The organism is Pseudomonas cichorii (assembly GCF_003700275.1).
Classification (GTDB): Bacteria; Pseudomonadota; Gammaproteobacteria; order Pseudomonadales; family Pseudomonadaceae; genus Aquipseudomonas; species Aquipseudomonas cichorii_B.
The window spans coordinates 223650-281320 of the sequence record NZ_RBRE01000035.1 but is presented as its reverse complement, the minus strand read 5'-3'; the positions used below and the strand labels follow the sequence as shown (position 1 = coordinate 281320).

The window sequence follows — 57671 nt, the reverse complement described above, 5'->3', positions numbered from 1 at the left end:
TCAGGCCGGGATGCCGGCTGGCCTGAAGCAGGCTTTCAAGACAGGCTCCGAGCAGTTTTTCTTCGTTGTGTACCGGAATCAGAATACCAATCACCTGAGTTTTCCCTGAGTGGCGACGGAGGTCTGGTCGTGGCTCCAGAGATCCATCAGAAAGTCATCTTCGTGATGACTGGACAGCCGGTGCATCTGTAGACGTTCGGCCAGAATTCGGTGTACCTGATCGGCATTCAGAGGGCAGCCCTCGATAGCGGGGCGCCAATGACAGGCCAGTAATTGACCATCCGAAGTGAGTGAGGCGAGCGCGCAATCGATCAGGCGGTGCAGGTCTTCGCGATCGAGGTAATAGCCCAGCTCACTGAGCACGATCAGCTCAAAGCGGCCCTCAGGCCATTGTTGTGGCAGGCGCGCCTGCTGCACATGGGCGTGATCGAAGCCGGCCAGCCGCTGGCGGGCCAGTTCTACGGCACGGCTGGAGGTATCGCAGCATTCCAGGCGATCACAGCGGGCCGCCAGTTCGGCGCTCAGTTCAGCATTGGCGCAACCGGGCTCGAAAATCGTGCTGTAGCGCTCGCGGGTCAGGGTGGCCAGGGTCAGGGCGCGCTTGCGTCGCTCGTACCAGCGTTGTCTGAAAGCCCATGGATCGTTGTTGTCGCGGAAAATCTCATCGAAATACTGCTCCGTGACACTCATATAAAGACTACCTCAAAGGGTTGTAACAATCGTTCCAGCACCCCGGAGGGCAGGATCGGCGCCAGGCCGATTCCCGGATCACCCTGCAACTGGCTGGCAAAGGCATGCGCCGCATGACGCTTGCGGGCAATGGTCATGGGATCGAGCAAGACCTTGCGCGCCCGTTCCCAGGGCAGGCGTTCATCTTCGGGGTCGGCCCAGTGCCAGGCCCAGATCGGCACCTCGTTAAGCCTGGCACCGGTCGTGGCACACGCCCTTGCACAGGCCCGGCCGACCGCTTCGTGATCGCCATGTCCATCCTCGGCCCAGGTGCTGAACACCACGTCGGTAGGCAACAGGTAGCGCTCGATGAACTTCACCAGTCGCTCTTCTTCAGTCGCGACTTCGCCATCATGAAAACCACCGCGAATCCACTGCAAGCGATGCAAGGGCAGGTCGAGACGGCGCAAGGCTTCGGCGCTTTCCTGCGGCCTGATCACACTCAGGCGTTCACTGGGCCAGAGTTGCGAGCCGGGATGACTGGCACTGCCATCGGTGATCGACAGCAACTTGATGTTTCTTTCCAGTTGCGCCAGTTGGCACATCAGTCCACCGCAACCCAGCACTTCATCGTCCGGATGCGGGGCGACGATCACTGCCCGTGAGTGCGGCGGTACCAGCAAGTCAGCGCTGATGACCGGCACTGCACCGAGTTTCTGTGAAGCGTTCCAGGCCTTGAGGCTGGTGCCACGGCCTGCAATCAGTTTCTTTTTCATGGCTGCCAGACTGTGTCCAATGGGGAGGTCGATGTCTGGCCGATCAGTTTTCCAAGAACTGCGAGGTCTTTCTCGGCATGGCTCTGGCGCAGAAACACCGGTAGATCGGTAATCAGGCGGGCAAAATGTGCGTCCTTGCAGTAAGGCGTGGCGCCCATTGCCCGGCCCACGTGGCTGATGACCTGTTCGGCGGTCTGTTCGACATGTGCCCGACAGCGCCGTGCCAATTGCTCGGCATCGTCGTGCGGTGCCTGATCCAGGCGGCTGGCGGCGTTCTGCAGGATCTGGCCGCTGCCATACAAGGCAACGTCCACCGCGCCCAGATGCGCAAGGGCATGCGGCTCTTCACCCTTACCTGCATGTTGCACAAGCCGCTGTGCCAGTGCGCGGGATGCGCCGTACCAGCACACTGCAATACCGATGCCGCCATGCCAGAAGCCTGCGCGGGACAGATACCCTCCAGGTGGGCCGACCAGTGTTGCCGAGGCCTGATCGAACTGCACCTCGATACTGCCGGTCGCGCCCATGCCGACGGCCCGCCATCCATTGGTTATTACATGGATGCCGGGCTGGTCGAGGGCCACAGCCACCAATTGCTGGCGGTTTTCTTCATCCCAGGCGGTGATCAGTGCATGGCTCAAGACAGCTGCTCCAGAACACCATGCCTTGCGGCCATTCAGGCGCAGCGAATCTGCCTGGCCGCTGATATTTACCCTGGCGTTGGGTGGTTCGGCGGCCCACATGCCCCAGGTTGTACCGGGAGCGGGAGGTTCGGCCGCCAGTTCCTGCATGATCGCCAGGGCATCGGTATGACCCTCGTAGAGTTTGCACAGCCCCAGATCATGGGCCGCTACGCAGGCCAGGGCCTGCCAGCGTTCCAGAGTCCTGCCGCTGGCCGGCAGCGGAAGGCGGTCGAGGCTTTCATCGACCAGTGCCCGCAGGCACTCGCCCAGCGCCTGGGTATCGGCATAGCCGTGCCTGCGCCAGTCGAGAAACTCCTTGAGGGCCTGAGTCATCACGAGTCTTCGCGCTGTAGCTCGAACAGCAGCAACGAGCGTGGCGTCACTGTGTAGCTGGAGCCGAAGTCGAATTGCTCCTTGCTGCGCAGGTCTTCCTGGTTGGTGTCGATCAGACAGGTGAAGTGTGTGCCTTCCGGTACTTGCGGGAAGGTGAAATCGACTCCTTCATGGTGGGCATTGACCACCAGCAGCAAGGTGGCGTCGGCGCCGGGGCGACGAATGCCGGTTTCCTGTGCGCGGCCATCCATCAGCATGCCCAGGCAACGGGCATTGCTGTCGTGCCATTGTTCGACACCCATCTCGTTGCCGTCCGGTGCCAGCCAAGTGACATCCTTGACGCCGATTTCCTCGTTGTAATCGCCGACCAGAAAGCGGCTACGACGCAGGATCGGATAACTTTGGCGCAGCTTGATCACCCGCTTGACGAACTTGAGCAGGGCCTTGCCGTCGGAATCCAGATCCCAGTTGACCCAGCCGATCTCGCTGTCCTGGCAATAGGCATTGTTATTGCCGTGCTGGGTGCGGGCGAACTCGTCGCCGGCCACCATCATCGGCGTGCCCTGGGCCAGCAGCAGCGTGGCGAAGAAGTTGCGCATCTGGCGCAGACGCAGCTGATTGATTTCCGGGTTGTCGGTCGGGCCTTCAACGCCGTGGTTCCAGGACAGATTGTTGTTGCTGCCGTCCTGATTGTTCTCGTCGTTGGCCTCGTTGTGCTTGTCGTTGTAGGACACCAGGTCATGCAGAGTGAAGCCGTCATGGGCGGTGATGAAGTTCACCGAGGCCTGCGGGCGACGTCCGCGCTGGTTGAACATATTGCCCGAGGCGGTCATGCGCCCGGCAAAGTCGGCAAGCTGGCTGTCATCGCCTTTCCAGAATGCACGTACGGTGTCGCGGAACTTGTCGTTCCATTCCATCCAGCCGGGCGGAAAGCCGCCGACCTGATAACCACCGGGGCCACAGTCCCAGGGTTCGGCGATGAGTTTCACCTGGCGCAGGACCGGGTCCTGGCGGCAGGCGACCAGGAAGCTGTGCCGCTCATCGAAGCCGTCGTGATAGCGGCCCAGAATGGTCGCAAGGTCGAAGCGGAAGCCGTCGACATGCATCTCCGAGGCCCAGTAACGCAGCGAATCGGTGACCATCTGCAATACGCAGGGGTGACTCAGATCCAGGGTGTTGCCGGTGCCCGAATCATTGATATAGAAACGCTTGTCGTCCGGCATCAGCCGATAATACGAGGCGTTGTCGATGCCGCGCATGGACAGGGTCGGACCCAGCTCGTTGCCTTCGGCGGTGTGGTTGTAGACCACATCGAGAATTACCTCCAGCCCGGCATGGTGCATGTGCGCAATCATTTCCTTGAACTCGGCAATTTTGCCGTGAGCCAGGTAGCGCGGGTCCGGGGCGAAGAACGCAATGCTGTTGTAGCCCCAGTAGTTGGTCATGCCTTTCTGCAGCAGATGCTGGTCGTTGACGAAGGCATGTACCGGCAGCAGTTCGACCGCTGTGACGCCCAGTTTGCGGATGTGGTCGATCACTTCCTCGACCATCAGCCCGGAAAAGGTACCGCGCAGCTCATCCGGCACGGCTGGGTGGCGCATGGTAAAGCCGCGGACATGGGTTTCATAAAGGATGGTCTTGTCCCAGGGCGTGCCGACCCGCTGGTCGCGGCCCCAGGTGTAGGCTGGATCGATGACCTTGCTCTTGGGCACGAACGGTGCGCTGTCGCGTTCATCGAAGCTCAGGTCGCCGTCAGGATGACCGATGGTGTAGCCGAACAGGGCTTCGGACCATTTCAACTGGCCAACCAGCTGTTTGGCATAGGGGTCAATCAGCAGTTTGTTATGGTTGAAACGATGGCCATTCTGCGGGTCGTAAGGCCCATAGACCCGATAGCCGTAGATCAGCCCCGGATGTGCGTCAGGAAGATAACCGTGGAAGATTTCATCGGTGTATTCCGGCAGTTCGATACGCTCCAGCTCCACTTCGCCGCTGGGGTCGAACAGACACAGTTCAACCTTGGTCGCATTGGCGGAAAACAGCGCAAAGTTGACGCCCAGACCGTCCCAGTTGGCGCCGAGCGGGAAGGGCAGGCCTTCACGGATGCGTGAAGTTGTGCCGGTCGTTTCGTGAGCGGTTGCGGTGTCGTGTTTTACGGTTTTGGACTTTGTGTTCATGATTTTCCCTGACGCGATGACTTTACGGACAGCCAGAACCGCTATCGAAACCTGGACGGCTTCAACATTGCTGAATAAAGATGCCGGGTTGCCGCAGGTCACGTCCTGATCGAGCGTGACATCTGCGACAGTGGGCAGGTAACCGGCCCGGGTTTCAGGCGGTAGGTGGCTTGCGTGGTTTTTTTGCCGCAGGCTTGGGCGGTTGTTCTGCCTGGGTAGGGGTAGAAGGTGACTTTGGTTTTGCTGCCGGCTTGGGTTTTGGGGCTGCTGCCGGTTTGGCTACGGGTGCAGCTTTTGCCGCTGGTTTGGAGGGCGCTGTTTTTGGCGCAGCTCCATCGACCTTCGGCAGTTTGGGCTTGTTGGCCTTGCTGGCGCTGGTTTTGTCCGGGGCCAGTGCCTCGGCTTCCGCCAGTTTGCGGGCCATTTCCCAATGACGTTGTTCCTGCCCGGCGGGCTTCCCTTCCGATTCCCAGATTTGATAGGCAAATTCGCGAATTCTTTTTTCGTCGGCACTCATCTCGACACTCCCAGGTATTACATAGTTTGAATAAGCAGGTTTACAGAAAATTCCTTGAGCGCTGCACTGAGCTGTATTTCCCTGTCATTGGTCACTACGACGTCAGAAAAGAGGCCCTTCCAGTGTGGTGGTGAATCAGCGAACGGCAGAATGATTCGTGTATCGCCCCAATTGGCAGCATTAATGAATGGAGTTTGCGCAGTGCCCAATAGTTCACTGCTTGTGCGTGGAACCACGACGATGGCGCGCTCGCCCTCCCATATACGAGCGAAAGCCACGACATGCTCGGCGTGACTGCCAGCCACTTGCAGGGGCAGATACTCCCCGTGACTGAACAGACTCGAATGCTCGGCGCGCAGATTCAGCGCCCGGGCGATCAGCGTTTGCTTGATCCTGCCGTCCTGCCACTGATCCAGCAGTTCGCTCACTTCGGCAGGCTCGGCCAGGGCGTCCTGGCGGGCGATGTAGTCCACCGGGCGGCGGTTGTCAGGATCCACCAGGCTGAAGTCCCAGAACTCGGTGCCCTGATACAGATCGGGGACACCCGGTACAGTCAGGCGCAGCAGGGTTTGCGTCAGGCTGTTCAGGGCTCCTGCTGCGGCAATCCGGTTGGCAGTGGCGCCCAGCGACTGGCGTAGCGCCAGGGCTTCGGGAGCCAGCAGCAGACGTTTCAGGAATTCTCGGCAAGCGCCTTCATAGGCCTGATTGGGCGCGCCCCAGCTACTTTGCAGTTTGGCCTCGCGAAGGGCTTTTTCCTGCCACTGCAGCATGCGTTGGGAATAATCTTCGTAGGCCTGGCCGCTTTCCATCTCCAGCGGCCAACTGCCCAGCAAGGCCTGGTAGAGCATCAGTTCGTCGCCGGCACTGATGGTCGGCTCCTCGCCCTTGAGCGGGACCGCCAACTGGCGCCAGCGCTCTACCTGTTCGGCATACCAGCCTGCACATTCACTGAGTACCGCCAGCCGTGTTCGGGTGTCTTCACCGCGCTTGTGATCGTGGGTGGCGGTGGCCAGCAGGTTATTGGCGAATTTTTCCCGGCGTTGCAGACACGCCTGATGAAAGTCTTCCACCGGAGCACTGAAATGCTGCGGATGAAAGCCCACATCATTGCGCGACAACAGCACTGCCGAGCGATAAAAAGCCGTGTCTTCCACGGACTTAGCCGCAACCGGTGAAGTCAGTTGCTGAAAGCGTACGCAAGCTTTGCGGTGCAGGTCGCGCAGGCGGCCGCGAGGCAGTTTGCGCCAAGGTTGACCACCCAGCCAGCGTTGCAGGTAATCCAGCACCGGCCAGTCGCCTTCGTTGAGGGTGTTGCGTGCGCCCTGCATGGCTTGCTGGAAGAAACGATCGTCTTCTGCCGAGCGTCCGCAGACGCTGATATAGGTACGGTAGATCGGGAAATTCACCACCAGTGCCAGCAGCGCCCGGCGAATGGCGCCGAGGGTCAGGTCGCGACTCATCAGGTCACTGCGCGCCACTTGCAGCAGCGCCTGGGCGACATTCTCGAAGTCTCCGGCAAGCGTACCGTGCAGCACCAGGTCACGTGCTATCAGCACCTCCTGATCGAAATCCGCGCTGCGCTCGCTCAGGCGGCTCCAGAGTTCGCTCAGCGGTGCCTGGCCCTTGGGGTCGTGTTGCAGCAGGGACACCTGATTCATGAACTCGTAGCCGGTGGTACCGTCCACGCTCCAGTCATCGCGCAGTGCTTCATCGGGCCCGAGAATCTTCTCGACGAAAATCGGCAGGTGTTCCAGTTGCGCATGTTCAGGACGCTGCTTCAGCAGTCCCTTGACCCGGCGATGCAGTTTGCGTCCATAGCCGCGTGGGTCGGCCAGCCCGTCGATATGGTCGATGCGCAGGCCGTCCACCAGACCTTCTTCGATCAGCTGGAAAATCTTGCCGTGGGTGGCCTCGAAAACCATTGGCCGCTCGACGCGCAGGCCGCCCAGTTCGTTGATGTCGAAGAAGCGCCGCCAGTTGATGTCGTCGCCAGCGGTGCGCCAGCTTGCCAGTCGATAATGCTGGCGCTCCAGCAGGTGATGCAGGCGCTCGAAACCTTCGCTCTGCCGCGAGTCGAACTGCGCCAGCCCGCGTTCGATGGCGTGCAGTATCTCGGGATCTCTGGCCAGTTCCGCCAGTTCCGCCCGAGCCTGACGCGCCCGTTCATAGGCCTGGGGATACTGTTTCAATGCCGAAAAGCGCTGGCCCAGCTCGGTCAGTTGCGGATGCCCGCTGGCATGCAACAAGGGACCGTAGGTGGGGGGCGTGACCGGAAAATGATGCTGGTAGTGTTCGATATGAAACGAGCCGTGCTGCGCATCGAAACGCAACGGAATTTCCCCGGCCTGCAGCACCGAGCCATAGTCACTGCTCAGGAACGGCAGCAGCAACTGGCCTTCGAGCAACGGGTCGGGCGAGTCCCACTGGATATCGAAGAAGCTGGCGTAAGGACTGCCGCGTCCCCACTCCAGCAGGTCGAGCCACCAGGGATTGTCCGCGCCGCCGACGGCCATGTGGTTGGACACGATATCGAGGATCAGGCCCATGCCATGGGCGCGCAAGGTTTCGACCAGACGACGCAGCGCCGGTTCGCCGCCCAGTTGCGGGTTGATGATGGTCGGGTCGACCACATCGTAGCCGTGCATTGAGTCGGCACGCGCCTTGAGCAGCGGGGATGCATAAATATGACTGATGCCCAGTCTGGCGAAGTAGGGCACCAGGGGTATTGCGTCGTCGAGGGTGAAGTCCTTGTGAAACTGCAGGCGTTGAGTCGCCCGCAATGGCTTGAGTGCATTGCTCATCGGTCACGCTCCGCAGCCTGCAGCCGGGATTGGGACAGCAGCTCCAGCCGTCGTGCAGCGTCTTCATGGTCGAGCAAGGTGGCACTGTTGGCACTGAAGCGCCGCCGCCAGTTGGGATGACTGTCGATGGTGCCGGGCAGGTTGGCCTGTTCGTGAACCCCCAAGGCATCCTCCATGGGCAGCAACACCAGCGGTGCGCGGGTGTGGCCCAGATAACGGATGCTGGCATCGATGATCCGGGTGAAATCATCGGTGTCGGCGGGCAGGTTGTCGTTGTTTTGGCTCAGGGCGCGACGCAGGCCGTCGTACTCACGGGCACGTTCCTCGCGCCAATGACGTTCGCTCTGTTCGTCGATATGGCCCAGGCGGGCATTCCATTCGATATCCAGCTCGCTCAGCCAGCCGGTCAGGGTCGGCAAGTCGTGGGTACTGGTGGTAGCCAGAGCCTGATCCGACCAGTCCAGAATGGGTCTGAAGTGGCCGTTGTTTTGCTCGAACAGCAACACGCGCATGCCCAGAATCGCGCGCGCCGAGAGTTTGTCATGCATGCCTTCGGGCACTGTGCCCAAGTCTTCACCCAGCACGATTGCCTTGTGCCGCCAGGATTCGAGGCTCAGCAGACGCAGCATGTCGTCCAGCGGATAGTTGAGGTAGGCGCCTTCGCTGGGCGGTGAGCCCAGTGGCACGACCCAGAGGCGTTGCAGGCCCATTACATGGTCGATCCGCAAGCCGCCGGCATGCGCGAAGTTGGCGCGCAGCATCTCGATGAATGCACGAAAGCCATTGCGTTTCAGGCCTTCGGGAGAAAAAGCCGAGATGCCCCAGCTCTGTCCGGAGCGATTGAGAATATCCGGCGGTGCGCCAACGGTCAGTGCCGAGAGCAGTTCGTCCTGGCGGCTCCAGGCCTGGCTTCCGGCACCGTCCGCACCCACCGCGAGGTCGGCGATCAGGCCGACGCGCATGCCGCTGCTGCGTGCGGCGACTTGCGCGCGCTCCAGGCTGCGGGCAATCAGCCACTGGGCAAAGGCATGAAAACTGATCTGCGGGCCATGTTCGGCGGCAAAGCGGGCGATGGTGTCGCTGCGCGGGTTTTTCAGCTCTTCGGGCCATTCATGCCAGTTGTCGCTGATACCCATCTTCGGGCATTCGGCGCGCAGGGCTTCAAAGCGGCAATGGTTTTCCAGCGCTTCACCGCCCGCATGACGGAAGCTGTTGAAGTCTTCATGCAGCGGATGAGCGCCGCTGCTGAAGGTTTCATACAGCGCGTGAAAGGCTTTCCACTTGGCAGTGGCTGCTGCGGGCCAGTCGATCAGTTGCAGGTCTTCCAGGCGCTTGAATTCGTCACTGACGCCGGCGTCTTCAATGGCCTGGCGCCAGGCACGTTCGCCAAGGATCATGCCCGGCGATGCGTAGAGGCTGTTGAGAAACAGGCGGCTGGAAGGCGAATAAGGGCTGTAACGCTGCGGGTCGCTGGCGAACATGGCGTGTATCGGGCTGATCGCCAGGGCATCGGCACCGCGCTCGCCTGCCGAGCGCACCAGCGCCTCAAGAGCCTGAGTGTCGCCAAATCCGCCATCGCCTTCGCGGCGCAGGCCGTAGAGCTGTACGGTCAGGCCCCAGGCCCGGGGCGTCGGCACATCGGTCGCCATGGCCATGCTGAAGCAGGTCTTTGGCGCGACAGCAATGGTCAGGTGCTGACCGGCAATTTCCAGTTGCTGATAGCCGATGGTTGCCAGGCCTGGCAACTCTGCATTGTCGGTCAGGTGCGCAGCCAGTCTTGAACCATCTTCCAGGTGCAGCACGAAAGGAGTCTGCGGCTCGAACCAGGCCGACAGGTCCAGATTGCTGCCATGGTCGGCAGTCAGCAGCGGCGGAGGGCTGGCGCCGTGCAGGGCGTTCTGCAATTGCAGCAGGCTGGCGTCGATGGCCTCGCTGCTGTCAGCGCGATGGCCGAGAGCTTCAAGAACCTTGCGTAATACCTGGGGGCTGACTGTCTGCGGGCGAGCGTTGGCATCGACCCAGTGCACCGACAAGCCTGCTTCACTGGCCAGTCTTTCCAATTGCTCATTGCTCATCCTGTTCCTCCAGAACATCACTTGCTGTCAGGCTGACAATGGCCGTGTAAGGATTGAGGGTCCCTCGACTGGAAAGTTCTATCGGATTTGGCAGGCTGGAAAACAGAAGCGTAGCGTCATCCCGATCGGGCGCCACTACCGGATGTTCGGCGAGATTCAGATCGATACGCAGGACACTGCCGTCGCCCATGCGCCAGCGGGCGCTGACTGCCGCATCGCCCAGCACTTCGCAACCCAATGCACGGGTACCCGGCAGGCGCGGGATGATCTGCTCATGACGGATACTCAACAGATGTCGATAGAGTTCGAGCCAGTTGCGATGGTCGTTGCCTTTGTCGGTTTCCAGCTCGATTGCATCGAATGCCGGGCGTGAAGCGGCAAAGGTCTGCGGGTCGTTGGGGTCGGGGATATGTTCCCGGCGTTCCTCGTCTGCAAAGGCGGCGAAGTCGGCAAACTCGCTGCGTCGTCCTTCGCGCACGGCGTCGGCGAGTTCACCGTGGTGGCTGGTGAAGAACAGAAAAGGCTCGCTTGCCGCCCACTCATCGCCCATGAACATCAGCGGGATCATCGGCGACAGCAGAAGCAGCGCCGTGGCAGCCTTGAGCGCCGGGGCAGGGCAGAGCTGTGGCAGGCGTTCGCCCATGGCGCGATTGCCGATCTGATCGTGATTCTGCAGGAACAGGATGAACGCCCCGGGTTCCAGATGCCCACTGGGCTCGCCCCGCTTGTGGCCCTGGCGGGTTGCCTCGCCCTGATAGACGAACCCCTCGCTCAGCAGGCGCGCCAGCTTTTGCGTCGGCTCCTGAGCGAAGTCTGAGTAATAGGCATCGGTTTCGCCGGTCAGCAGGACATGCAGGGTGTTATGCCCGTCATCGTTCCACTGCGCATCGAAGCCTTGTTCAAGCAATGCAGCCTGATTGAATTCGTTTTCCAGGTTGAGCCACACATGGCGGTCCTTGGCAATGCGTTGCCGCACACGCTGGGCGAACTCGGGCAGAAAGGTCTCGTCCTTGATGGCATGTACCGCATCCAGGCGCAAACCATCGAAACGGTATTCGAGCAGCCACATCAAGGCATTGTCGATGAAGTAGTCGCGAACTTCCGGACGACGAAAATCAATGGCATCGCCCCAGGGCGTTTTCACGTCGCTGCGGAAGAACTCCCTGGCGTAGCAACCCAGATAGTTGCCGTCCGGGCCGAAGTGGTTGTAGACCACATCCAGAATCACCATCAGGCCATGGCCGTGGGCCGTGTCGATCAGGTGCTTGAGCTGTTCCGGCGTGCCGTAGGATGACTGCGGCGCATAAGGCAGCACTCCGTCGTAACCCCAGTTGCGATCACCGGGGAATTGCGCCAGCGGCATCAGTTCGATGGCGGTGATCCCAAGTTCCGCGAGTCTTGCCAGGTGTGTCTCCACCGCGGCATAGCCGCCCAGTGTGCCGACATGCAACTCCTGGATGACCGCTTCATGCCACGGGCGACCTTTCCAGTCATTGTGTTGCCACTGATAAGCCTGAGGGTCGACCACGATGCTTTGTGAGTGCACGTCGTCGACCTGAGCGCGGGAGGCCGGATCGGGAACCTGCAGGTCCTTGTCGATCCGGTAGCGATAGCGAGTGCCCGCTTTGCAGCGGGCCTCGACAACGAACCAGCCTTGTTGCTGTGCTTGCATGGCCAGCGACTGACCATCATCCAGTTCAACGCTTACATCCTGGGCATCCGGTGCCCAGAGGGCGAACCGGGTATGTTCGGGGTCCAACAAAACTGCACCGTGGCACCAACTTTCTTCTGTACGCACAAGCATCCAGTGACCCCTTCCCCTCAATAGTAAGTCGACACACCTGCATTCTTTTTCAGCAGATCCTGATAGAGCTCGGCATAGGGTTCGACAGCCTGTTGCCAGTTGAACGGCGCAGCCATGGCCCGGCAACGCATGGCATTGAGCAGCCCTGGGTTGGCGAAGACCTTGAAGGCACGGTTCAGGGCTTCGGTGTAGCTTTCCACGGTCGAGTCATCGAACAGGAAACCGGTTACACCGTCTTCGATGGTGTCCGCCAGGCCGCCGGTATTGCGCGCCACCGGCAGTGAGCCAAAGCGCTGGGCGTACATCTGGCTCAGGCCGCAAGGCTCGTAGCGCGAAGGCATCAACAGGAAATCGCTGCCGGCGAACATGCGGCGGGCGTCGGTCTCGTTGAAGCCGACCCGGACGCTGATGCGGCCCGGGAAGCGCTCGGCCAGGGCACGCATGGCGTCTTCTTCCTCAGGCTCGCCACGACCGATGATCGCGATTTGCCCACCCTGATTGACGATGTGCTCGGCTACGCCAATGGTCAGGTCCAGACCCTTCTGGTACACCAGTCGCGAAACCACAGCGAACAGCGGGCCGGTCGAAGGATCCAGCTTGAACAGTTCACGAACATAGTCGGCGTTGATTTCCTTGCGCAGCCATTCGTTGGGCGCGAAATGGCAGATCAGATGTTCGTCGGTGCTGGAATCCCAGCTGGCGTCGATGCCGTTCGGGATACCGCTGAGCTGGCCCTTGTCTGCCTTGCTTTGCAGGAAACCTTCCAGGCCGCAGCCAAAATCGGGGGTGGTGATTTCCTTGGCATAGGTCGCGCTGACGGTGGTGATATGGCTGGCGTAGGCCATGCCGGCCTTGATAAATGACAGCTTGCCGTAGAACTCCATGCCGTTGCTGCTCAAGGCTTCATCGGGAATTCCCAGCTCACGGCGCGACGCCGTACTCACCGTGCCCTGATAAGCCAGGTTGTGAATGGTGAAAATGCTCGGTGTCGTCTGTCCGCGCCAGCGCATGTAGGCCGGAGCCAGGCCGGCTGGCCAGTCGTGGGCGTGAACCAGCTCAGGGGACCACTGGCTTTTCACGGCACCTGCGGCGAAATCGGCTGCCGCCAGACCCAATCGGGCAAAGCGGATGTGGTTATCGGACCAGTCACGACCGTTGGCGTCGCCATAAGGCGTGCCTTCACGCTCGTAAAGCTCAGGGCAGATCAGCACGTAGATGACCAGGCCATCCTTCATGTCCATGCGGCCGATCTTGCAGGCGGGCAGGGCGGCATAGCCTCCCAGTTCGCTGATCACATGGATCGGGTTGCCACTGTTGAGCACTTGCGGATAGCCAGGGATCAGGACCCGCACATCATGCAGGTGACGCATTGCCCGTGGCAGGGCAGCAGAAACATCGCCCAGCCCGCCGGTTTTCACCAGATCGGCCAGTTCGGAGGTCACGAACAGCACTTTGCGCCTGTTGACCGGAGAGATCATGGGTTGGGCAGTTGATGTAGGCAGCTGCAGCTGTGGAGCAGTGTTTGGAGCAAAGGACGGTAGATGAGTCAGCTCGTTGGCCAGCTGATTAAAACTCTCTCCCTTCTGGGTTTTGACCGCGGCGCTAATCATCGTTTTCTCCAATTCAACTTGTGTTGGTGCGGCATTTGACTTTTTTATGAGCCATTTCCTATGGCTGACGACATTGCACTACGCAAGATCAGTACCTGTTTATGCTTTGCGCAGTGGATAGAGCATGGTGCTGAGAACCGATGCCTATTGGTCAGCCAATAGCATAGGCGCTCCAAGAAGATGACCCGCCCGTTTTGGAGAAGTTTCGACTTTTTTATGGCGAAATGTCTGGCATGGGCGTCAGGCGTCGATAACGCTGGGGCCCTGGAAGCCCGATGAGGCAAGGGCGCGTCTTTTTGGTGCGAATATTGGGCGCGCAAAAGGCGCCGATGACCGGTCGTCGGATTGCCCGCCAGGCAGTTCTGATTTCGCAAAATTGCCCGACAGATGCCACGATTGGGAGCATTTTTCCGGTCTGAAAACGCCTTCCTGCCTCTTCCGGGTGCATGAAGCGTTTTATCTTTGAGCGTCTGAGGAAATTTCCTACGTTCCGGCTAGAACATTTTGCGGTAAGGCGCGATAGAATCGGTTCTCTTTTGGCTTGCCTTTGCGCGTGCTTGCCTTGTCGAATCAAATTGTGTGACGTATTGAAGAGGTTGGAAATGGAAGCCCCAGAGGTGTTGGTACTACAAGCGAGCTATACCAATCAGGTGCATGCCGATGCGATTGGTTTCGTCTTGAATCACTATGCCGAAGATTCAATGGGCGGTGGCGAGTCACTGCCGGCCGATATCCGTCAGCAACTGGCAAGTGAACTGGCCAAGCGACCTCATGCTTTCAGTGTGCTGGCTTTTATAGCGGGCGAGCCGGTAGGGCTGGTCAACTGCTTTGAAGGGTTTTCGACCTTTGCCTGTCGCCCGCTGGTGAATATCCACGATGTCGTGGTGCTTTCCGAATATCGGGGTCGGGGCATTTGTCAGAAGATGCTGGCCAAGGTCGAGGAAATTGCCCGGCAGCGCGGCTGCTGCAAGCTGACAATGGAAGTGCTGGAAGGTAACAAGACAGCGCAGAGCGTCTACGAAAAGCAGGGCTTTGGCGGTTATCAGCTGGACCCGGAAATGGGCCGTGCGATGTTCTGGCAGAAAACGCTTTAAGGAACGTTGGTGGGCAAGCCGTAGATCAGGCTTGCCACTTTGCGGTCAGGAAAGAGTGAAGCAGGGTGGGATCAAGCTTGCAGTGCTGTACCGGGACCGGCCAGCTGGGCTTGTTGCAGGAGCATGCTCAATTGAGCGACTTTGCTCAGTAACTGCTCACGCTCTTCTTTCAGTGCGCGCAGTTCGTCGCGACGGATAGTGACGTACAGGGTTTGTGGTGCAAGTGCTGGTAGTACAGTGCCCATTGCTCACCTCGCAAATGGCGGATTCAACGTCGGAAAGACCTCTGCATTGACAATCGTTCCCTGAATCGCCACTGCTTGTCTCTCTATCGGCTCCGATTTTGATTTCTTTTGCGCAAAATTGGAACTTTTTTATTTTTAATTGTCGCGAACCTTTCCCGTTAACGACAAAATGCACTATCGGGCTTGCAGAAATGCCGTTGTCCCCACTTGGGGAACCGATGCCAGAGCTTTCTTGACTAACCAGCATGTGTCACTGAATCAAGCGCTGGATTCGAGAAAGTGAGGCACCTTTTTACAGATTGAGGAGCACCTTTTCATGCAACTTGGGATTGTTGGGCTGGGCCGCATGGGCGGCAATATTGCACGGCGATTGATGCTCGATGGCCATACCACTGTGGTCTATGACCGCGACGAAGCATCGCGCAATGCCCTGGCCAACGAAGGTTCGACGGCTGCCGACGACCTCGCGTCACTGGTAGCTGCACTTGAGAAACCACGTGCTGTCTGGGTAATGCTCCCGGCCGGAGCTCCGACCGAAGAAACCATTCAGGTCCTGAGCCAGTTGCTTGAAGCCGACGATGTGATCATCGATGGCGGCAACACCTTCTATAAGGACGACATTCGTCGTGCCCAGGAACTGACCGAGAAAGGCCTGCACTACATCGACGTCGGTACTTCCGGTGGCGTCTGGGGACTGGAGCGTGGTTATTGCATGATGATCGGTGGCGAAAGCGCTGTCGTCGAGCGCCTGGACCCGTTGTTCGCGACCCTGGCTCCGGGCCTGGGCTCCATAGAGCGGACCCGTGATCGCAACTCCAGCGATGACCGTGCCGAGCGTGGCTACATCCATTCCGGTCCTGCCGGTTCCGGTCATTTCGTGAAAATGATCCACAACGGTATCGAATACGGAATGATGCAGGCCTTTGCCGAAGGCTTCGATCTTCTCAAGCAGAAGAACTCCGAGCACTTGCCGCCCGAGCAGCGTTTCGACCTCAACACTGCCGATATCGCCGAAGTCTGGCGTCGTGGCAGCGTGGTTTCGTCCTGGCTGCTGGACCTGACCGCCGATGCCCTGGCGACCGATCCGGATCTGGACGCATTCTCCGGCTCCGTAGCCGACAGCGGCGAAGGTCGCTGGACCATCGAGGCTGCCATCGAGCAGGCCGTGCCGGTCCCTGTACTGTCCAGCGCGCTGTTTGCACGCTTCCGCTCGCGTCAGACCAGTTCCTACGCTGACAAGATGCTCTCGGCCATGCGCTTTGGTTTCGGTGGCCACAAGGAAACCAAGTAATGGGCCTGTCACGCGGCAAGTCCGCACACAAGGCTGAGGTCGCTCCGGCTACGACACTGTTTCTGTTCGGTGCTCATGGCGATCTGGTAAAGCGTCTGCTGATGCCGGCGCTTTACAACCTGGCGCGTGACGGTCTGGTGGACGAAGGGCTGCACATTGTCGGTGTCGATCACAATGCGATCAGCGACACCGACTTTGCCAAAAAACTTGAGAACTTCATCCGCGACGAGGCTGCCGGCAAGGTGGCCGGAGAGGGTGCGGCGGCCCTTGACCCCGAGCTTTGGGGCAAGGTGGCCAAGCGCATCAGCTATGTGCAGGGTGATTTTCTCGACGATTCGACCTATCAGGATATCGCCGGCAAGATCGAAAGCAGTGGCACGGCCAATGCAGTTTTCTATCTTGCCACGGCACCACGCTTTTTCAGTGAGGTGGCCTCGCGGCTCGGTTCTTCCGGCTTGCTGAAAGAAGCCGATGGCGCATTTCGCCGAGTGGTCATTGAAAAACCGTTCGGCTCTGATCTGGCCAGTGCGGTGGAGCTCAATGCCTGCCTGCTCAAGGTCATGAACGAGAAGCAGATCTATCGCATCGACCATTACCTGGGCAAGGAAACGGTGCAGAACATTCTGGTCAGCCGTTTCTCCAATGCGTTTTTCGAGTCGTTCTGGAACAACCATTACATCGATCACGTACAGATTACTGCGGCTGAAACCGTGGGTGTCGAAACCCGCGGCAGCTTCTATGAAAACACCGGCGCATTGCGCGACATGGTGCCCAATCACCTGTTTCAACTGCTGGCCATGGTTGCCATGGAACCGCCCGCGGCCTTCGGTGCGGATGCGGTGCGTGGCGAGAAAGCCAAGGTCGTTGGCGCGATCCGGCCATGGAGCAAGCAAGAGGCGCTGGCCAACTCGGTGCGTGGCCAGTACACCCGGGGCCACATGGGTGATCGCGAAGTTGTCGGCTATCGCGAGGAAGAGCGGGTTGCCGCCGACAGCACCACCGAAACCTATGTCGCCCTCAAGGTCATGATCGACAACTGGCGTTGGGTCGGTGTGCCGTTCTATCTGCGCACCGGCAAGCGCATGAGTTCGCGTGACACCGAAATCGCCATCTGCTTCAAGCCTGCGCCTTATGCCCAGTTTCGGGATACCGAGGTCGACCGGCTCAAGCCCAATTATCTGAGAATCCAGATCCAGCCGAACGAAGGTATCTGGTTCGATCTGTTTGCCAAGCGTCCGGGACCGACGCTGGACATGGAAGACATCGAGCTGGGTTTCGCTTACAAGGACTTTTTCGAGATGCAGCCGTCGACCGGCTACGAAACCCTGATCTACGACTGTCTGACCGGCGACCAGACGCTGTTCCAGCGGGCCGACAATATCGAAAATGGCTGGCGCGCCGTGCAGCCGTTCCTCGATGCCTGGGCCGACCAGCCGCAAGTGCAGGCATACAAGGCAGGCGAGGACGGGCCAGCTAGCGCACAAGACCTGTTGGCACGCGATGGGCGTGAATGGCGCCAGATCGATGACTGATCCCGTGCGCTTCATGATGTCCGATATCGACGGCACCTTGCTGCGACCCGATCACAGTCTTGCCCCGGCCACTGTCGATGCGGTACGGCGATTGCGCGATGCGGGCATCCATTTCACCGTGGCCAGCAGCCGACCGCCACGGGCCATGCGCCATGTGATCGAGGCCCTGGGCGTCGACCTGCCGACGGCGGGCTTCAACGGCGGCACTATTACTCATCCTGACGGCAGCCTGCTGGCGGCCTGGCGCATCGACCCACAGGCTGCGCGCACGTGTCTGGAGCTGTTTGCCGCTGAGCAGGTAGCGATCTGGGTATTTGCCGATGATCAATGGCTGTTGCTCGATCCTGACGGCGCCTACGTCGATCACGAGCGCCATGCGCTGGGCTACGAGCCGCTGGTGGTGGAGAGTTTCGAGCCGTACCTGGATCGAATCGACAAGATCGTTGCCTCCAGTACGGACTTCGCCTTGCTGGAAGTACTGGAAAACCGTCTCAACCCGCTTATCGAGGGGCGTGCTCTGGCGGCGCGCTCCCAGTCTTATTACCTCGACGTCACGGCAGTGGCCGCCAACAAGGGCGCGGCCCTGGCGACCCTGGCCGAGTATCTGGGCGTGGAGCTTGTGCATACCGCCGCTATTGGCGATGGCGGCAATGATGTCGCCATGTTCCAGCGTGCCGGATTATCGATTGCCATGGGGCAGGCCGATGCCAGCGTACAAGGGCAGGCCGATCATGTTACCGAGAGCAACCTGCAGGACGGCGTGGCGCTTGCCATCGACCGTTACATCTTGCCGCGCTGAGGCATCTGCTGCTTTCAATGCAGCACGACCGATCGCAGTGGTTTCAGGCGCGGCTTCACGAAAAGGACGGACATTCTCGAATGGCTGCACTGATTGAAGACTACGCATTGCTGGGTAACTGCCGGACAGCCGCACTGGTTGCCCGAAATGGCTCGCTGGACTGGCTGTGTTTCCCGCGTTTCGATGCACCTGCCTGTTTCGCGGCATTGCTGGGCGACAGCGATAACGGCCGCTGGAAGATCGCGCCGGGGGAAGAAATCACCTCTGTCGAGCGGCGTTACAGCGAGGGAACCCTGGTTCTGGAAACCTTGTTCAGTACGCCGAACGGGCGGGCGGTACTGATTGATTTCATGCCCATGGGCGGCGATAACCGGGTCGTGCGGATCGTGGTCGGTCTGGAGGGGCGGGTGCGCTTCAGCATGGACCTTGCGATTCGCTTCGATTACGGCAGTACGGTGCCGTGGGTCGAGAAAAAAGACCCGCACACCCTGACCGCCGTGGCGGGGCCGGAAATGCTCGTGTTGCGCAGTCCGGTTTCCCTGCAGCCGCATGACCATCACACCGGCAGTGATTTTCACGTGGCTGCCGGCGAGCGCAGGGTGTTCACCCTCGCTTACCAGCCGTCATATGAACCCATACTTCCTGACATCGACGCCGAGCAGGCGCTGCTGGATACCGAAGCCTACTGGCGAGAGTTTTCCGAGCGCTGCCCCGATGTCGGTCCATGGACCGCGCAGGTCAAGCGCTCGCTGATCACGCTCAAGGCCATGACCTATCAACCCACTGGCGGTATCGTCGCTGCCGTGACCACCTCGCTGCCCGAAGAGTTGGGCGGTGAGCGCAATTGGGACTATCGGTATTGCTGGTTGCGCGATGCAACCATGACACTGCTGGCATTCATGAACCTGGGGTATTTCGAGGAGGCGACCCGGTGGCGTGACTGGCTGCTGCGTTCGGTTGCGGGCAATCCCGAGCAGATACAGATCATGTATGGCCTGGGCGGTGAGCGGCGGCTGCTGGAATATGAAGTGCCCTTGAGCGGCTACAAAGGCTCGAAGCCGGTGCGCATCGGTAACGCGGCTGCGACCCAGCGGCAACTGGATGTCTACGGCGAAGTCGCCGATGCGATGATTCAGGCGCTCAATGGCGGGATGCCGCCACACCCGCGCAGCCTTGCGATTTCCAGGGTGGTGATGCCGTTCCTGGAAACGGTCTGGCATCTGCCGGATGCCGGTATCTGGGAAATTCGTTCCGAGCCGCGGCATTTTACCCATTCCAAGGTCATGGCCTGGGTCGCTTTCGACCGCAATGCCACGCAGGTTGCCCAGGTCGCGGTGACGGATGAGGATCGCGCCCTGGCGCAGCATTATCGCGATGTGGCGGATCAGATTCATGCCGATGTCTGTCGCAATGGTTTCAACCCGCAACTGGGCTGCTTCGTGCAGACCTATGGCGCTACCGAAATGGACGCCAGCCTGCTGCAAATCGCCCTGACCGGGTTTCTGCCTGCCAATGACCCGCGAGTGGTGGCCACCGTAGAGCAGATCGAGCAGACCCTGATGCAGGATGGTCTGTTGCTGCGCTATGACAACGATCGCAGTGACGATGGTGTATCAGGGCTTGAAGGGACCTTCCTGGTGTGTTCGTTCTGGCTGGCCGATGTCTATGTGCTGCAAGGGCGCAAGCAGGAAGCCAGAGAGTTGTTCGACCGTCTGTGCGGTCTGTGTAATGACGTTGGCCTGCTGGCTGAACAGTACGAGCCGAAAGGCAAGCACATGCTGGGCAATTTCCCCCAGGCATTCAGCCATATCGGCATCATCAACACTGCGCTGAACCTGCATCGGGCGGAGTGCCCGCTCAAGGCGCGTACATCCTGTGGCTTCAAGGCGGCTGCCGAAGCGTCTTCGTGAGTTTCTGATCTCCTCTGTGCCTCAGGTCGCCACGATAAGTGGAGATCTTGAGGCAGAGGAACCTGCTAGGGTTAGAGAGCCTTGCTGACTTTCACGTCGGTGATCTGGTCATCGCCCTGGCCGTGCATCTTTTCCAGTGCGGCCCTGGCTTCTTCTACCGAAGCGGATTGCAGTTGCGCGAACTCGAAGCGGCGCTCGCCATTGAGTTTGTAGCTGACGGCGTATTTGGTTGTAGGGGCAGGGTTGTTCACAGTGACTCCTTGGGCATCAGCTCAGGCGCGAGGTCGAGCGGCGGACGATCTTGATCGAGTGAGTGAATTGCGGCTTGTGTCCCGCATTCGCGCTTGGCTTGCGGCCACTGGTATCGATGGTGATATTCCAGAAACCGGTGCTCGGCGCAGCGATCTTGGCCGGGAACTTGTCGAAGGCACCGCCGTGATAGGTGTGGCGCCCGCCGTTCTTGAAACTGCGAAAGTTTGCGTCGTTCATCAGGCGGATATTGCACGTTTGCGAGCATTCAATGACGACCAGGTCGTCCTCGTTCAAGTGCTCACGCTGGTGTACGAATTTCATGGGTGTCTCCGAAGCAGGGCTTTTTCTGAAAAATCAAAACGATAGCATGTGGGGCCGGCTATTTGACGTTGATTGGCTGTTAATTGCAGTCTTTCTGGTAAAAAGTGCCTCAGTCGGGATCTAATCGCGCCTGTGCTTGTCGTAGCACCTTTAATCTGGAGGGGATTGTATGAAACTGGCCGTTGTAGTCATGGTTCTTCTAACGCTGGGCGGATGTGCCACCGTAGAAGAAATCGAGCATACGCCCGCAACCATGAACGTGATGTCCGGCAAGACGCCTCGACAATATGCCGATTGCTTCATCGGCAAGATCGACGAGAGTCGCGATCCTCCGGTCATTGAGCGTCATCGCGATGGCTTGCGTATCATCGTTGCGCAAAAGCTCAGCAATGCCCCCGCAGCGGTCGTTTCTGTCGAGAATCGCTCCGGAGGCAGTACCATCAAGGTTTACGAACGTCTTTCCAATCTGCCTCTGCGTTTCAAGGATGTGCAGCATGCAGTCGAAGCCTGTATTTCAGGTTGACGGCTTACTTGCAGACCACCAGTACGCTGCGGCTCTTGTAGTTGCCTACGTCCAGGCCAAGGGTTTTCTCGCTTTCTGCCGGTCGTGGCGTGCCATCGGTGCCGACAATCTCGTAGCCGGTGCCGGCACAGGAGGCGTCGGCCTTTTCATAGCAACTGGCCCATGACATGGCTTCGCCCGAGCAGTCGATGCTCAAGCCCTGCTTGCCATTCTTCAGGTACGTGTTGGATGCGGTTGCGCAGCCAGTCAGGCCCAGTACAGCAATAATGGACAGAACTCTGATCATGTTTTTCGCTTCAAGATAAGGCTGGGGGAGAGTGTGCAGTACAGGGGTTGGACTGATCGGCAGTGCCATCGTTCCGCCATGAATTGCATGATAATTCTTCTGTCATGTGTCTGTCGCCGTGCTGCAATCGGTTTGCGTTGCAATTGTCGCAAACCCGAGCGGAGAGGCGACACATGCGACTATGCATAATCGGTGCCGGATACGTAGGGCTGGTAACGGCGGCCTGCTTTGCCGAAATGGGCAATCAGGTGGTGTGTGTCGAAACCCGGTTGCAGAGAATTGCCGCCTTGCGCCGCGGCGAATGCCCGATCTACGAGCCGGGCCTGGAGCCCATGCTTAAGGAACAGCAGGCCAGTGGCTTGTTGCGTTTTACCTCAAGCCTGGAAGAGGGCGTACGCCAGGCGGAGATCATTTTCATCGCGGTGGGTACACCCGCCAGCGAGGATGGCACGGCGGACCTCTCGCATGTGTTGAAGGTCGCGGATCAACTGGGTCATTGCCTGGCTCGGGCCTGTCTGGTGGTCAACAAGTCGACGGTGCCGGTCGGTACCGCCGAAACCGTGGCGCTGCGCATCAACGGACAAATGTCGCGACGTGGCCTCACGGCCCGTGTCGCGGTGGCGAGCAATCCCGAGTTTCTCAAGGAAGGCGCTGCCATCGCGGATTTCATGCGCCCGGACCGGGTGATTCTGGGCTGTGCCGAGCCGGAATCCGCGCAACTGCTGCAGCGCTTGTACGCGCCGTTCCTGCGCAACCGCGAGCGTGCCCTGGTGATGGATGTACGTGCTGCCGAGTTCAGCAAGTACGCCGCCAATGCCTTTCTGGCGACCAAGATTTCCTTTATCAACGAAATGGCCGGCCTGTGTGCGCATCTGGGTGTGGACATCGAGCAGGTGCGGCGCGGCATCGGCAGTGACAAGCGCATCGGCACGCATTTCATCTATGCCGGTTGTGGCTATGGCGGCTCGTGTTTTCCCAAGGACGTGCAGGCATTGATTCGCACGGCCGAACAGCAGGGCTTCGAGCCGCAGATCCTGCGTGCCGTGCAACAGCGCAATGCCATGCAGAAGATCTGGTTGTTCCAGGCGTTGCTCCAGCATTTTGGTGGCTACCTGCAAGGGCGGACGATTGCCGTGTGGGGCCTGGCATTCAAGCCCGGCACCGACGATATTCGCGAGGCGCCCAGCCTGGTGCTGATCGATGCCTTGCTGGCGGCCGGTGCCAGGGTGCAGGCCACTGATCCTGCGGCCATGGGACCAGTGGCCGAACATTATTGCGGCGCAGTGCAAAGTGCTCAGCTACGCTTGAGCGAGTCGTTATACAGCTGTGTCGAGGGTGCAGATGCAGTGGTCCTGCTGACCGAATGGAAGCAGTTTCGTCAGCCGGACTTCATTCGGGTGCGCGGTCTGATGCGCATGCCGGTGATCTTTGATGGACGCAATATCTACGATTTTGCGGAACTATCTGCGCACGGATTCCTCTACCATGGCATCGGACGGCCAGTGGCGGGGCATTGTAAGGTGACCGCCGCCTGATTAGACTGCGCCGCTAACACCAACAGCCCTTACCAAGGACTTTTATGATCAAGAAATGCTTGTTCCCAGCAGCCGGTTACGGCACTCGCTTTTTGCCAGCGACCAAGGCCATGCCCAAGGAAATGCTGCCGGTGGTCAACAAGCCACTGATCCAATACGGTGTGGAAGAAGCGCTTGCCGCTGGTTTGAATGAGATCTCCATCGTCACCGGTCGCGGCAAGCGCGCACTGGAAGACCATTTCGACATCAGCTACGAGCTGGAACACCAGATCAAGGGTACGGACAAAGAGAAGTATCTGGTTGGTATCCGCAAGCTGATCGACGAGTGCAGCTTCTCCTACACTCGCCAGACCGAAATGAAAGGTTTGGGTCACGCGATCCTCAGCGGTCGTCCTCTGATCGGCAAGGAAGCGTTCGCCGTGGTTCTGGCGGACGACCTGTGCGTCAACCTGGACGGCGACGGTGTACTGGCGCAGATGGTCAAGCTGCACAACCATTACGGCTGCTCGATCATTGCGATCCAGGAAGTCGACCCGCAGGAAACCAACAAGTACGGCGTCATCGCCGGTGACGAAATCAAGCCAGGCCTGTTCCGTGTCACTGACATGGTCGAGAAGCCGAAGCCTGAAGACGCGCCATCGAACATGGCAATCATTGGTCGCTACATCCTGACTCCGGACATTTTCGAGAAGATCGAACAGACCGCGCCAGGCAAGGGCGGCGAAATCCAGATCACCGACGCGCTGATGAAGCAGGCTGCCGAAGGTAACGTTCTGGCCTACAAGTTCAAGGGCCAGCGTTTCGACTGTGGCGGCGCCGAAGGCTATATCGAAGCAACCAACTTCTGCTTCGAGCACTTCTACAAAACGGGCAAGGCTTACTGATCCACGCTCGTACACGCTGCAAGACAAGGCCACCTTCGGGTGGCTTTGTCATTTCTGACTGACCGCTTAGCGGTTATGCTGGTGCCATCGCTCAGGAGACAGTAATGGCTTACGACTTCGATCTTTTTGTAATTGGCGCCGGTTCCGGTGGGGTAAGGGCGGCGCGTTTCGCTGCAGGTTTCGGTGCGCGGGTGGCCGTGGCCGAAAGCCGCTATCTGGGCGGAACATGCGTCAATGTGGGCTGCGTTCCGAAAAAACTGCTGGTGTACGGTGCCCACTATTCCGAAGACTTCGAGCAGGCCAAAGGCTTTGGCTGGACAGTCGGCGAGACACAGTTCGACTGGGCCACGCTGATCGCCAACAAGGACCGTGAAATCAACCGTCTCAACGGTATCTATCGCAATCTGCTGGTCAACAGCGGCGTCACTCTGCTGGAAGGCCATGCGCGCATTACCGGTCCGCAACAGGTGGAAATCAACGGCCAACGCTACAGTGCCGAACGCATCCTGATCGCGACCGGTGGCTGGCCGCAGGTTCCGGACGTTCCCGGCCGCGAGCATGCAATCACGTCCAACGAAGCCTTCTACCTCAAGGAACTGCCCAAGCGTATCGTCGTGGTCGGCGGCGGTTACATTGCCGTGGAGTTCGCCTCGATCTTCAATGGCCTGGGTGCCGACACCACGTTGCTGTATCGCGGCGACCTGTTTCTGCGCGGCTTCGATGGCGGGGTGCGTACCCATCTGCATGAAGAGCTGGTCAAGCGACACATGAACGTACGCTTCAACAGCGATATCGAGCGCATCGAAAAACAGGCTGACGGCAGTCTCCTGCTGGCGCTCAAGGATGGCAGCACGCTGGAAACCGATTGTGTGTTCTATGCCACCGGGCGGCGTCCGATGCTCGACAACCTTGGCCTGGAAACCGTCGACGTCAAACTCGACGAGCGCGGTTATATCGAAGTCGACGAGCATTATCAGAGCAGCGAGCCGTCGATTCTGGCGATTGGCGATGTGATCGGTGGTGTGCAACTGACGCCGGTGGCGCTGGCTGAAGGCATGGCCGTGGCGCGACGGTTGTTCAAGCCGGAGCAGTATCGTCCAGTGGATTACAACCATATTCCGACTGCAGTCTTCAGCCTGCCGAACATCGGCACGGTCGGCCTGACCGAAGAGGACGCGCTCAAGGCCGGGCATCAGGTGCAGGTTTTCGAGAGCCGTTTCCGGCCGATGAAACTGACCCTGACCGACGATCAGGAACGCACCTTCATGAAGCTGATCGTCGATGTCCAGACTGATCGCGTGCTGGGCTGCCACATGGTCGGGCCGGATGCCGGGGAGATCGTGCAGAGCCTGGCCATCGCCATCAAGGCTGGCGCAACCAAGCAGATTTTTGATGACACCATTGGTGTACACCCGACCGCTGCCGAAGAGTTCGTGACCATGCGTACACCGGTAGCGCGCTAAAAAAACGGGCTTGCCTCGCCCCCGGTTGGACACTTCCTGTGCCGACTGGGTGGAAGGGGGCTTGCCCTTGCCGCTTAAAGCTTGCGCTCTATCTAACATTCCATTTTTTAATAATTAGCTTAGAAGAAAATGTGATTTTTAATGATTTTCCTATGGGCTTAGTCTTGCGTGACAGGTTTTAAAGTCATTCAGGAGCAATACCATGAGCAACGTCAGCGCTTTGCCCGTCCAGCAAGGGACGTCAGGCCCGCAACACTCGGACAGCGTCCGGGACCGGGTTTCGCCCGAGGAGTGGGAAGTGCGGGTCAAGCTGGCGGCGGCTTATCGTCTTGCGGCACTCAAGCGCTGGACCGATCACATCTACACCCATTTCTCGGCGCGGGTGCCAGGCCCCGACGAGCACTTCCTGATCAACGCCTTTGGCCTGTTGTTCGATGAAATCACCGCCTCGAATCTGGTCAAGGTCGATATCGACGGCACCATCGTCGACGATCCCACCGGGCTGGGTATCAACTATGCCGGGTACGTGATCCACAGTGCGATTCACGGCGCGCGCCCGGATCTTCTGGCGGTGCTGCATACCCATACCCGCGATGGCATTGCGGTGTCGGCGCAAAAGGATGGCCTGCTGCCGATTTCCCAGCATTCCCTGGGGTTCTCGGGAAGGGTGGCCTATCACGGTTATGAAGGGATTGCCCTGAATCTGGACGAGCGTAAGCGGCTGGTAGCCGATCTGGGCGACAAGAGTGTGATGATCCTGCGCAACCACGGGCTGCTGACTGCCGGGGTAAGTGTCGAGCACGCCTTTCATCAACTGCATGCGCTGGAGTACGCCTGCAATATCCAGATCGCTGCCCAGGCCGCAGGCAATGCGGAGCTGATCTTCCCGCCTGCCGAGGTGGTCGCCACCGTCGAGAATCAGGCCAAGGCCATCAAGGATGGTCACGGACCGGCAGTAGCCCGGCACTGGAATGCCTTGATCCGTCAGCTTGAACGCACCGACACCGACTACAGGAATTGATCGTGTCTGTGGTGCTTTCGGGGACAGGTTTGGCCCGGCAAATGAAATCAGCGCGTCTTGACCTTGCTGGATGATGCTCGTTGGTAAATGTTGGTGTAGTGTGCGCACCCAAAACACGGGGCGCATGCATGCAAAACCTGCTGAACGAAATTCTTGATGAAGTCAGACCCTTGCTCGGTCAGGGCAAGGTCGCCAATTACATTCCTGCGCTGGGTGAAGTACGTCCCGATCAACTGGGCATCGCGGTCTACAGCAACAGCGGCGAGGTGTTCTACGCCGGTGATGCGGCCACGCCGTTTTCCATCCAGAGTATTTCCAAGGTCTTCAGCCTGGTTCAGGCCATCGGCCATTCCGGCGAGGATATCTGGAAGCGCCTGGGCCACGAACCTTCCGGCCAGCCGTTCAACTCGCTGGTCCAGCTGGAGTTCGAGCGCGGCAGGCCACGCAATCCGTTCATCAATGCGGGCGCGCTGGTGATCTGTGATATCAACCAGGGTCGTTTCGCCGCGCCCTCGTTGTCGATGCGTGATTTCGTGCGTCGCCTGTGCGGCAACCCCGGCATCATTTCCGATGCCAAGGTCGCGGAGTCCGAGTATCAGCATCGTTCGCGCAACGCAGCGGCGGCCTATCTGATGAAGTCTTTCGATAACTTTCATAACGACGTTGAAGACGTGCTGCGCAGCTATTTTCATCACTGCGCGCTGAGCATGAACTGTATCGATCTGGCCCGCGCCTTTGGCTTTCTGGCCAATCAGGGTTTCTGCACCCACAGCGGCGAACAGATCCTTACGGCGCGCCAGGCCACCCAATTGAACTCGATCATGGCTACCAGCGGCTTGTACGACGAGGCGGGCAACTTTGCCTATCGGGTCGGTCTGCCGGGCAAGAGCGGTGTGGGCGGCGGTATCGTGGCCGTGGTGCCTGGGCGTTTTTCTGTCTGTGTGTGGTCCCCGGAATTGAACGCGGCGGGCAATTCGCTGGTCGGTATGGCTGCGCTGGAAAAACTCAGTGCGAGGATTGAATGGTCTGTGTTCTAGGCCGGTATTGAGTCGAGAGGTAAACCATTGAATGGATTGAAGTCTGGAACGCTCATGATGAGCATTGCATTGATGGCGCTTGCAGGCTGCAGCAGCCAGCGGGCTCAACAGCCTGAGTTGAGCCCGGATCAGGCGCGGGCGCAGATCGTGCGCCTGATGCCGGCCAAGACCCCGGACCGCCAGCAGTGGGCGGGTGATATCTATACTGCGTTCGTGGCGCAGAGGATTGACCTGAGTACCGAGAACCTGTGTTCGGTGCTGGCGGTGACCGAGCAGGAGTCGACCTATCAGGTCGATCCGACGGTGCCGGGAATGGCGAAAATCGCCCGCGCCGAGATCAACCGTCGCGCTTCCCGACTGCATATTCCTGCTGCGCTGGTGAACGCCGCCTTGCGGATCCGTTCACCGAATGGCAAATCCTATGGTGCACGCCTGGACGCGGCGCGTACCGAGAAGGAACTGAGCGCGATTTTCGATGACTTCATCGGCATGGTGCCGCTGGGGCAAACCCTGTTCGGTAATTTCAATCCGGTACGTACCGGTGGGCCGATGCAGGTCAGTATTGCCTTTGCCGAAAAGCAGGCGGCCAATTATCCCTATCCGGTCGATGGCTCGATTCGCCGCGAGGTATTTACCCGACGTGGCGGCATGTACTTCGGCATTGCCCATCTGCTCGGTTATCCGGCGAGCTACACGGAATCGATCTACCGTTTTGCGGATTTCAATGCTGGCTGGTACGCGAGCCGCAACGCCGCTTTCCAGAATGCGGTCAGCCTGGCCACCGGTATCGAACTGGCGCTGGACGGTGACCTGATCCGCTACGATTCGACTTCACCGGGCTCCACGGAGCTGGCGGTTCGTACCCTGGGCGCGCGCCTGGACATGAGTAATTCGGATATCTGGAACCAGCTCAAGCAGGGCGACAGTTTCGAGTTCGAGGAAAGCAAACTGTACAGCCGAGTCTTCGAGCTGGCGCAGCGGACCCAGAGCAAGCCGCTGCCAAGGGCGGTGCTGCCGGGGATTGTTCTCAAGAGCCCGAAGATCACTCGCAAGCTCACCACGGCCTGGTTCGCCGAGCGGGTCGATGAGCGACGCGAGCGCTGCATGCAGCGTTCATCGGCAGGTGCTTGAAGCGTTCAGGGGAAGTCTTGCAGTTTCTCCAGGGTCATTGCATCCAGTTCGCCATCGAAGAAGGTGTCCAGAATTTCCTTGAACAACGGGTTGTCCGGTGCCGCGGCGGCGAACAGGGTCATGCTTGAATGCAGCTTGAGGTCATCCGGGGAACCGAAAATCTGTCGCGCCGAACGCTGCACCTGAGGCGCGATGGTTTTGGCACACTGTTCCAGGCGAGGTCCCAGCACGGGATGCTGCAAATAGGCCCTGGCTTCATCGATATCGCCGATGGCATAGCGCTGCGCCATGGCGCTACGTCCCAGGCCCTTGATCTGCGGGAAGACAAACCACATCCAGTGACTGTGTTTTCTGCCGGCAGCGAGTTCGGCCAGTGCCTGCGGAAAAACCGCTTGCTGAGCGTCGACGAAGCGTTGCAGGTCGTAAGCATCGTGCATGATGTGCCTCCTGTTGTTAACGGGTAGGGCAGTGCGGTGATTTCAGGCCTGGTATCCATTCATCCATGATTCAAGAGTTCTTTTACGCATGTCCTTTGCCCGTCGCTTGACCTCCTTTGTGCAACAGGCAATCCGTGCCATGCAGCTAGTCTGGACCACTTCCCGGGCCTTGTCCCTCGGGCTGGTGCTGGCGACCCTGATTGCCGGTCTGTTACCGGCACTGGCCGCCTGGCTGGGCCAGCGGATTGTCGATTCGGTACTTGCCGCCATCCAGCTCAACAGTGCGACCGGTGATGCGCCGCTATGGCCGGTGTTGCGCTATGTATTGCTCGAAGCCGGTGTTCTGGCGCTGCTGGCTGCCGCCCAGCGGGCGCTGTCGGTGCAGCAGGCCCTGTTGCGCGTGCAGTTGGGGCAAAAGGTCAACACTCTGATCCTGGAGAAGGCCCAGACCCTGTCGCTGCTGCAGTTCGAGGATTCGGAGTTCTACGACAAGCTGGTACGGGTCCGCCGTGAGGCTTCAGTCAGGCCGCTGGCGCTGGTGACCAAATCGCTGGGCCTGATGCAGAACCTGATTTCCCTGGTGGGCTTTGCGGTATTGCTGGTGCATTTTTCGCCCTGGGCGCTGCTGATTCTGGTGCTCGGTGCGTTGCCGGTGTTCTTTGCCGAGGCGCATTTTTCCGGCAATGCCTTCCGTCTGTTTGCCCGTCGCGCTCCGGAAACCCGCCAGCAGAATTACATCGAAGCGCTGCTCTCCAATGAAATGCACATCAAGGAGGTCAAGCTGTTCGGTTTTGCGCCGCTGTTGCTCAAGCGCTATCGGGACACCTTCGAGCGCCTGTATGCCGAGGACCGGCATCTGACCGTGCGCCGCGATGGCTGGGGGTTTCTGTTGGGTTTGCTGGGCACTGCGGCCTTTTATCTGACTTACGCCTGGGTGATTGTCGATACCGTGCACGGGCGCATCACGCTCGGGCAGATGACCATGTATCTGGTGCTGTTCAAGCAGGGCCAGACTGCGGTGAGCAGCAGCCTGATGGCGATCAGCGGCCTGTATGAAGACGGCCTGTATCTGGCGGATCTCTACGACTACCTTGCGCAGCCGGTCCAGGCGCCTGTCGGCAACCTGCTCGAAGGCACCGCGCCCGGTGACGGCCTGCGTTTCGAGGCGGTCAGCTTCACGTATCCCGGAGCCAGTCAGCCGGCGCTGGAAAATATCGACCTGCATCTTGCCCCGGGTCGCAGTGTGGCGCTGGTCGGCGCCAACGGTTCGGGCAAGACTACCTTGATCAAGCTGCTGACCCGTCTGTATCGGCCTGACCAGGGGCGCATTCTGCTCGATGGCAGCGATTTGCAGCAGTGGAACGAAGACGCCTTGCGTACGCGCATCGGGGTGATTTTCCAGGATTTCATCCGCTACCAGTTTCTGGTGGGCGAAAATCTCGGAGTCGGTGATATCACGGCGTTTGATGACGAGGGCCGCTGGCGCGAAGCCGCCGAGCAGGGCATGGCGGCCTCGTTCATTGCGCAACTCGACAAAGGCTATGCAACCCAGCTGGGGCGCTGGTTCAAGGGCGGGCAGGAGTTGTCTGGCGGGCAGTGGCAGAAGATCGCCCTGTCGCGGGCCTACATGCGCCGCGATGCCGACATTCTTATTCTCGATGAGCCGACCGCTGCGCTGGATGCTGGCGCGGAGGCTGCGGTATTCGATCATTTTCGCGAGTATGCGAAAGGGCGCATGACCCTGCTGATTTCCCATCGCTTTTCCAGTGTGCGCAACGCTGAACATATCGTGGTGCTGGAGCATGGTCGAGTGCTGGAGCGTGGCGATCACGACAGTCTGATGGCTGCCAGTGGGCACTATGCAACGCTGTTCGATTTACAGGCACAAGGCTATCGCTAGCGGCTACGGCATGCCGATGTTGGCTGGCGAACAGCAACAAAACACTTGCAGGCCCTGGCTCGACGGCGTTTTATAGGGCCTCTTTGCCAGGCGCCGAAGTGCGCTCGTTTTTATCTGGATAAAACGGAGTCATCGATGCAATTTCGTTCATTGGGCAAGACCGATATCTCGGTCAGCGCCATCGCACTGGGCACCATGACCTGGGGCGAACAGAATACCGAGGCTCAGGCCTTCGAGCAGATCCAGCTGGCCAAGCAGGCCGGGGTCAACTTCATCGATACCGCCGAGATGTATCCGGTGCCGCCGCGTGGAGAAACCTACACCAAGACCGAAAGCATCATCGGCGAATACTTCAAAAAATATGGTGACCGCAAGGACTGGGTACTGGCGAGCAAGGTGGCCGGTCCCGGTCGCATGGAGCATATCCGTGATGGCAATCCGCGTCTGGATCGCGCCAATATCACCGCCGCGCTGGACGCCAGTCTCAAGCGTCTGAACACTGATTATCTGGACCTGTACCAACTGCACTGGCCGGATCGCAAGACCAACTTCTTCGGTGTGCTCGGTTATCAGCATGACCCGGACGACGTGGCAGTCGAGATCGAAGAAACCCTGGCGGTGCTGAACGATCTGGTCAAGGCCGGCAAGATCCGTCATTTCGGGCTGTCCAACGAAACCCCGTGGGGCACCCAGCGCTTCCTGCACCTGGCCCAGACCCATGGTTTGCCACGTGCCGTGTCGATCCAGAATCCGTACAACCTGCTCAATCGCAGCTTTGAAGTCGGCCTGGCGGAAATCGCCATTCGCGAGCAGATAGGTCTGCTGGCCTATTCACCGCTGGCGTTCGGTGTGTTGGCGGGCAAGTACCTGAACGGTGCCCGTCCGGCCGATGGCCGCCTGACCCTGTTCGAGCGCTTTCAGCGTTACAACAACCCGCAGGCCGTAAACGCCACCGCACAGTATGTGGCCCTGGCACGCGAGCACGGTCTGGACCCGGCACAAATGGCCCTGGCCTATGTGACCAGCCGTCCGTTCGTGACCAGCAACATCATTGGCGCAACCACCCTTGAGCAACTGGCCGTCAATCTGGCAAGCATCGACGTTGTCCTCAGCGACGAAGTCGTAGCGGGGATCGAAGCGATCCATATCAGCCAGCCCAACCCGGCACCTTGATCGCCTGACCTGCAGAACCCGGCTTGCCCCGTCGCGGGCAAGCCCCTCCCACAGAAAAAACAGCCTGTCCATGCAAACGCATTTGTAGCTTCTTATGCATTAATGGTATTTAAAAACTTACCATTAATGGCATTAAGCTATAAGCATCGGACCACCGGAGAACTCAATTACGTATCGATGATCGCCACCGTCCGCCGCACGGATCGCTCGTTGTGGCCCGGGCAGAGAAGCCCGGGTTCAGGGATTTAAAGGGGAGCGGTATGGGGAGCTTTAAACGACACTTGCTGGGTACGGCCATTTTGTCAGCCAATTTGCTGACTGCCGCAACCTGGAGCGCCGCAGCAGTGGCCGAAGAGGCCAGGGAAGAAAGCAAGACACTCGATGCCGTCATCGTCACCGGTACCCGCGCTCAGGAGCGCACTGCCAGCGCTTCGCTATCGCCGATTGACGTCATTTCCGGCGACAGCCTGCGCAACAGTTCCGGCTCCGGCGAACTGGGTTCGGTGCTGGCACGACTGATTCCATCCATCAACTTTCCACGTCCCAGCCTGGTCGACGGAGCCGAGCTGACTCGCCCTGCGCAATTGCGCGGCCTGTCGCCGGATCAAGTGCTGGTACTCGTAAACGGCAAGCGCCGACATACCTCGGCCTTCGTCAATCTGGGTGGCGCAGTGGGCCGTGGTTCGGCGCCTGCCGACCTGAACGCCATTCCACTGTCAGCCATTGACCATATCGAAGTCCTGCGTGATGGCGCATCGGCGCGCTATGGTTCCGATGCCATCGCCGGGGTGATCAACGTCATCCTTAAGGAAGGTGATCATGGCGGCTCGATTTCCACCCAGTACGGGCAATACAAGAAGGGCGACGGAATCAAGCGCAATGTCTCGGGCAACACCGGCTTTGCCCTTGGCGAAAACGGCTTTCTCAACCTGTCCGGTGAAGGCGCGAACAACGACTACACCGACCGCGCCGGCAACGACTTCCGCGCAGCCAGCGTGGGCTCTGCAACCTACGGCCAGCATGTGTTCCGCCAGGGCGAGCCGGAAACCGAAGAAGGCAAGATTCAGTTCAACGGCGGCTACAGCTTCAGCGAGGCCGCCGAGTTCTACAGCTTCGGTGGCTACAGCAAGCGACGTGGCGAAACGGCGGCGTTCTATCGGGCCAGTAATGCCTCGAACAACAATCCGGCGATTTTTCCCAACGGCTATCTGCCGCTGATTCGCGGTACGCTGGAGGACACTTCGCTGGTCGCCGGCCTGCGTGGCGAACTGGCCAACAACTGGCATTACGATCTGTCGGCCAACTACGGCAAGAACTCTTACGAGCTGCGCACCAGGACCATCAACACCTCGCTGGGCCTGAACACGCCACGTTCGTTCTACAACGGTACGCTGACCAACGACCAGAAACAGCTCAGCCTGGATCTGTCACGCGAGTTCAGCGCGGCATGGTTGCCATATCCGGTGTCGGTGGCTTTCGGTGCCGAGTATCTGCATCAGGGTTATCAGATCGAGGCAGGGCAGGCTGAATCCTACTTCCAGACCGGCAGCTCCGGGCTGGGCGGTTTCCGGGCGGCGGATGCGGGCAGCTATTCACGGCATAACGTTGCGCAATACCTGGATCTGGAAACCAATATCACTGAAAAGCTGGGCGTTTCGGCGGCTGTGCGGCGTGAGGATTACAGCGACTTCGGTTCCAACACCAGCGGTTCGTTCTCGGCGCGATACGATTTCACCCCGCAGGTCGCCCTGCGCGGCAGTATCTCCACCGGGTTCCGCGCGCCATCGCTGGCCCAGCAGAACTTCACCTACACCTCGTCGCAGTTGATCGGCAGTACCATCCAGGAAGCCGGTACGTTCCCGGCCAACAGCCGCGTGGCGCAGTTACTGGGCGCGGAAGATCTCAAGGCCGAGAAATCCCGCAACTACAGCCTGGGGCTGGTGCTCAAGCCGCTGGATAACCTGACCGTGACCGCGGACGTTTACCGGATCGATATCAAGGACCGTATCTCGCTGTCTTCCAACCTGGTGCTCAACAACACGGCAATCAACTATCTGCAGGCCAATGGTGTCGGCGATATCAACTACACCAGCGTCCGCTACTTCACCAATGCCACCGATACCAGCACCGACGGGATCGATCTGGTCGCCAACTACCGCTATCAGTTCGATAACGGCGTGGATTGGAACAGCACTCTGGGCTACAACTACAACCACACCAAGGTCACCGATGTAAAACCCAATCCGCCGCAGCTCGATCCGCTGGGCGTCAATCTGGTTCGTGTGGATCGTCGCGAGCGCATCGGTCTGCTGGGTGATAGCACGCCGCAGCACAAGCTCACCCTGGCCAACGATTTCACGATCGGCAACTGGACCCTGCACTCGAATCTGGTGCGTTATGGCGAGTTCACCAGTTATCAGGCCGACAAGGTCAACGACCAGACTTTCGATGCCGCATGGTTGCTGGATCTGGCAGTGGACTACAAGCTCAAGAGCTGGGTGTTCACGGTGGGTGGCGACAACGTTACCGATGTTTATCCAGAGAAGCTGAACGAGTTTGCCTCCAGTGGCGGCAACCTGGCTTACAGCACCTTTTCACCTTATGGGTATAGCGGAGCGTTTTACTACGCGCGGGCGACCTATAACTGGTAATGACGGTTAAAAAAACGCTCCCGCTTTTGGCGGGAGCGTTTTTTTGTGGGCTGCTTTTGTGCGCGACTGAATTGGCTTTCACCCGCACATGAACCTCAACTGCCTTGCAATGGTTTGGCGTCCTGAAAGAAATAGTCCTTCCATGATTCCGGCTTGTTCTTGATGGCGCCGACGCGGTACAGGAACTCGGCCAGCGGGTAGGTGTTTTTCGGGGTGATAGTGAACTGGAATTCAGGCGTATCGATGATCTTGAGCAATTCGTTTCGATCGATCTTGGCCTTGCTGACACGAATGTAAGTGTCCGCCGCTGCACCGATATCCTTGCGGATGAAATCCTCGGCTTCCGACAGCGCTTCAATGAATGCCTTGTAGGTCTTGGGGTTTTCCTTGCGGAATTTCTCGGTGGCGAACAGGGCGGTCGGAGAGTTGGGTCCCAACAGGTCATAGGTGTTGAGCACCACGTGTACGTTGGGGTTTTTCAGCTCCTGCTCCTGAAAGGGCGGGTTGGAAAAGTGCCCGGTCAGTTCGGTGCCGCCCGCGATGAGGCTGGCGGCCGCATCCGGATGCGGCAGGCTGACGGTGTATTTGTCGAGGCGGGCATATTCCTTGTCGCCCCATTGTTTGGCCGCTGCATATTGCAGGTAGCGCGACTGCACGGAAACGCTGACGGCAGGAACTGCAATGCGATCCTTTTCAGTGAAGTCGGCGATGGTCTTGACCCTGGGGTTGTTGCTGACCAGGTAATACGGGAAGTTGCCCAGCGAGGCGACGGCCTTGACGTTCTGTCGGTCCCTGGTGCGATCCCAGATCGTCAGCAGTGGCCCGACACCGGCACCCGCGATATCGATGGAGCCTGACAGCAAGGCATCGTTCACGGCCGAGCCGCCGGATAGCTGGGTCCAGTCGACCTTGATCTCCAGCCCGTCCTGCTTGCCATGCTTCTCGATCAGGTTCTGGTCGCGAACGACATTGAGCAGCAGATAGACGATGCCGAACTGTTCGGCGATCCGTATTTCACCTTCGGCCTGCGCAGTAGCGGGCAGTATCAGTGAGCCGGACAACAGTGCAGCACCCAGGCCAATGGCGGTTGCCAGGCGAGACAGGCGTTTCACGGGTTTTGGCATACAAGGCTCCAGCTTTCGAGAGATACGTTCGGGTGTGGAGTGAGCTTATATGCATAAAAAATCTTATTTAAATAACATTTAAGAATAATTATATGTTGATTGAGTAGTGGCTATTTATGACGGTCCTGCATATTGGCTTGGGCTTTTTATTTGTCTGGCTGCGCCTTGACCGGGCTTGAGACTTTTTTCGCTTGCGGCTTTTCAGCAGGCTCGCGCAGATTGTCCAGCGCGGCTTCCTTTTTGATCAGCAGCAATTCCAGCATGCGATTCTGCTGCCGGGTATCGATCAGCTCCTGCTTGAACACGGCATTCTCTTCCTGGGCGGTGCGCAAGCGTTCTTCAAGCAGTGCGCACTGGGTCTGGGAGTGCTGGTATTGCTCGCCGGTGCTGGCGGCTTGCTGATTGGCTTTGCTCAGCAAATCCTGCTGGTTGTTCAGCTCTTTGTTCACGTTGCGACTTTCCGCCAGAAGCCTTTCATTGTCGCGGTTCAACTGGGTGATTTCTTCCTGACGGGTCATCAGGCTCTGCTGGGCCTGACGCAGTTCCATGCGGGCCTGTTGTAGCTGCTCTTCGTGACGCTGCTGCTCGCGAGTGCGCTGCTCCATGATCGAGTTGCGGTAGTGCTCCAGCGCTTCGCGGGCGTGCTGATGTTTTTCTTCCAGAGATCGAATCTGCTCATCCTTGTCTTGCAGGCGTGTTTGCAGATCCCGGTTGGCCTGGTTCAGGCGGGCATTTTCCGTCTGCTCGCCCTGCAGTGCCTGTTGGCTGTGGAGCAGGGCGCTGGTCTGCCGCTCACAAGCCTGATGCTGTTGGCTCAGTTGTTCCTGTAGCTCATCGATTTGCTGCTGCGCTGCATTCAGTTCCTGCTGGCGCGCCTGGCGCTGGATGTCGTGCTCGGCCTTGACCACGTCAACACGTTCCTGGGCCTGCTCCTGCAGGCGCTGGGCAAGTCGCGCAACCAGTTCTGTCAGCTCATCGTTGATGGCGGGCGGCACGCTGTCGGTGTCATCCAGCTCTTTGAGATAGCGGTGGATGGTGGTTTTCGAGCCGGTATTACCCATTTCGACACGTACTGCATCGATGCTCGGGTGCTCGCCGCGGGCAAGCAGTGCCAGTCGAGCATTGTTCACCAGCGCCTTGTTTATGCCGCCGCGAGCCATACGTTCTCCTACGATTTCGTACTGTGGTATGTATCCTGTAATTACATACTATAGTGAATTGCAAAAAAGCGCGAAATTCGCAATAAATTAACCTGTGATATTGGCGTATTATCCCGTGTCATATGCCCGGCGAAGCTGTTCGGGCGAGCTGCGCAGTACGCAACGGGGGAGAAGGGCCATGAATGACGTTGATAGCTACATCGAGGCTGCGACCCGGGATAACACCCGGCGCAGCTATCGGGCGGCCATCGAGCATTTCGAGGTGACCTGGGGCGGGTTTCTGCCGGCCACCAGCGAAAGCGTGGCCCGTTATCTGGCGGCCTATGCCGCAAGCCTGTCGGTCAATACCCTGAAGCTGCGCATGTCGGCACTGGCGCAATGGCATAACAGCCAGGGATTTCCTGACCCGACCAAGGCACCGATGGTGCGCAAGGTGCTCAAGGGCATACGCGCCTTGCATCCGGCCCAGGAAAAACAGGCCGAGCCCTTGCAGTTGCAGGATCTGGAACGGGTGATTGCCTGGCTCGAAGCCGAGGCAAGCCAGGCCCTGGCGCGGCATGATCAGGCGCAATGGCTGCGCTGTCGCCGTGATGCGGCGCTGATCCTGCTGGGGTTCTGGCGTGGCTTTCGCAGCGACGAGCTATGCCGTCTGCAGGTCGAGGACATCAAGGCGATTGCCGACTCGGGGATCAGTCTTTACCTGTCGCGCAGCAAGGGTGATCGGGACAATCTCGGCAGGACCTACCAGACCCCGGCCTTGCAACGGCTGTGTCCCGTCCAGGCCTATATCGAATGGATCAACTGTTCGGCCCTGGCGCGTGGCCCGGTATTTCGCTCGATTGATCGCTGGGGCAACCTTGGCGAGGAGGGCTTGCATGTCAACAGCCTGATTCCGCTGCTGCGCCAGGCTTTCGAGCGTGCCGGCGTCGCTGCCGATCACTACACCAGCCATTCGTTGCGCCGGGGGTTTGCCACCTGGGCACAGCGCAACGGTTGGGACCTCAAGTCACTGATGGCCTACGTTGGCTGGAGGGACATGAAGTCGGCGATGCGTTACATTGATTCGGTTCCGTTCATCAGTGCCACTGAGGACGTGAACAGCTTGAAGGTTTCTTCTATTGATAAGCTGCGCCGATAGCGAAAACTTATGACAAGCATCAGGTTTGCCAATGAGCCTTCATCATCAATCGTGCGTAAGCTTCACTCCATCGAACTCACAACCCATCAGGAGATTCACCGATGCCTATTATCAACAGCCAAGTAAAGCCGTTCAAAGCTACCGCATTCAAGAACGGTGCTTTCGTTGACGTTTCGGAAGCTGACTTCAAAGGTAAGTGGTCTGTCGTATTCTTCTACCCGGCCGACTTCACCTTTGTTTGCCCAACCGAACTGGAAGACCTGGCTGACAACTACGCTGAGTTCCAGAAACTGGGCGTTGAAATCTACAGCGTTTCGACCGACACCCACTTTGCCCACGCTGCATGGCACAACACTTCGCCAGCAATCGGCAAAATCCAGTACACCATGATCGGCGACCCGACTCTGCAAATCTCCCGCAACTTCGACGTTCTGATCGAAGAAGCCGGTCTGGCGGATCGCGGTACTTTCGTGGTCAACCCTGAAGGCCAGATCAAAATCGTTGAACTGAACGATGGCGGCGTTGGCCGTGACGCTTCCGAGCTGCTGCGCAAGATCAAGGCCGCTCAGTACGTCGCTGCTCACCCAGGCGAAGTCTGCCCGGCCAAGTGGAAAGAAGGCGAAGCTACCCTGGCTCCGTCCCTGGACCTGGTTGGCAAGATCTAAGTCGTATGAAACGGCTGGGGGCGTTGAGCTCTTGAGCAAGTAAACCGCATCGCCCCAAAAAACGCCCGGGCGGTCATCGCCTGGGCGTTGTTTTTTCTACCTTCGTAAAAATAGGAAGTCGCCACATGTTGGACGCCAATCTTAAAGCCCAGTTGAAATCCTACCTGGAGCGGGTTACTCGCCCCATCGAGATCGTTGCGTCCCTTGATGACGGCGCCAAATCCCAGGAAATGCTGGCCCTGCTCAACGATGTGCTCAGTGTTTCCAAAGACATTACCCTGCAAGACAACGGCAACGATGCGCGCAAGCCTTCGTTCTCGCTGAACAGCCCGGGTCAGGATATCAGCCTGCGTTTCGCCGGTATCCCGATGGGGCACGAATTCACCTCGCTGGTCCTGGCGTTGCTGCAAACTGGCGGCTACCCACCCAAGGTCAGCGCGGAAACCATCGAACAGGTGCGCGCCCTGCAAGGCGAGTTCCATTTCGAGACGTATTTCTCCCAGTCCTGCCAGAACTGCCCGGACGTTGTGCAGGCCCTGAACCTGATGGCGGTGCTCAACCCGAACATCAAGCACGTCGCCATCGACGGTGCGTTGTTCCAGGATGAAGTGACCGAGCGCAAGATCATGTCGGTTCCGAGCATCTACCTCAACGGCGAGCTGTTCGGCCAGGGCCGCATGGGCCTGGAAGAGATCCTTGCCAAGATCGATACCGGCGCCAGCGCCCGTCAGGCCGAAAAACTCAACGCCAAGGACGCTTTTGACGTTCTGGTGGTGGGTGGTGGTCCTGCCGGTTCGGCGGCTGCGGTCTACGCCGCACGTAAAGGCATCCGTACCGGTGTCGCGGCAGAGCGTTTCGGTGGCCAGGTGCTGGACACCATGGCGATCGAGAACTTCATCTCGGTACAGCACACCGAAGGCCCGAAACTGGCCGTGGCGCTCGAAGAGCACGTCAAGCAATACAACGTCGACATCATGAACCTGCAGCGTGCCGACAAGCTGATTCCGGGCAAGGCTGGCGAGTTGCATGAAGTGAAGTTCGCCAGCGGTGCTAGCCTCAAGGCCAAGACTGTAATCCTGGCGACCGGTGCCCGCTGGAGGGAGATGAATGTCCCTGGCGAGCAGCAATACCGCAACAAGGGTGTTGCCTACTGCCCGCACTGCGATGGCCCGCTTTTCAAAGGCAAGCGCGTAGCGGTGATCGGTGGCGGTAACTCGGGTGTCGAGGCAGCCATTGACCTGGCAGGTATCGTCTCCCACGTGACTCTGCTGGAATTCGACGTGCAACTGCGCGCCGATGCGGTCCTGCAGCGCAAGCTGCACAGCCTGCCGAACGTTACGGTCATTACCAGCGCCCTGACTACTGAAGTCACCGGTGACGAGCAGAAGGTCAACGGCCTGCGCTACAAGGACCGTGTGAGTGGCGAGGAACTGACCATCGAGCTGGAAGGTATCTTCGTCCAGATCGGCCTGCTGCCTAACAGCGAATGGCTCAAGGGCGCAATCGAGCTGTCGCCACGTGGCGAGATCGTGGTCGACTCGCGGGGCGAGACTTCAGTGCCGGGTATCTTTGCTGCCGGTGACGTGACGATTGCTCCTTACAAGCAGATCATCATTGCCCTGGGTGAAGGTGCCAAGGCTTCGCTGAGTGCTTTCGATCACCTGATCCGTACTTCTGCTCCGGCCTGATTCAGGCTCCGCAGATACACAAAAGCCCCATGAGCGATCATGGGGCTTTTTTGACTGTGCAGGCTGTGTGGGGCCGGATTTATCCGGGAAGACATTATTCCCAGCGATGAAGATGCTGTGACTATACGGCTTCTTCGCGAATGAATTGGCTCTTACAGGGGCTGCTTTTTACAGCGGTGTTGGCTGGATGATTTCCACCCAGTAGCCATCCGGGTCCTTGATGAAGGCCAGGTTATTCATGCGGCCGTCGGCCAGGCGTTTCTGGAAGTCCACGCCGAGCGTTTCAAAGCGTGCGCAGGCTTCATGTACGTCCGGCACGGACACGCAGATGTGCCCAAAGCCACGTGGATCGCTGTTGCCATTGTGGTAGCTGAAAGCCGGATCGTTTTCCGTGCCGTGGTTGTGGGTCAGTTCCAGGATGCCCGGAATCGATTTCATCCATTCGTGGCGAGTCTGATCGTCGGCGGGGATCTTTGACTTGTCCACCAGGGCTAGAAAGTACAGGCTGAATTCTGCTTCCGGGAAATCACGCTTTTCGACCAGGCTGAAGCCCAGCACGCGGGTGTAGAAGTCCAGCGAGGCGGTGATGTCCTTGACGCGCAGCATGGTGTGATTGAACACGAAGCGTTGGGTTGCCGCTTCGGGTTCTGCGGTCACGCCAGGGAAAGTGTTGAGTTCTTGCAAGCTCATGATTATCTCCAACAGAGTGTTCAAAAATATTGCCGAATGATACGGGGCAGGGCGGTCGGTGCCAAACCCGCTGACCAAAAGTGTTGTGCCCCCCTTGCTCATGGCGGGCTACGGGCCCAGAATTTCCAGTTCACTGTACTGAGTAGCGCCCATCATGACTTTCTCGCCATGCAGATCCCTGTTCATAAGCCTTTGCCTGTTATCGGGGGCTGGTGTGCATGCCGCTGATGCGATGATCGTCTGGCCTGCGGGCTGGGAAGTGGAAGCGCTTCCGGCAGCGGACACTGCCACTCAACCTTCCGTGCAAGTCAGACAACGTGCGGTGAAAAACGATCAGGCCGGTAATCCGAGCATGGTGATGGAGCTGACCCAATCGCAACTGGTGCCCGGCCATGAGGTCAATGTGCAGGCCGTGTTGCTGGAAATGCGCAAGTCGGTCCAGGTCAATTTTGCGCGCAGTGGCTTTCAGAGTGTCTGTACCCATGTGCGCGAGGGGCAGCTCAGCGTGGTTCCTGCACTGGAGACTACCTGCACCGTCACCCAGAACGGTGTGCATGTGATGACCCAGACATTGGTGGCGGCGGCCAGCAAGGAACTGGCGTGGTCACTGTCCTATGCCGGATCGGTCGATGGCTATGCAGCCAACAAGGATGAGGTCCTGCGTATCCGCGACAGCCTGAAGCTCGATTCGGCCCCGTAGACCAGAAGACTTTTCAGCAGGCAAAAAGAAGCCCGCCGAAGCGGGCATGGGGCGCTATTCCTTTAGCGGTCTTCATCTTCCAATATTGGGTGTGAAAAAAACGTGAAGTTATTGCAGGCAAAATGTGGTGGCGAGCGCTTGAGCGAGATTTGTGATCTTCCGTTGAGCCTGTATTGATTCTGGTCAAAAAAGTTGGTTTGTTCGGATAACCGAACATTTGAATACAGTAGTGAAGACTCTTCCTTGAAACCCATGTGTGCCGTGCAAACAGAGAAGCAGTGTGGGGAGTGATGTGTTTCACAGAATAAGAGGAATTACAGTCGAGGCTGTTGCTGGCGAGCGGCTGTATTCTGAGCGTTTTTTGCAAGTTGTAACAAGGGAGAGATGAAAGGGGTTGGGGAAGAGCGGATTTATTGACGCCATTATTTTAACGTGAAGGCGTAACACTGCCGGTAGTTATATGCGTTGCTTGATGGATTTCGGGGCAGGTATATGGATTCTGCATGCTTATAGGTATTCATCTGTATGAGTGTGCACGCCGGGCTAGGAAGATGGCGTTAGCTGCAAATAAAAAGCCCTGCAGATGCAGGGCTTGCTCAACAAGAAAGAACAATCAGGCACGAAGCCAGGAGTCGACGGTTTCAACGCCGTATTGTTCTTTCCAGGCCTTCAGGCCGCGGTGGTTGCCGCCTTTGGTTTCAATCAGTTCGCCGGTGTGCGGGTTCTGGTAAACCTTCACGACACGGGCGCGGCGGCGTTTCGGGCCAGCCGGGGCAACCAGGGAAGTGGAGCTGACAGGGTCGAGGATCGCAATGATGTCGCGCAGGCTTTTGCCGTAGCCACCCATCAGGTCCTGGAGCTTCTGCTCGAATTCAATTTCCCTTTTCAGCCCGGCGTCATTCTTCAGGGATTCCAGCTGTGCAAGCTGTTCTTGAAGGGCTTTTTCTGCTGCTCGGAACTCGGCAAGTCTGGACAAATAAAATACTCCAACGGTGTAGTGGCTGTTGATAGCCCGATAAAGCGATATGACAAAAACGTTCGGCCGACTCGCTCATTTGGTCACTACCCGGTCCCGGCGTTTTCAATGATGAAACTAAGCGTTCCAGTCATGCGGTCGGGAGTAATGGGTAGTTATAATCAGGTGCCGGTAAATAATGCACGTTTTTTACGAGTTAGAAAACAGTCTTGTTGAAAATGATAAATGAAATGCTTTTCATCAATTGCCGGTTTTATCACTCGTTGTGTTATCGGTCGAAGCGCCTTGTAAGTTATTTCCGATATTAGCTGTTGGGTGAAGCACTGTGGAACTTGCAAGGATTACGTTAAAAACAGCGGCGAAATGCTCGCGATCGGCCACGCTTTTCCTGGCCTAGAGCCCTTGCTGCAACGCTGGATCGTCCGGATTCTGCTGTTCCAGTTCGGCCAGCAAGACCTGCACATTCTGTAATTGGCCATTTTCTTTCCAGTACTGGATCAACAGCACGCGCGCCCGTCGATTGGCGGGCTGGTTCTGAAGGATTTGCGCCAACTGCCTCTGTGCGGCCTCCAGTTGATCCAGATCGTGGAGGGCCACGGCCAGGTCATAGCGGTAATCGTTGTTACCCGGTTCCAGTTCCACGGCCTTGGCCAGACTGAGCAGCGCGTACTCGCTTTGCCCGTGTTGCAACAGCCAGATGCCCAGTGCGTGTTGCAGCAGGGCAGATTCCGGATTGCGTTCCAGCAGCCTGGCGAAAAGGCTACGGGCCTGATCGGCCTGGCCTTTCCTGTCCAGCAGTTCGATATGCGCCAAGGCGGCTTCGACGTTTTCCGGGTCCAGGCCAATGGCCCGCTGCAAGGCAGCCAGTGCAGGCTGCAGATCGCCGGTCTGTAAATAAAGTCGGGCCAGTTGCAGCTGGTTCTGTGCAGTTTGTGGCTGGTTTTTCAGCGCTTCCTGATAGGCCTCGGCAGCTTGTTGCAGCACCGCAAAGTACAACCCCAGGTCATCCGGGGATAATCCCAGCAACGCACGGGTGGCGCTGAACCTGACCGATTGTTCGCCGTCTTCCAGCAACGGGCCGAGCAACAGGCTGCGCTGTCCGTCCGGAATCATTTTTACACTGGCTTCGATGGCCGCCTGACGTACTTCTGGCGATGAGTCCTTGAGGCTGGCATTGAGCAGTTTGAGGGCCTGAGGGCTTGGGTAATTGCTCAGTTCGGCCAGCAGCGCGATACGGTGCGCAGGTGAAAGATCGTTGCGCGCCAGTTGCTGATAGAGCATGCGTGCAGCGCCCGGCTTGCCGTCATGGGCTTGCTGCATTGCCTGGGCGTATGTGTGATTGAGTTTCGCTGCCGGTTGCGCCGGGTCGCTGCGCCAGGACCAGGCAATTACTAACGAGGTTATCAGCACCAGGGCCGTCGCAATGCCGATCAGCCTGCGAAGTCGAGTAGTGGCGTGAGGCGATGAGCCCTGTATAGGCAATCTGGGCATATCGAGTTCCAATTCCTGACGGCTTGCAGCTTCGGACAGTGACTGGCTGCTGTCAAACCTCAATCGTACAGGGTCCGCAAACCAGAGACGAAAAAAAGCCCCGCGCTCATGGAACGCGGGGCCGACAGCTCAGGTGCTCAGTGCATCAGGCCTGCGGTTGCCAGCCGCCACCCAGGGCCTTGTAGATAGCCACGATACCGCGATACATCTCGATTTCTGCCTGGGCCTGAGAGTCTTCGGCTGCCAGACGCTCCCGCTCGGCATCCAGCAGGACCAGAAAATCTGCCGTACCTTCGCGATACTGCACAGATGCCAGCCTTGCGGCTGCGCGACTCGATTCACTCTGGCGAATCAGCGCCAACAGACGTTGCTGGCGTTTGTCGTAGTCGCTGAAAGCATTTTCCGATTCTTCGAGCGCCAGCAGCACTTGCTGTTCATAGGTGGCCAGCGCGCCTTCTGCATCAGCATCGGCGCTGCGGATCTGCGCCCGGACACTGCCCAGATCGAAAGCTGCCCAGGTGATGTTCGGGCCCAACGACCAGGCTCTGGCGGCCGAAGAGCCGATCTGCGAGCCGCGCCCGGCAGTAAAGCCGAGGAAGCCGCTCAGGCTGACCCGTGGAAACAGGTCGGCAGTCGCCACGCCGATTCGCGCAGTGGACGCCGCCAGTTGCCGCTCGGCAGCGCGGATGTCGGGGCGCTGGCGCAAGACCTGGGTTGGATCGCCAATCGGCAGGGCCTTGGCAATCGCCGGCAGTTTTGTCGGGCTCAAATCCACGCTGAGGCTTTCGGGACGTTCACCGAGCAAGGTGGCAATGCGATTGCGCTGACGAACCTGTTCGGCCTGCAACTGCGGCACACTGGCTTCGACTGCTGCCACACGGGCATCGGCACGCACCACATCCAGTTCGTTACCGACCCCGGCATCGCGCAACTGAGTGGTCACGCCGCGAGAGTCCTGCTGGTTTTTAAGGTTGTCGCGGGCAATCGCTTCGCGCAGTTGCGCACCACGCAACTGGCCATAAGCGTCGACCACTTCGGCGATCAGGGTCACCTGCAGTTGATACAGGTTGGCTTCGGCGACTTCCTGATCCGCTTCGCTGGCTTCCAGCTGGCGTTGAATGCGCCCGAACAGATCCAGTTCCCAGGCCATGTCCAGGCCCAGGTCATAGCGTTCGCTATTGACCCGGCGCTCTGTCGTGCCCGGTTGCTGACCTTTGCCGATGTCGCTGCTGACCCGGCTGGTGATCACCGGCATGGCATCATTGCTGACGTCATCGCGAATCGCCCGCGCCGACTTCAGGCGGGCAAACGCCACACGCAGATCGCGGTTGCCCTCCAGGGAACGGGTGACCAGTGTGTTGAGGGTCGGATCATCGAACTGCTGCCACCACAGGGTATCGACCTTGCTGCGGTCAAGATTGCCCTGGGCTGCCGAAGCGACTTTTGCCGGCGCCGTGTCAGGTGCCTTGTAGTCCGGGCCGACGGCACAGGCCGCCAGCGCCAGGACCAACAGGCTCGGTGCGAAGAGTTTCAGCGCGCTCATCAATGCATCTCCGCAGACAAGGTATTCAGTTTCTGTGCCCTGGCGGCCTTGCGGGCTTCCTGGCGGGCGACGAAGTTACGGATCAGCACATAGAACACCGGCGTCAGCAGCAGGCCGAAGAAGGTCACCCCGAGCATCCCGGAGAACACCGCCACGCCCATGGCATGCCGCATCTCGGCACCCGCACCGCTGGAGATCACCAGTGGCACGACACCCATGATGAAGGCGAACGAGGTCATCAGGATCGGACGCAGACGCAGGCGGCAGGCTTCCAGTACGGCATCCAGCGGGCTCATGCCTTCTTCCTGTTTATCCTTGGCGAATTCGACGATCAGAATCGCGTTCTTGCACGCCAGTCCTACCAGTACGATCAGGCCGATCTGGGTAAAGATGTTGTTGTCGCTACCGGCAATTATCACCCCGGCGATGGCCGACAGCAGGGTCATCGGTACGATCAGGATCACCGCCAATGGCAGGCTCCAGCTTTCGTACTGCGCCGCCAGTACCAGGAACGCCAGCAACACGCAGAGCGGGAAGACAAACAGCGCCGTGTTACCCGACAGAATCTGCTGGTAGGTCAGGTCGGTCCATTCGTAGACCATGCCGTTTGGCAGTTCCTCCTTGAGCAGTTTTTCGATGGCAGCCTCTGCCTGTCCGGAGCTGTAGCCGGGCGCAGCCGCACCGTTGATCTCGGCGGTGATGAAGCCGTTGTAGTGCATCACGCGGTCGGGACCTGCGGTATCGCTGATCTTGACGAAGGTCGCCAGCGGGATCATTTCACCGAGGTTGTTGCGGACCTTGAGCTGGCCGATCTGGTCGGAGTCCTGGCGGAACTGTTGTTCAGCCTGGACGTTGACCTGATAGGTGCGCCCGAAGCGGTTGAAGTCGTTGGCATACAACGAACCCAGATAAACCTGCAGGGTGTCGAAGATGTCGCTGATCGCAACGCCGTGGGTCTTGGCTTTCTCACGGTCGATGGCGGCATCGACCTGCGGCACGTTCACGGTATAGCTGGTGAACAGGCCGGCGAGTTCCGGCACGCTGCGGCTCTTGTTGATGATGTTCTGGGTTTCCTTGTACAGCTCGTCATAACCCAGGTTGCCACGGTCCTCGATCTGCAGGCGGAAACCGCCAATGGTGCCCAGCCCTTGTACTGGCGGTGGCGGGAAAATCGCCATGTAGGCTTCCTGGATCGAAGCGAACTTGCCATTCAACGCACCGGCGATGGCATTGGCCGACTGGCTCGGGTCCTTGCGCTGGTCAAAGTCTTTGAGGGCGACGAACACCACACCGTTGTTGGGGCTGTTGGTGAAGCCGTTGATCGACAGGCCGGGGAAGGCGATGGCGTTTTCCACGCCAGGCTGCTGCAGGGCCAGATCCGACATGCGCTTGATGACTTCCTCGGTGCGATCGAGGCTGGCCGCGTCCGGTAGTTGCGCGAAGGCCACCAGATACTGCTTGTCCTGGCTCGGTACGAAACCGGTCGGCGTGCTGGAGAAGCCCATCCAGGTCAGGACCATCAGGCCTGCATAGACCAGCAGGGCGATACCGCTGCTGCGGATGACGCGCGCCACGGTGCCGACATAGCCATGACTGGCTTTCTCGAAGAAGCGGTTGAACGGACGGAACAGCCAGCCACCGAGTATCTTGTCCAGGAAACGCGAGAACCTGTCCTTGGGCGCGCCATGGGCCTTGAGCAGAACGGCGGCCAGCGCTGGCGACAGGGTCAGGGAGTTGAACGCCGAGATCACAGTCGAGATGGCGATGGTCAGGGCGAACTGTTTATAGAACTGCCCCGTAAGCCCGGAAATGAATGCCGCCGGTACGAACACCGCACACAGCACCAGCGCCGTCGCGATGATCGGACCTGTCACTTCGCCCATGGCCTTGTGGGTAGCGTCAACCGGAGATAGCCCAAGTTCGATGTTCCGCTCGACGTTCTCCACAACGACGATGGCGTCGTCCACCACGATGCCGATGGCCAGTACCAGTCCGAACAGCGAGAGGGCGTTCAGGGAGAAGCCGAACATGTGCATGACCGCGAAGGTACCGATCAGCGACACCGGTACGGCGACCAGCGGGATAATCGAAGCACGCCAGGTCTGCAGGAACAGGATCACCACCAGCACAACCAGGATCAGTGCCTCGAACAGCGTGTGGATCACCGCCTCGATGGAGCCGCGTACGAAAATGGTCGGGTCATAGACGATGCTGTAGTCCATGCCTTCCGGGAAACCCTTTTTCAGCTCGGCCATCTTGCTGCGCACGTCATTCGAGATATCGATGGCGTTCGAGCCTGGACGCTGGAAGATCGGCAGGGCGACAGCAGGTTTGTTGTTGAGCAGCGAGCGCAGTGCGTACTGGTTGGAACCCAGTTCCACACGGGCGACATCTTTCAGGCGAGTGATCTCACCATCGGCGCCGGCGCGAACCACCACGTTCTCGAACTCTTCTTCAGTGACCAGGCGGCCCTGAGTGTTGATCGACATCTGGAAGCTGGTTGCGCTCGGGGAGGGCGGAGCACCCAGTTGACCGGCTGCCACCTGACGGTTCTGTTCACGAATGGCGTTGACCACATCCGTTGCAGTCAGATTGCGCGAAGCGGTCTTGTTCGGGTCCAGCCAGACCCGCAGCGAGTAGTCGCCCATGCCGAACAGTTGCACATCACCGACACCGCCCAGGCGCGCCAGCTCATCCTTGATGTTGAGCACCGCGTAGTTGGACAGATACAGCATGTCGTAACGGTTATCCGGCGAGGTCAAGTGCACGACCATGGTCAGGTCGGGAGACGCCTTGTCCACGGTGATCCCGATACGCGTCACTTCCTCGGGCAGCTTGGGCTCGGTGCGGGTCACGCGGTTCTGCACCTGCACTTGCGCGTTATCCAGGTCGGTACCCAGCGCGAAGGTGATGGTCAGGGTCAGCTTGCCGTCAGCCGTGGATTGCGAGGACATGTACAGCATGTTCTCGACGCCGGTGATGGCCTGTTCCAGTGGCGAAGCCACGGTTTCGCCGATCACCTTGGGGTTGGCGCCGGGGAAGCTGGCACGCACCACGACCGTGGGCGGCACCACTTCCGGGTATTCGCTGATCGGCAACTGGAACAGCGAGATGGCGCCTGCGATCAGGATCAACAACGACAATACTGCCGCGAAGATCGGTCGCGAGATAAAGAATTTGGAGAAGTTCATCGGACAAGTACCTTAGCCGCGAGGCGCAGTTGCGCTGGCGATTTTGACGGCCGCCTTGGGCGCCACTTGTGGCAGGTTGCTGGCTTCGAGGGCCTGGCGTTGTTTGAGCAGTGCGGCCAGCGTTTCGCTGGAAGCCATGGGGGTCATTTCCGGATCTACCGGTTGGCCGGGACGAACCCGTTGCAGGCCTTTGACGACAATGGTGTCGTCCTTGCCAAGGCCGTTGCGGACGATGCGCAGGCCTTCAACCTTGGGACCCAGCTCGACGAAGCGATAGGTCGGCTTGTTGTCCTTGTCCATCACCAGTACGAACTTCTTGCCCAGATCGGTGCCCACGGCTTCGTCGTTGATCAGCATCGCCGAATAGGTGCCGCTGCCGACCAGCTTGAGGCGGGCATACAGGCCGGGAGTGAAGCTGCCATCGCTGTTATCGAACACGGCACGGCCACGGATGGTGCCGGTCCGCGGGTTGACCTGGTTGTCGACGAAGTTCATCTGGCCCAGATGCGGGTTGCCAGCTTCGTTGGACAGGCCCAGATACACCGGAGTGGTCTGGCCGCGCTGACCCTTGCGTGCCAGTTCGGTGTACTTGAGGAACACGCGCTCGTCGGCGTCGAAGTAGGCGTAGACCTTGTCGGTGGAAACCAGGCTGGTCAGGGGCGTGACATCGGCGGTCACGATGTTGCCGGCAGTGATTTCCGCCCGGCTGACACGACCGTTGATAGGTGCCGTGACCCGGGTGAAGCTCAGGTTGAGTTTTGCCACATCCAGCTGCGCCTGAATCGCCGCGACACCTGCCTTGGCTTCCTGGGCCGAAGTGGTTCGCGAGTCGGCCAGTTCGGCCGAGATTGCATTGTTGGTGCGCAGACGCTCACCGCGCTCGGCTTCGTTGGTACTGCGATTGGCTACCGCACGAGCCTGCTGCAACTGGGCTTCAAGACGGCGAACCTCGGCCTGGAAAGGGCGCGGGTCGATCTGGAACAGCAGATCGCCTTTTTTCACCAGCGAACCGTCGGTGAACGCTACCTGATCGATCTGCCCGGAAACCCGTGGCCGAACCTCGACGGTTTCCGGCGCTTCGAGACGCCCGGTGAACTCGTCCCATTCATTGATCGGTTGCTCCAGCACCTTGGCGACGCTGACTTTGGCGGCTGCTGGAGCCATTGTGGCCTCAGGCGCACGTCCGCAGGCGCTGATCACAATCAAAGCCAGGGCTGTGAGGGGATAGCGCAAATGAGAGAGAGACTGAGACATGAAAAATCCGCCGGTAGTGTGAGATGGGCGGATTCTGTTGCGCGGGGTGAGTATTAACGAATCGAATAAACCGAAGGTTATTATCATCGGGAATGATAAGAGTGACGTCTCACCTCATCAATCCGCTGCTTCATGCTGCATCCGGCGCCCCATCGAACTGCTGCCGGGCAGTCTCTACTTCGGGCAGTTTCGCGAGCGTCCATTCGTGCAGCGCACGCAGAGGGTGCTGCAAGGTGCGGCCTAGCTGCGTGACTTCGTACTGCACCGCCACGGGCGAAGACGAGATGACATGCCGTGCAACCAGCCCATTGCGTTCAAGCCGTCGCAGGCACTGGGTCAGCGACTTTTGAGTCACGCCTTCCAGGCGGCGTTTGAGCATGTTGAAGCGCTGCGGCCCGTCATCCAGCGCTGCCAGAACCATCATCGACCACTTGTCTGCAATTTGATCGAACAGTGCCCGGCTAGGGCACTCCGAGGAGAAGCATTGCGGTTGTATATCGAGCACTGGGGGTTTCCTCCGGGATACCTGGGCGACTTCAGGTGCCTAATTGACATCTAGTTTACAAAATATACTTATATGCCCTCCACACGCAATGAAGTCCATATTCATGTCAAACGTTGATACCAGTGTCCTGTTCCGGCCTTTTTCCATCCGCTCGCTCGAATTGAAAAACCGTATTGTCATGGCGCCGATGACGCGGCTCTTCGCACCCGAAGGCATACCTGGCGACGCAAGTGCTGCCTACTACCAGCGGCGTGCGCAGGGGCAGGTCGGCTTGATCCTCTCGGAAGGCACCGTGATTGATCGTCCTGCATCACGCAACGATTCGGGAATTCCGTTTTTCCATGGCGACGCGGCCCTGGCCGGATGGAAGAATGTGCTCGATGCGGTGCACCACGCCGGCGGCCGAATGGCTCCGCAAATCTGGCACACCGGTGCTGCGCGCTACATCAATGGCTGGGAGCCCGACGCGCCAGTAGAAAGCCCTTCGGGTCTTGATTCACCGGGCGATCCGCGTGGCGTAGCGATGAGCGAAGAAGATATCGCCGACACCATCGCAGCGTTCGCCAAGGCAGCTGCGGATGCCCAGCGACTGGGTTTCGACACGGTCGAGATCCATGGCGCTCATGGATACCTTATCGATCAGTTCTTCTGGGCGGGCACCAATCAGCGTACCGATCGCTACGGCGGTCCGACCATCAAGGAACGCTCGCGCTTTGCCAGTGAAATCGTTGCTGCCGTACGTCATGCAGTCGGCCCCGAGTTTCCCATCCTCATGCGCGTCAGCCAGTGGAAGCAACAAGACTTCGGAGCCCGCGTCGCTGAAACGCCTGCAATGATGGAGGAATGGCTGTTGCCGTTGGTCGAGGCTGGCGTCGACGTCCTGCATTGCTCGCAGCGGCGCTTCTGGGAGCCCGAATTCCCCGAGATCGATGGCGAGAACGGCCTCAACTGTGCGGGCTGGGCCAAGAAAGTGACAGGTGCCGCGACCATCAGCGTCGGTTCGGTTGGCCTGGATAACGATGTCACCAACGCCTACGCCGGCAAGGGATCGGCCCCGGCAAGCCTGGATCGTCTCATCGAGCGCATGGAGCGCGACGAGTTCGACCTGATCGCTGTCGGTCGTGCCCTGCTCAGTGACCCTGAATGGGTAACCCGAGTGGAGAAGGACGACTATGCAAACCTGAACGGATTCAACGCCGCATCCTTGGCCGAGCTGGTTTAGGTTCGCTGTACTGCACTTGTTGACCGTGGGCTGCTCACCGGTTTGGTGAGTAGCTCCACGCATTTGTTATTGATTTTCGGCGCAAGGAATATTCAGCAGAGTATTGGCGCGTCCGTTTTTTATTGAAAGCAGTATGGCTGTCGAAATACATGCTTACAAAAGTCCGCTGATTAAGTTTGCCAATCATTTTGCTTACCTTTTTGTAAGTACTTTTAAAGCGCTGATCAACAGGTAGTATCTCGACACGTATCGGCGGCAGTGCTGCATTGATCACGCCTTTCTACAGGCCACGGATGGCGGGAGTAGCCTCACTCTTTTCGGAGATATTCACTATGCACCGTCGGGACTTCATGCAGCTTGCGGGCGGCACTGTCGCGCTTGCCGTACTACCAGGCATGGCTTCAGCCGCTGAGGTCAAATCACTGTCAGGCGCTGCTCAATTTTCTCCATCGGAACGGGGCTCGGTATTACCCACTCGTGGCCCCATACAAGGCACGCAATTACCACTTAACGCCAAACGCGAAGGTATGCGCTACAGCACGCCATTTCGTTTTGGCATGGGCGGAACCCAGATAGGCAACATATTTGCACCTGTTGACGATGCACAGGCCTACGCCGTATTGAATCAGGCGTGGGAAGCTGGAGTGCGGTATTTCGACACTTCGCCGTTTTATGGTTATGGACTCAGCGAACATAGACTGGGCCAGTTCCTGAGAAGTAAACCGCGTAATGAATATCTGGTATCGACAAAAGTCGGACGAGTCTTCAAGGCCAGTCCGGGTGCGAAAGTCGATGACTCCTTATGGACCGAGCCACTGCCATTTCGCTATGAATATGATTTCACCGCTGCGGGAGCACGTCGCTCTGTTGAAGACAGTCTGCAACGCCTGGGTCTGGCCAAGATAGATATCGTCTATATCCATGACCTGGGGCCGGATAATACCGAGCTGCCTGGTTCATGGCGCAGCAACTTTGATATTGCTGCCAAGGGAGCGATGGCAGAACTGACGAAAATGCGCGAAGAAGGCCTGATCGATGCCTGGGGTTTCGGCATCAATGCCCCCGACGCGGCAATACTTTCTGCCGAAACAAATGTTCCGGTCCCGGATATCATGTTGTTGGCCTGTCAGTATTCGATTATCGATCACCAATACGCCGTCGAAAAAACCTTCCCGGCGCTGGCCAGCAAAGGAATATCGGTAGTTGTTGGTACTCCGCTGAATGACGGATTTCTGGGTGGCCGAAATCGTTATAACTTCAGTACCAAACTGCCTGCTGGAGTCGCGGAGAAACGAGCCCGGTTATTCGCAATCTGCGACCGGTTTGGCATCGACATGCGCACGGCCGCCTTGCAGTTCGCGGCGGCGCCAAAGATAGTTTCGGCGATTATTCCGGGCGCTCGCGTGCCAGGGCAGGTCACGGCGAATGCGCAGTCGATGAATGTCAGGATTCCCGGGCAGTTCTGGGAAGTGCTGCGGGAGGAGAAGATTATTTCTTCGGGGGCGGAAATTCCGGGTTGAGTTTTGGGTGGTCTGGTAGTGGGGCTGATGTTTTTTACTGCTCCAGGCAGTCCCAAAGGCGTCTGGACCTGCGCATATTCCCTTTCCCTTGAATGAAATTTCCTAGAAAATCCCGCCCCCTTGCGAGTGACTGTTCAGATGTCTAGTGTGCTGCGTCGCTGCCAAATCAGCGACCAGGTTTGACGACCTGAACCCTGCACTCGCAATTGCGCTCCATGCTGCCTCCTGCATTCATACAGGAGGCATGCCTTATGGCGGCTGTGCGTCGGAGACCTTCGGGTCTGCCGGTGTGCGCGAGTGAAGGCCGGTTCGTCAACCTTGGCACAGCTTCCACCCCATTCGTTTGACGACGTCTCCGGCAGCTCTTTTTCTCACAAGGAGCTTTCACACAATGGACCTTCCATACCCGTCACCTCCCTGTACCGACCACTTTGAGCCCATCGTCTTCATTCGTCACCATCGTATGCTGCGCGCCGTGATGCTGGACGCTCAGGCCTGGTTTCCTTTATCGGATCTGGCTCGTTTGATGGGCAAACAGCTAGACGAACGCTCCACCTTCAAACTTGTTATGGGTGAAGTTGCGGGATCTGCCCGAACTGGCTCAGGTGCAACCTGATTCGACAAGAGAGCCTTGGTGGCGGAGATGGGGTTGCGGGCGTAAATCGTTTTCTGTTTGATGAGGGGTGATCGTTTCTGGCTTTGAGAGTTGGAGGCGATCGGTGTTTGTTTTTTGACTTGTAATGGACGGTGCGAAGCTGGGATGCACTGCCGCTTTCCGGCACTCAAAGGCTATCTGGATCTCCGAAGAACATTCCGAAAAGGCTCTAGCTCGGTAGTTTCAGTTTGAAAAAATCTTAATATGCCCCCAATTTTGCCTGCATTCATGCGCCGTACATGAGCGATCACGGTAGTCACAGCAGAGCGGGTGACACCCGGCGGCGATTAAGACCGGGTGAGCACCCGGCGGCCCAGCTGCCGGTGCAGATAGCAGCACCTAACCTGCGGCTCGGGCGGGCCTGTGGAGGGTGCTGGATACGCTGAATGGTCAATGGTCGCGCCAGCCTCGGTGGAACGGTTCACCTCTCGATCTTTGCAATGGCCTGCTGTAACTCCCGAGCGTCCCCCCCCAGCGCACCGGTGGCCTGGGCTGCCAGTTTCAACAGCATCTTGCGCGCACTCATAATGGCGTCCTCGTTGAACCGCTCGGAGGGGCCCGAAAGGGTCAGGGCGCCTTTGAGTTCGTTTTTCATGCCGAACACAGGTACCGACACCGCTGCGGTATCGGGATCGCGTTCGCCAAAAGAACTTGCCCAGAGTTGCTCGCGAACATTGGTGAGTGCATCAGCAACAGACGGGCCGAAAGTCCGCAGAATCTTTCCCGAAGCCCCTGCGTTAAGTGGAAAACGATCACCCTCGTGAATGGAAACCCGCACGGAACGCTTGGGTTCGACGCGGAAAAGCACCACCCGACTGTCGTTTTCGATGACGTAGAACGAGGAAGTTTCCCCGCTCTCTTGCGAGAGCGTTTCGAGTATTGGGTAGATGATGTCGTGCAGGCGAAATGAACTTTGGTAAAGCGGTGCCAGCCGAAGGGGTTCGTGGCCGATAGCGAATTGTCCGTCCGGCAATCGACGAATGTAACCGGCTCTTTCCAGGGAGATCATTAAGCGCAGGATGGTACTTTTGTAGAGGCCGGTGCGGCGCGCCAATTCCGCCAGTGGTAACACGCTGCACTGCGTGTCGAAGGCGCCTAGTATCGCAAAGGCGCGGTCCACCGCGGCAACGCCGCCGTCAGCGGGATCTTTCTCAGGTTTTTCGTTACTGTTCATGGTCGTTTAGGCCAGTGATTGGGCTGCAAATCCATCATCGTGAGTAGGCTCACCCCTGCGACTGGTGAGCAATTTGACGATACCTTACCCGCAGCGCCTACTCGCCGACTAGTCTGTCTGGCAGCACATGATTCTGGCCCTGAGCATTCGCTGCTCAAGCGTCACGCATGAAGAAACGCAGCGACAGGGCCATCAGCGCGGCAAAGAACAGTACGCACCCCATGACCATCAGGCCAGCGGTGAACGACTGCGTGGCGTCTTTCAGATAGCCCATCAGGTAGGGGCCGACAAAGCCTCCGAACGCGCCAAAGGTATTGATCAGCGCAATCCCTCCCGCGGCGGCCCGGCCTGAAAGGAACTTGGCCGGCAAGGTATAGAAGATGGTTTTCGCGGAAATCGTCCCGACCAGGGCCAGGGTGATGCCTATCAGCGCCGGGACCAGTGCGTTCATGTTCAGTGCGAACATCAACGCCAGGCCCGCCAGCACTAGCGCAATCACCAGGTTGAGGATGCCTCTGCCTGTGCGGTCGACATACTTGGCCCAGAACAGCAGGCCTAGTGTGGAGAAAAAGTAGGGAATGGCCGCGACCCAGCCGATCATGCTGATTTCCACGCCATGCGCCTTGAGCATCTGTGGAAGCCAGATGCCAATGCCGTACGTGCCGATGGTGAAGCTGAAGGTGATCGAGCTGAGGATCCACACGCGTGGATCTTTGAGTACAACACTGAAGTCATGGCGTTTCTGGTTCTTGCAGGCTTCCTTTTCCAGCATGTCGTTCAGGGCATCACGTTCTTCCTGCGTCAGCCATTTGGCTTCGCTGGGGCGGTTTGCCAGGACCTTCAATGTGATCAACCCCAGCACACACGCCGGAATGCCCTCGATCAGGAACATCCATTGCCAGCCGGCCAAGCCCCAGATGCCGTGCATCTGTAGCAACCAGATCGACAGCGGGCCGCCGACCAGAAAGGAAATAGGGGTAGCCACGGTGAACCAAGCCAATACCCGTGTACGGTATTGCGCGGGGAACCACAGCGTCAGGAAGAAAATCACGCCAGGGAAGAAGCCCGCTTCCGCCACACCCAGGATGAAGCGCACGGCATAGAAACTATAAGGGCCGATAACCCAGGCTGTGGCCGCTGCGGCCAGGCCCCAACTGATCATGATGCGTGCCATCCACACCCGGGCCCCGAAACGGTACATTGCCAGGTTGCTGGGCACTTCGCAGAGGCAGTAGCCGACGAACATAATGCCGGCGCCCAGTCCGAACTGGGCCGCAGTAAGGCCGAGCTGATCAGTCATCTGCAGCGCGGCATAACCAACACTGGTGCGGTCCAGATAGTTGAAGAAATAGGCCAGTGCAAGCAGTGGAATCAGGCGCCAGGCGGCTTTTTTCATCGCTCGGCGTTGAAGTCCGGAATGCACTTCAGGCTGGGACTGGGGCAAGTGGGAAGCCGTGGTCGTGACGTTAGCCATGACTGTATCCTCGGTATTGTTGTTATGGATACCGTGGCGGGATAAGCCGACGGTTCTAGCAGAATTTCGTGCGGTTCCGGCACTCCGTTCTGCGGTTCACGCCGAGCCTCCCTCGGCGCGTTCAGATTTATTGGCAGCCGCAACGGGCCCAGGCTGGCCTGTCGTGGCGCCGGTCAGGCGCTCTTGATCGTGCCTGTGGCCTCAAGGGCGTCGATCGCCTCGGCGGTATAACCGAGTTGTTCCAACAGTTCCCGAGAGTGGCTACCCATTTGCGGAGCATTCAGGCGTGCGCCAAAACGCTGGCCGTCCATCTCGAAAGGGAGCATCGGCACTTTCACGGTCTCGCCGTTGGGCAGAGCCAGTTCTGTCATGCCACCGGATTCGTTGAGGTGGTGATCGTCGAACAGGTCGTCCGGGCGTTGAATCGGGGAGAAGGGCAGGCCGGCCTGTTCACACAGCTTCATCACCGCCTGCTTGCTCATGCTGCCAACGCGTTCACGTACCAATGGCATAATCTGCTCGCGAGCAATCACACGCTGGTTGTTGCGCGCCAGAGCCGGGTCGTTGCCCA

General features: G+C 58.8%; 48 protein-coding genes and 1 pseudogene (2 of these 49 cut by a window edge). 22 read left to right on the top strand and 27 right to left on the bottom strand.

The genetic code is table 11. The features are described 5' to 3' along the window. From ALQ04_RS09110 to glgA, 10 genes are all read right to left on the bottom strand, one after another. Positions 1 to 94, bottom strand: the 5' portion of a protein-coding gene (locus ALQ04_RS09110) for a glycosyltransferase family 2 protein (protein ID WP_122315415.1). The gene continues 581 nt to the left of window position 1, outside the view; 94 of the gene's 675 nt are visible here — the first part of the coding sequence; the start codon lies at positions 92 to 94; the stop codon falls past the left edge of the window. Further along, entirely contained in the window at positions 91 to 690 is a 600-nt protein-coding gene (locus ALQ04_RS09105; RefSeq protein ID WP_122315414.1) for an SAM-dependent methyltransferase, read from the bottom strand. Before ALQ04_RS09105 ends, ALQ04_RS09110 begins: the two co-directional genes overlap by 4 nt. Then, the gene (locus tag ALQ04_RS09100; RefSeq protein ID WP_122315413.1) at positions 687 to 1445 is read right to left on the bottom strand and encodes a PIG-L deacetylase family protein; all 759 of its coding nucleotides are present in this window, start codon (positions 1443 to 1445) and stop codon (positions 687 to 689) included. The genes ALQ04_RS09105 and ALQ04_RS09100 overlap by 4 nt, the downstream gene beginning before the upstream one ends. Then, the gene (locus ALQ04_RS09095; RefSeq protein ID WP_122315412.1) at positions 1442 to 2461 is read right to left on the bottom strand and encodes an acyl-CoA dehydrogenase family protein; all 1020 of its coding nucleotides are present in this window, start codon (positions 2459 to 2461) and stop codon (positions 1442 to 1444) included. The genes ALQ04_RS09100 and ALQ04_RS09095 overlap by 4 nt, the downstream gene beginning before the upstream one ends. Further along, entirely contained in the window at positions 2461 to 4638 is a 2178-nt protein-coding gene (gene glgX / locus ALQ04_RS09090; RefSeq protein ID WP_122315411.1) for a glycogen debranching protein GlgX, read from the bottom strand. Before glgX ends, ALQ04_RS09095 begins: the two co-directional genes overlap by 1 nt. 154 nt (positions 4639 to 4792) lie before the next feature. Continuing rightward, positions 4793 to 5155, bottom strand: a complete 363-nt coding sequence (locus ALQ04_RS09085; RefSeq protein ID WP_122315410.1) for a DUF2934 domain-containing protein — start codon at positions 5153 to 5155, stop codon at positions 4793 to 4795. Positions 5156 to 5172: 17 nt separating this feature from the next. After that, positions 5173 to 7956, bottom strand: coding sequence for a malto-oligosyltrehalose synthase (locus tag ALQ04_RS09080; protein WP_122315409.1), 2784 nt, complete (start codon positions 7954 to 7956; stop codon positions 5173 to 5175). Further along, positions 7953 to 10031, bottom strand: coding sequence for a 4-alpha-glucanotransferase (gene malQ / locus ALQ04_RS09075; protein WP_122315408.1), 2079 nt, complete (start codon positions 10029 to 10031; stop codon positions 7953 to 7955). The genes ALQ04_RS09080 and malQ overlap by 4 nt, the downstream gene beginning before the upstream one ends. Next, positions 10021 to 11835: a malto-oligosyltrehalose trehalohydrolase gene (treZ, locus tag ALQ04_RS09070; RefSeq protein ID WP_122315407.1), complete on the bottom strand. Its 1815-nt coding sequence runs from the start codon at positions 11833 to 11835 to the stop codon at positions 10021 to 10023. The genes malQ and treZ overlap by 11 nt, the downstream gene beginning before the upstream one ends. A gap of 17 nt (positions 11836 to 11852) precedes the next feature. Then, positions 11853 to 13445, bottom strand: a complete 1593-nt coding sequence (glgA, locus tag ALQ04_RS09065; protein WP_122315406.1) for a glycogen synthase GlgA — start codon at positions 13443 to 13445, stop codon at positions 11853 to 11855. A gap of 602 nt (positions 13446 to 14047) precedes the next feature. Here glgA and ALQ04_RS09060 point away from each other — a divergent pair. After that, on the top strand, positions 14048 to 14539 hold the full coding sequence (locus ALQ04_RS09060; protein ID WP_122315405.1) for a GNAT family N-acetyltransferase: 492 nt from the start codon (positions 14048 to 14050) through the stop codon (positions 14537 to 14539). 71 nt (positions 14540 to 14610) lie between these two features. On the opposite strand, the gene ALQ04_RS09055 is transcribed toward ALQ04_RS09060, so the two are convergent. Continuing rightward, positions 14611 to 14784: a DUF6026 family protein gene (locus tag ALQ04_RS09055; RefSeq protein ID WP_122315404.1), complete on the bottom strand. Its 174-nt coding sequence runs from the start codon at positions 14782 to 14784 to the stop codon at positions 14611 to 14613. A gap of 316 nt (positions 14785 to 15100) precedes the next feature. Here ALQ04_RS09055 and gnd point away from each other — a divergent pair, with 316 nt between their 5' ends. From gnd to ALQ04_RS09035, 4 genes are all read left to right on the top strand, one after another. After that, positions 15101 to 16075, top strand: a complete 975-nt coding sequence (gene gnd, locus ALQ04_RS09050; protein WP_122315403.1) for a phosphogluconate dehydrogenase (NAD(+)-dependent, decarboxylating) — start codon at positions 15101 to 15103, stop codon at positions 16073 to 16075. Further along, positions 16075 to 17607 carry a glucose-6-phosphate dehydrogenase gene (gene zwf, locus ALQ04_RS09045; RefSeq protein WP_122315402.1) on the top strand — a complete coding sequence of 511 codons (1533 nt, stop codon included), beginning with the start codon at positions 16075 to 16077 and terminating at the stop codon, positions 17605 to 17607. Before gnd ends, zwf begins: the two co-directional genes overlap by 1 nt. Beyond that, on the top strand, positions 17600 to 18406 hold the full coding sequence (locus ALQ04_RS09040) for an HAD family hydrolase (protein ID WP_122315401.1): 807 nt from the start codon (positions 17600 to 17602) through the stop codon (positions 18404 to 18406). Before zwf ends, ALQ04_RS09040 begins: the two co-directional genes overlap by 8 nt. Before the next feature lie 80 nt (positions 18407 to 18486). After that, the gene (locus tag ALQ04_RS09035) at positions 18487 to 20316 is read left to right on the top strand and encodes a glycoside hydrolase family 15 protein (RefSeq protein WP_122315400.1); all 1830 of its coding nucleotides are present in this window, start codon (positions 18487 to 18489) and stop codon (positions 20314 to 20316) included. A 71-nt stretch (positions 20317 to 20387) separates the two neighbouring features. On the opposite strand, the gene ALQ04_RS09030 is transcribed toward ALQ04_RS09035, so the two are convergent. Both ALQ04_RS09030 and ALQ04_RS09025 read right to left on the bottom strand, forming a co-directional pair. Next, positions 20388 to 20567, bottom strand: a complete 180-nt coding sequence (locus ALQ04_RS09030; protein WP_122315399.1) for a hypothetical protein — start codon at positions 20565 to 20567, stop codon at positions 20388 to 20390. A gap of 16 nt (positions 20568 to 20583) precedes the next feature. Next, complete coding sequence (locus ALQ04_RS09025) at positions 20584 to 20889, bottom strand: DUF1883 domain-containing protein (RefSeq protein ID WP_122315398.1); 306 nt, start codon at positions 20887 to 20889, stop codon at positions 20584 to 20586. 169 nt (positions 20890 to 21058) lie between these two features. Here ALQ04_RS09025 and ALQ04_RS09020 point away from each other — a divergent pair, with 169 nt between their 5' ends. Further along, a complete protein-coding gene (locus tag ALQ04_RS09020; RefSeq protein ID WP_122315397.1) occupies positions 21059 to 21412 on the top strand; it encodes a hypothetical protein in 354 nt (117 codons plus the stop codon). A gap of 4 nt (positions 21413 to 21416) precedes the next feature. Here ALQ04_RS09020 and ALQ04_RS09015 read toward each other — a convergent pair whose 3' ends face one another. After that, a complete protein-coding gene (locus ALQ04_RS09015; protein ID WP_025259914.1) occupies positions 21417 to 21698 on the bottom strand; it encodes a hypothetical protein in 282 nt (93 codons plus the stop codon). A 173-nt stretch (positions 21699 to 21871) separates the two neighbouring features. Here ALQ04_RS09015 and ALQ04_RS09010 point away from each other — a divergent pair, with 173 nt between their 5' ends. The 6 genes from ALQ04_RS09010 to ALQ04_RS08985 all read left to right on the top strand — a co-directional run bounded on the left by ALQ04_RS09010 (position 21872) and on the right by ALQ04_RS08985 (position 28769). Beyond that, positions 21872 to 23233 carry a UDP-glucose/GDP-mannose dehydrogenase family protein gene (locus ALQ04_RS09010; protein WP_122315396.1) on the top strand — a complete coding sequence of 454 codons (1362 nt, stop codon included), beginning with the start codon at positions 21872 to 21874 and terminating at the stop codon, positions 23231 to 23233. A 44-nt stretch (positions 23234 to 23277) separates the two neighbouring features. Then, positions 23278 to 24117, top strand: coding sequence for a UTP--glucose-1-phosphate uridylyltransferase GalU (gene galU, locus ALQ04_RS09005; protein ID WP_025259916.1), 840 nt, complete (start codon positions 23278 to 23280; stop codon positions 24115 to 24117). Between the two features lie 104 nt (positions 24118 to 24221). Next, a complete protein-coding gene (gene gorA / locus ALQ04_RS09000) occupies positions 24222 to 25580 on the top strand; it encodes a glutathione-disulfide reductase (RefSeq protein WP_122315395.1) in 1359 nt (452 codons plus the stop codon). A 202-nt stretch (positions 25581 to 25782) separates the two neighbouring features. After that, the gene (locus ALQ04_RS08995) at positions 25783 to 26601 is read left to right on the top strand and encodes a class II aldolase/adducin family protein (protein ID WP_122315394.1); all 819 of its coding nucleotides are present in this window, start codon (positions 25783 to 25785) and stop codon (positions 26599 to 26601) included. 128 nt (positions 26602 to 26729) lie between these two features. After that, positions 26730 to 27638: a glutaminase B gene (gene glsB, locus ALQ04_RS08990; RefSeq protein ID WP_122315393.1), complete on the top strand. Its 909-nt coding sequence runs from the start codon at positions 26730 to 26732 to the stop codon at positions 27636 to 27638. A 57-nt stretch (positions 27639 to 27695) separates the two neighbouring features. Beyond that, entirely contained in the window at positions 27696 to 28769 is a 1074-nt protein-coding gene (locus ALQ04_RS08985; protein ID WP_409077248.1) for a DUF1615 domain-containing protein, read from the top strand. A 5-nt stretch (positions 28770 to 28774) separates the two neighbouring features. Here the strand turns inward: ALQ04_RS08985 and ALQ04_RS08980 are convergent, their stop codons facing one another. Beyond that, complete coding sequence (locus ALQ04_RS08980) at positions 28775 to 29206, bottom strand: DUF1810 domain-containing protein (RefSeq protein ID WP_122315391.1); 432 nt, start codon at positions 29204 to 29206, stop codon at positions 28775 to 28777. An 88-nt stretch (positions 29207 to 29294) separates the two neighbouring features. On the opposite strand from ALQ04_RS08980, the gene ALQ04_RS08975 reads away from it, so the two are divergent. From ALQ04_RS08975 to ALQ04_RS08965, 3 genes are all read left to right on the top strand, one after another. Further along, positions 29295 to 31106: an ABC transporter ATP-binding protein gene (locus ALQ04_RS08975; protein WP_122315390.1), complete on the top strand. Its 1812-nt coding sequence runs from the start codon at positions 29295 to 29297 to the stop codon at positions 31104 to 31106. Positions 31107 to 31241: 135 nt separating this feature from the next. Then, positions 31242 to 32279 (top strand): NADP(H)-dependent aldo-keto reductase, encoded by a 1038-nt coding sequence (locus tag ALQ04_RS08970; RefSeq protein WP_122315389.1) that lies wholly within the window; start codon positions 31242 to 31244, stop codon positions 32277 to 32279. A 260-nt stretch (positions 32280 to 32539) separates the two neighbouring features. After that, positions 32540 to 34930: a TonB-dependent siderophore receptor gene (locus ALQ04_RS08965; protein ID WP_122315388.1), complete on the top strand. Its 2391-nt coding sequence runs from the start codon at positions 32540 to 32542 to the stop codon at positions 34928 to 34930. 95 nt (positions 34931 to 35025) lie between these two features. Here the strand turns inward: ALQ04_RS08965 and ALQ04_RS08960 are convergent, their stop codons facing one another. Together ALQ04_RS08960 and ALQ04_RS08955 are read right to left on the bottom strand one after the other, a co-directional pair. Beyond that, a complete protein-coding gene (locus tag ALQ04_RS08960) occupies positions 35026 to 36054 on the bottom strand; it encodes an ABC transporter substrate-binding protein (RefSeq protein WP_122315387.1) in 1029 nt (342 codons plus the stop codon). 146 nt (positions 36055 to 36200) lie between these two features. Continuing rightward, the gene (locus ALQ04_RS08955) at positions 36201 to 37214 is read right to left on the bottom strand and encodes a DNA-binding protein (RefSeq protein WP_122315386.1); all 1014 of its coding nucleotides are present in this window, start codon (positions 37212 to 37214) and stop codon (positions 36201 to 36203) included. A gap of 178 nt (positions 37215 to 37392) precedes the next feature. Between ALQ04_RS08955 and ALQ04_RS08950 the strand changes: the two genes are divergently transcribed. From ALQ04_RS08950 to ahpF, 3 genes are all read left to right on the top strand, one after another. After that, entirely contained in the window at positions 37393 to 38352 is a 960-nt protein-coding gene (locus ALQ04_RS08950) for a site-specific integrase (RefSeq protein WP_122315385.1), read from the top strand. A gap of 101 nt (positions 38353 to 38453) precedes the next feature. Continuing rightward, positions 38454 to 39017: an alkyl hydroperoxide reductase subunit C gene (gene ahpC, locus ALQ04_RS08945; RefSeq protein WP_025259928.1), complete on the top strand. Its 564-nt coding sequence runs from the start codon at positions 38454 to 38456 to the stop codon at positions 39015 to 39017. 125 nt (positions 39018 to 39142) lie between these two features. After that, on the top strand, positions 39143 to 40705 hold the full coding sequence (ahpF, locus tag ALQ04_RS08940; RefSeq protein WP_122315384.1) for an alkyl hydroperoxide reductase subunit F: 1563 nt from the start codon (positions 39143 to 39145) through the stop codon (positions 40703 to 40705). 168 nt (positions 40706 to 40873) lie between these two features. On the opposite strand, the gene gloA is transcribed toward ahpF, so the two are convergent. Continuing rightward, positions 40874 to 41395, bottom strand: coding sequence for a lactoylglutathione lyase (gene gloA, locus ALQ04_RS08935; protein ID WP_122315383.1), 522 nt, complete (start codon positions 41393 to 41395; stop codon positions 40874 to 40876). A 154-nt stretch (positions 41396 to 41549) separates the two neighbouring features. Here gloA and ALQ04_RS08930 point away from each other — a divergent pair, with 154 nt between their 5' ends. Then, on the top strand, positions 41550 to 42095 hold the full coding sequence (locus ALQ04_RS08930) for a DUF4946 domain-containing protein (RefSeq protein ID WP_122315382.1): 546 nt from the start codon (positions 41550 to 41552) through the stop codon (positions 42093 to 42095). Between the two features lie 613 nt (positions 42096 to 42708). On the opposite strand, the gene ALQ04_RS08925 is transcribed toward ALQ04_RS08930, so the two are convergent. The 6 genes from ALQ04_RS08925 to ALQ04_RS08900 form a co-directional block, all read right to left on the bottom strand. Continuing rightward, on the bottom strand, positions 42709 to 43071 hold the full coding sequence (locus tag ALQ04_RS08925; protein ID WP_122315381.1) for a histone-like nucleoid-structuring protein, MvaT/MvaU family: 363 nt from the start codon (positions 43069 to 43071) through the stop codon (positions 42709 to 42711). 393 nt (positions 43072 to 43464) lie between these two features. After that, positions 43465 to 44562, bottom strand: a complete 1098-nt coding sequence (locus tag ALQ04_RS08920) for a tetratricopeptide repeat protein (RefSeq protein WP_122315380.1) — start codon at positions 44560 to 44562, stop codon at positions 43465 to 43467. Positions 44563 to 44707: 145 nt separating this feature from the next. Beyond that, complete coding sequence (locus tag ALQ04_RS08915) at positions 44708 to 46105, bottom strand: efflux transporter outer membrane subunit (RefSeq protein WP_122315379.1); 1398 nt, start codon at positions 46103 to 46105, stop codon at positions 44708 to 44710. After that, a complete protein-coding gene (locus tag ALQ04_RS08910) occupies positions 46105 to 49296 on the bottom strand; it encodes an efflux RND transporter permease subunit (RefSeq protein WP_122315378.1) in 3192 nt (1063 codons plus the stop codon). Before ALQ04_RS08910 ends, ALQ04_RS08915 begins: the two co-directional genes overlap by 1 nt. A gap of 12 nt (positions 49297 to 49308) precedes the next feature. Beyond that, on the bottom strand, positions 49309 to 50550 hold the full coding sequence (mexE, locus tag ALQ04_RS08905; protein WP_122315377.1) for a multidrug efflux RND transporter periplasmic adaptor subunit MexE: 1242 nt from the start codon (positions 50548 to 50550) through the stop codon (positions 49309 to 49311). A 130-nt stretch (positions 50551 to 50680) separates the two neighbouring features. Next, positions 50681 to 51055, bottom strand: coding sequence for a helix-turn-helix domain-containing protein (locus tag ALQ04_RS08900; RefSeq protein WP_122315376.1), 375 nt, complete (start codon positions 51053 to 51055; stop codon positions 50681 to 50683). Between the two features lie 103 nt (positions 51056 to 51158). Between ALQ04_RS08900 and ALQ04_RS08895 the strand changes: the two genes are divergently transcribed. The 3 genes and pseudogenes from ALQ04_RS08895 to ALQ04_RS27215 form a co-directional block, all read left to right on the top strand. Continuing rightward, positions 51159 to 52277, top strand: coding sequence for an NADH:flavin oxidoreductase (locus tag ALQ04_RS08895; protein WP_122315375.1), 1119 nt, complete (start codon positions 51159 to 51161; stop codon positions 52275 to 52277). A gap of 527 nt (positions 52278 to 52804) precedes the next feature. Next, on the top strand, positions 52805 to 53797 hold the full coding sequence (locus ALQ04_RS08890) for an aldo/keto reductase (protein ID WP_310886503.1): 993 nt from the start codon (positions 52805 to 52807) through the stop codon (positions 53795 to 53797). 391 nt (positions 53798 to 54188) lie between these two features. Beyond that, positions 54189 to 54362, top strand: a pseudogene (locus tag ALQ04_RS27215) (phage antirepressor); the annotation flags it as partial. Between the two features lie 511 nt (positions 54363 to 54873). Here the strand turns inward: ALQ04_RS27215 and ALQ04_RS08880 are convergent. The 3 genes from ALQ04_RS08880 to ALQ04_RS08870 form a co-directional block, all read right to left on the bottom strand. Further along, entirely contained in the window at positions 54874 to 55626 is a 753-nt protein-coding gene (locus ALQ04_RS08880; protein WP_122315372.1) for an IclR family transcriptional regulator, read from the bottom strand. Between the two features lie 154 nt (positions 55627 to 55780). Next, entirely contained in the window at positions 55781 to 57100 is a 1320-nt protein-coding gene (locus ALQ04_RS08875; RefSeq protein ID WP_122315371.1) for an MFS transporter, read from the bottom strand. 173 nt (positions 57101 to 57273) lie between these two features. Further along, a protein-coding gene (locus ALQ04_RS08870; RefSeq protein WP_122315370.1) for a CaiB/BaiF CoA-transferase family protein crosses the window boundary here: on the bottom strand, positions 57274 to 57671 show its 3' end. It continues 805 nt past the right edge of the window; the window shows 398 of its 1203 coding nt (coding positions 806-1203); the start codon falls outside the window, past its right edge — the gene reads right to left on this strand; its stop codon occupies positions 57274 to 57276.

Bases quoted from the DNA above. Each gene is read 5' to 3' on its own strand.
- ALQ04_RS08910 (WP_122315378.1), bottom strand. From the start codon at position 49,296: ATGAACTTCTCCAAATTCTTTATCTCGCGACCGATCTTCGCGGCAGTA.
- mexE (WP_122315377.1), bottom strand. From the start codon at position 50,550: ATGTCTCAGTCTCTCTCTCATTTGCGCTATCCCCTCACAGCCCTGGCT.
- malQ (WP_122315408.1), bottom strand. From the start codon at position 10,031: ATGAGCAATGAGCAATTGGAAAGACTGGCCAGTGAAGCAGGCTTGTCG.
- ALQ04_RS08980 (WP_122315391.1), bottom strand. From the start codon at position 29,206: ATGCACGATGCTTACGACCTGCAACGCTTCGTCGACGCTCAGCAAGCG.
- ALQ04_RS08950 (WP_122315385.1), top strand. From the start codon at position 37,393: ATGAATGACGTTGATAGCTACATCGAGGCTGCGACCCGGGATAACACC.
- ALQ04_RS09085 (WP_122315410.1), bottom strand. From the start codon at position 5,155: ATGAGTGCCGACGAAAAAAGAATTCGCGAATTTGCCTATCAAATCTGG.
- ALQ04_RS09015 (WP_025259914.1), bottom strand. From the start codon at position 21,698: ATGATCAGAGTTCTGTCCATTATTGCTGTACTGGGCCTGACTGGCTGC.
- ahpC (WP_025259928.1), top strand. From the start codon at position 38,454: ATGCCTATTATCAACAGCCAAGTAAAGCCGTTCAAAGCTACCGCATTC.
- treZ (WP_122315407.1), bottom strand. From the start codon at position 11,835: ATGCTTGTGCGTACAGAAGAAAGTTGGTGCCACGGTGCAGTTTTGTTG.
- galU (WP_025259916.1), top strand. From the start codon at position 23,278: ATGATCAAGAAATGCTTGTTCCCAGCAGCCGGTTACGGCACTCGCTTT.
- ALQ04_RS08915 (WP_122315379.1), bottom strand. From the start codon at position 46,105: ATGAGCGCGCTGAAACTCTTCGCACCGAGCCTGTTGGTCCTGGCGCTG.
- ALQ04_RS09035 (WP_122315400.1), top strand. From the start codon at position 18,487: ATGGCTGCACTGATTGAAGACTACGCATTGCTGGGTAACTGCCGGACA.
- ALQ04_RS08875 (WP_122315371.1), bottom strand. From the start codon at position 57,100: ATGGCTAACGTCACGACCACGGCTTCCCACTTGCCCCAGTCCCAGCCT.
- ALQ04_RS09025 (WP_122315398.1), bottom strand. From the start codon at position 20,889: ATGAAATTCGTACACCAGCGTGAGCACTTGAACGAGGACGACCTGGTC.
- ALQ04_RS08895 (WP_122315375.1), top strand. From the start codon at position 51,159: ATGTCAAACGTTGATACCAGTGTCCTGTTCCGGCCTTTTTCCATCCGC.
- ALQ04_RS09055 (WP_122315404.1), bottom strand. From the start codon at position 14,784: ATGGGCACTGTACTACCAGCACTTGCACCACAAACCCTGTACGTCACT.
- ALQ04_RS08930 (WP_122315382.1), top strand. From the start codon at position 41,550: ATGACTTTCTCGCCATGCAGATCCCTGTTCATAAGCCTTTGCCTGTTA.
- ALQ04_RS08955 (WP_122315386.1), bottom strand. From the start codon at position 37,214: ATGGCTCGCGGCGGCATAAACAAGGCGCTGGTGAACAATGCTCGACTG.
- ALQ04_RS08880 (WP_122315372.1), bottom strand. From the start codon at position 55,626: ATGAACAGTAACGAAAAACCTGAGAAAGATCCCGCTGACGGCGGCGTT.
- gorA (WP_122315395.1), top strand. From the start codon at position 24,222: ATGGCTTACGACTTCGATCTTTTTGTAATTGGCGCCGGTTCCGGTGGG.
- ALQ04_RS08920 (WP_122315380.1), bottom strand. From the start codon at position 44,562: ATGCCCAGATTGCCTATACAGGGCTCATCGCCTCACGCCACTACTCGA.
- ALQ04_RS08970 (WP_122315389.1), top strand. From the start codon at position 31,242: ATGCAATTTCGTTCATTGGGCAAGACCGATATCTCGGTCAGCGCCATC.
- ALQ04_RS09060 (WP_122315405.1), top strand. From the start codon at position 14,048: ATGGAAGCCCCAGAGGTGTTGGTACTACAAGCGAGCTATACCAATCAG.
- gloA (WP_122315383.1), bottom strand. From the start codon at position 41,395: ATGAGCTTGCAAGAACTCAACACTTTCCCTGGCGTGACCGCAGAACCC.
- ALQ04_RS09010 (WP_122315396.1), top strand. From the start codon at position 21,872: ATGCGACTATGCATAATCGGTGCCGGATACGTAGGGCTGGTAACGGCG.
- ALQ04_RS08890 (WP_310886503.1), top strand. From the start codon at position 52,805: ATGCGCTACAGCACGCCATTTCGTTTTGGCATGGGCGGAACCCAGATA.
- ALQ04_RS09040 (WP_122315401.1), top strand. From the start codon at position 17,600: ATGACTGATCCCGTGCGCTTCATGATGTCCGATATCGACGGCACCTTG.
- ahpF (WP_122315384.1), top strand. From the start codon at position 39,143: ATGTTGGACGCCAATCTTAAAGCCCAGTTGAAATCCTACCTGGAGCGG.
- ALQ04_RS08965 (WP_122315388.1), top strand. From the start codon at position 32,540: ATGGGGAGCTTTAAACGACACTTGCTGGGTACGGCCATTTTGTCAGCC.
- ALQ04_RS09020 (WP_122315397.1), top strand. From the start codon at position 21,059: ATGAAACTGGCCGTTGTAGTCATGGTTCTTCTAACGCTGGGCGGATGT.
- glgX (WP_122315411.1), bottom strand. From the start codon at position 4,638: ATGAACACAAAGTCCAAAACCGTAAAACACGACACCGCAACCGCTCAC.
- ALQ04_RS08960 (WP_122315387.1), bottom strand. From the start codon at position 36,054: ATGCCAAAACCCGTGAAACGCCTGTCTCGCCTGGCAACCGCCATTGGC.
- ALQ04_RS08985 (WP_409077248.1), top strand. From the start codon at position 27,696: ATGAGCATTGCATTGATGGCGCTTGCAGGCTGCAGCAGCCAGCGGGCT.
- ALQ04_RS09105 (WP_122315414.1), bottom strand. From the start codon at position 690: ATGAGTGTCACGGAGCAGTATTTCGATGAGATTTTCCGCGACAACAAC.
- glsB (WP_122315393.1), top strand. From the start codon at position 26,730: ATGCAAAACCTGCTGAACGAAATTCTTGATGAAGTCAGACCCTTGCTC.
- ALQ04_RS09080 (WP_122315409.1), bottom strand. From the start codon at position 7,956: ATGAGCAATGCACTCAAGCCATTGCGGGCGACTCAACGCCTGCAGTTT.
- glgA (WP_122315406.1), bottom strand. From the start codon at position 13,445: ATGATTAGCGCCGCGGTCAAAACCCAGAAGGGAGAGAGTTTTAATCAG.
- ALQ04_RS09100 (WP_122315413.1), bottom strand. From the start codon at position 1,445: ATGAAAAAGAAACTGATTGCAGGCCGTGGCACCAGCCTCAAGGCCTGG.
- gnd (WP_122315403.1), top strand. From the start codon at position 15,101: ATGCAACTTGGGATTGTTGGGCTGGGCCGCATGGGCGGCAATATTGCA.
- ALQ04_RS08995 (WP_122315394.1), top strand. From the start codon at position 25,783: ATGAGCAACGTCAGCGCTTTGCCCGTCCAGCAAGGGACGTCAGGCCCG.
- zwf (WP_122315402.1), top strand. From the start codon at position 16,075: ATGGGCCTGTCACGCGGCAAGTCCGCACACAAGGCTGAGGTCGCTCCG.
- ALQ04_RS09095 (WP_122315412.1), bottom strand. From the start codon at position 2,461: ATGACTCAGGCCCTCAAGGAGTTTCTCGACTGGCGCAGGCACGGCTAT.
- ALQ04_RS08975 (WP_122315390.1), top strand. From the start codon at position 29,295: ATGTCCTTTGCCCGTCGCTTGACCTCCTTTGTGCAACAGGCAATCCGT.